The organism is Pseudazoarcus sp. NS36, from assembly GCF_059703705.1.
In genome coordinates this window covers 171772-227356 of the sequence record NZ_BAAKJA010000005.1, presented here as the reverse complement: position 1 = coordinate 227356, position 55585 = coordinate 171772, and the positions used below count along the sequence as shown (strand labels likewise).

The window sequence follows — 55585 nt, the reverse complement described above, 5'->3', positions numbered from 1 at the left end:
CCAGACAGGCGGTCGTGTGCTCGCGCACCATCTCCTCGTCTTCCACCAGCAGGATGCGTTCGCCGCCACCGCGTTCGGTGATTGCGGCGATTTTCGGCAACACCGGGTCAGGCGCTGCGCCCGCACGCGGAAGGTAAATGCGTACGGTGGTGCCGACCTTGAGCTCGCTGAGGATGCGAATCTGGCCGCCGGATTGTTTGGCAAAACCGAACACCATCGACAGCCCCAGCCCCGATCCCTTGCCGGCAGGCTTGGTCGTGAAAAAGGGCTCACAGGCCCGCTCGATGACTTCTGCCGTCATGCCCTCTCCGGTATCCGACACCGACACCACGACGTAGTCGCCGACATCCAGATCGAGCGCGGCGGCCTGTTGCGCATCCAGCGAGGCATTGTCGGTCGCGATGCTCAGCAGCCCCCCGTCAGGCATGGCATCGCGCGCGTTGATGGCGAGGTTCAGGATCGCGTTGTTGAGTTCGCCCGGATCCACCACGGCGGGCCACAAGGCTTTGTGGGTCAGCAATTTCACCTTGATGCCGTCACCAAGCGTGCGGCGCAGCAAGTCATCGACACCGGCCAGCAATGCGTTGATGTCGGTTTCCACCGGATCAAGCGGCTGTCTGCGCGCAAACGCCAGCAGCCGATGGGTCAGTTCCGCGGCGCGCTCACCCGCAACGCGGATCAGGCCGACCTGCTTCCTGACCGATGCCGGGAGACTCTGCGGGTCGCTGATGTCGAGAATTGCCTCGGCGTTGCCGAGGATGACGGTAAGCAGATTGTTGAAGTCATGCGCCACGCCGCCGGTCAGCTTTCCGATGGCATCCATCTTCTGAGACTGACGTAACTGTTCTTCTATTTCAATGCGTTGGGAAACATCTTGAAAGTAGATTGTGAGGCCTTTCTCATGCGGAAAGGCGCGCACCGAAAACCAGGTCTTGAGTGGCGGATAGAAGAACTCGCCTGTGACCAGACGGTTTTCCTCGCGCGCCTTGCGATAGACCTCGAAGGCTGGTGAATCGCTCCCCTCCGGAAAGGCCTCCCACATGTTGCGACCGAGCAGCTCGGAACGTGAGCGCTGCAGCATGCGCTCGGCCTCGGTGTTCAGATAGGTGAAGCGCCACTCCGTATCAACGGCGGCTACGCCATCGGAAATGGAAGTGAAAATGGTCTCGATCTGCGCCAGCGCCTCTTCACGGCCCCGCATCGAGCGCAGGTTTTCCAGCGCGATGGCGGTGAAATTGGCCAGTTGGGTCAGTTCTGCCAGATCGGCTGGGCCGAAGTCACCGCCTTCCTTGTCCGAGAGCTGGATCATGCCGAGGTTGTTGCCGCCCTGACCGACGATGGGTACGGCCAGCCAGCCACGCAGCGGCGGATGACGATCGCGCGCGGCGCCGAAACCACGCCATGCCGGATGGGCTTCGAGTTCGGCCTGCGTCAGGCACATCGGCTGGTTGTGCTCGCACACGAGCCGGTAAATGCCGCTGCCGTCGGGGGGTTCGTCATAGTTGCGCCACGCTGCGTAGCGATCAGACAGCGATATCGAGTGCAGACTTTGCACATGGCTTTCGCCGACCGTCACGCTGGTGACGGCTTGATGCGCCTGGATCAACTCGCGCGCCAGTGTGGTGGCACGGTCGAGCAGCGCGTTCTCGTCGTGTGCCCGCGCCAGCTCGGAAGAAGCCGCGGCCAGCGTGCCCAGACGACGCACCCGTTCGTCCTCCCACATGCGCCGCCGTGCCAGATGACGCGAGAGCATCCCGGTTGCAATGAGGAACAGCGCAATCACCGCCCCGGCGATGATCAGGTTCAATACCAGTCGCTGGCGCCATGGCGCCAGCGCTTCGTCTACGCCAAGGCCGACCAATACCAGCGCCTGACCGTCACCGACAAAGCGGTAGCCGATGATGCGTGCCAGTCCGTCGTGGGGAAGCACGCTCAGCAGCTGACCCTTTTCCGCCTGGGCAATGCGCTCGAAATCGGCCTCCGGAAGTACGCTACGTCCGGTCTGCTCAGCCATCGCGGGAGTGCTGGCGATCAAGGCGCCATCGCCGGCAAGCAGGCCGACCAGACCGTCTTCACCGACCCGCAGCGTGCGATAGAACTCCAGCAGATGTTCGAGAGAAATCACGGCGCCGGCCACGCCGGCAAACTGCCCGTCGGATAAATCCACCCGACGTGACACCGTGATGATCCATCGGTCGCCCATCCCGTTCAGCGAGGCCTTGTGGGGCGCTGAAACGAAGAGCTGACGGTCGGGGCGGTCGCGATGGTGGAGGAAAGCCGGTGTTCCGTCGAACGGAACAGGCGTGATGTCGGCCAGGCTGGAGGTGCCGATCAGCCGGCCGCTGGCGTCGAGAACATAGAAGGCGTGTGTTGCGGGCGAAGCGGCCTGGCGTTCAAGCAGCAAGTCATGCAGGACCGGCCGCGAAACCTGCTCCAGGCCGCCCCGCTCTTCCACCTCACTCACCAGGGTGACCAGACCCAGATCGAGTGCGGCCAGCGTCTGCCGCGTGTGGGCGGCCAGTGCATCCCCGAGGTTGCTGGCTTCCTTATGGGCGGCTCCCAGAACTTCACGCCGATCGAGCACGGCCTGAAACGCGATGAGCCCGCATAGCGCTGCAACCGCCACGATGTTGACGAGCAGGGTCGGTACACCGGGAGGTCTGACGCCTGCACTCCGAACCATCGGGTCTCCGTAAAAAACGGCATTCGGGCGGAATATTGCCACGGCATTGTGTTGCCCACCGTGATGACTGTCCAGCCTTGTGCCGGTCTTGAAGCGATCAGCTAACATGCGCGTCCGCCAATCGTTGTTTCCGTCCCACACCATGCAGGCAGTTCCAGCCCCTTTCGCGCTGTTCGACGACAACCTCGCCGGTAACGGCGATCTGTTGCTCGACACGCTGCGACGGACCCTCACCTGCACGTCGATGGACGAGCTTGGCAGCGTGTTCGACGCCATCGAGGCCGCCCGGCGCGATGGTTGCTGGGTTGTGCTGGCAGCAGCCTATGAACTGGGTCATGTGTTCGAGCCCCGTTTGCCGCAGGCTTCGGGCTCTTTGCTGACTGCCTGGGTCTTCGAGCGCGCACAGCACCTGCACTCCGAGCAAACCGATACCTTGATCGCGGAGCGGCTGGCCGGGCTCGATGAGCACTCCCGTCTTGCGGCCGTGGGTGGATTGCAGGCCGGCATCGGACGTGACACCTATGTAGCCGATGTCGAGCGCATCCGGGCGTGGATCGAGTCCGGAGACTGCTATCAGGTCAACTACACCTTTCCGCTGTACGGGCAGTGCCTGGGAGACCCCTTGGCGCTGTATGCCTCGCTGCGCCAGCGTCAGCCTGTGCGTTACGGCGCGTTTCTGCAGCACGCCAACGGCGCCATTGTGTCGCGCTCACCGGAACTGTTTGTCGAACGCCAGGGCCAGCGGCTGAACTGCCGACCGATGAAAGGCACGGCCCCGCGCGAGTCCGACCCCGACGTGGTACTCGGTTCGGACAAGAACCGCGCCGAGAACGTCATGATCGTCGACCTCATCCGCAACGACCTGGGGCGGCTCGCCCCGCCGGGCGGTGTTCGCGTGGACAGCCTGTTCGACATCGAGGCCTATCCCAGCCTGTGGCAATTGACGTCCTCGGTGTCGGCCGAGCCGGTTGAGGCCGATCTGCTTTCCGTCCTGCGCGCGCTGTTCCCTTGCGGCTCAGTCACCGGCGCGCCGAAGATCCGCGCCATGCAGATCATCAATGAGCTTGAAGAGGCGCCACGCGGTCTGTATTGCGGCGCGCTTGGCTGGATTGCGCCGGACGGCGATTTTCGCTTTAGCGTGCCGATCCGCACGCTTGAGATCGAGTCTGATGGGCGATTCCGCTGTGGCATCGGCAGCGGCATCGTGGCCGATTCCGACCCGGCGCAGGAATGGGAAGAGTGCCTGCTCAAGGGACGCTTTCTGACCGGCCTCACGCCGCCTTTCGGATTGATCGAAACGCTGCGCTGCGAAGCCGGCAATGCCACGCCCTACCCGCGCATCGAACGTCACTTGGCGCGCCTTGCGGCGTCGGCCGCCGAGCTCGGCCTGCGCTGCGATACGCAGGCCATCCACGCCGCCTTGCTGCAACACGCGGGCCGTATGTCCGGTCTGCAACGGGTGCGTCTGGAGCTTCAGCCGGATGGCCATTTCACCCTTTCCGGCGGACCGCTGGCCGACATCCCTACCTCAGTTCGAGTTGCCTTGGCCGAGCAGCGGGTGTCCTCCTGCGATGCATTGCAGCGCCACAAGACAACGGCGCGGACACTGTATGAACAGGCTTCGCGCGACGCCGAGGCGGCCGGCCTGTTCGATCTGATCTTTCTCAACGAGCGCGGCGAGGTGGCTGAAGGCGCACGCAGCACGGTGTTTGTCGACACCGGCGACGGCGTATTGCTGACGCCTCCGTTGTCCTGTGGGGCGCTGGACGGCGTGCTGCGCCGCGAACTGCTCGAGGCTGGCCGGGCGAGCGAAGCGGTCATCGACCGCAGCACGCTGATGTCAGCGAAGGCGCTGTATGTGGGCAACGCCTTGCGCGGACTGCTCGCGGCAAAGTTGTCGCAGTGAGGTCCGGCGTTCAGACCTGCGCGTCGATGAAGCGCGCCAGTTCAACGTCCAGTGCGCTCAGGCCGCCAGCGTCGTGGGTGGACAGCGTGAGGTCCACGCGGTTGTAGACGTTGAACCACTCCGGGTGGTGATTCATCTGTTCGGCCTTCAGGGCCACGCGGGCCATGAAGCCGAAAGCGGCGTTGAAATCGTCAAAGCGCAGACTGCGCGTGATTGCGTCACGGCCTTCGACTTCGCGCCAGTCAGGCAGGCTGGAAAGCGCCTCTCGGCGGGCAGTGGCATCGAGTTTCTTGGTCATGGGGCCTCCGTTTGCCGGGTGAAGAGTGAGCGCGTATCCTGCGCCGTTCCCTGAATTGTGGCCACCGCCTTGCCCCAGATCCAAACTTTCGATGTGATCGTGATCGGTGCCGGTGCGGCCGGCATGATGTGCGCGGCACAGGCGGGCCAACGCGGGCGCCGTGTGTTGCTTCTCGATCACGCTACCAAACTCGCTGAAAAGATCCGCATCTCCGGCGGCGGACGCTGCAATTTCACCAATCGCCGCGTCGAGCCCGCCAACTTCCTGTCGCGCAACCCGCATTTCGCCCGCTCGGCGCTGGCGCGCTTCAGTTCGACCGATTTCATCGAAATGGTCGAGCGCCACGGCATCGACTTCCATGAACGCGAACACGGTCAGCTCTTTTGCGACGAGTCGGCGCAGGACATCATCGCCATGCTGCGCACCGAGTGCGAATGGGGCCAGGTCGAATGGGCCATGCCGTGTGCGGTGGAGGCCGTGCGCCGCATTGACGACGCCGGTGCGCGCTTTGAGCTGGATACCGCGCGCGGCACGCTGCGCTGCGAGAGTCTGGTGATCGCAACGGGCGGGCTGTCGATTCCCAAGATCGGCGCCACGCCCTTTGGCTACCGCATTGCCGAGCAGTTCGGCATTGCGGTCGTGCCGCCCCGCCCTGCGCTGGTGCCCCTGACACTGCCACCGGAAACGCTGGAGCTGTTTGCCCCGCTGTCGGGCGCATCGCTGGATGTCATGGCGCGCTGCGATGGCGGACGCTTCCGCGAAGCCATGTTGATCACCCACCGCGGCTTGTCCGGGCCGGTCATCCTGCAGGTGTCGAGCTATTGGCAGCAGCAGGCGTACGAGGATGATCCTTGGGAGCCCGTAGCGGTCGATCTGCTGCCGGGCATCGACGCCACGGCGTGGCTGGCCGAACACGCCACCAGCCGGACCCTGCTCGCCAATCTGCTGGCCGAGCGCCTGCCGCGCCGTTTTGCGCAGGCCTGGTGCGCGCTCAATGCCTACGAGCGCCCGCTCAACCAGTTTTCGAGCCGCGAATTGAGCGACATCGCCGAGGCACTGACCAACTGGCGCATCGTGCCGTCGGGCACGCAGGGCTACGCCAAGGCCGAGGTCACGTTGGGCGGAGTGGATACCGCTGCGCTGTCTTCCAAGACCATGGAGGCACGCGAGGTGCCGGGTCTGTTCTTCGTCGGCGAGGTCATGGATGTCACCGGCCATCTGGGAGGCTTCAACTTCCAGTGGGCGTGGTCCTCAGGGCACGCAGCCGCTCAGTTTGTGTGAGTGCGACCGCGCGCCCAGAACAGCGGGATGATGACCAACGTCTGCACGCCGATCAACATTGCAAAGGCTGCCGTCAGCGCGGTGGTGCCAGCGTGGCCGGCCATGCCGAAGACGTCGAGCACGATGCCCATGCCCCATTGCACGACGAAGGCGCCCGCGAAGGCCATCAGGTTGATGGCAGTGCTGACGCGACCGAAGGCTTCGCGTGGAAAGCATGAGGCCGCGGCGACATAGGCCTGGGCATTGACCGCGGCAAGCAGGCCCAGCAGGAACCACAACGGCGCGGCGGGCAAGGCCCCGGTGATGATCAGCACTTCGACCGTGAGCACGCAGCAATAGCCCGTCTGCAACAGATTGACCGGACGTACGCCACGTCGGGCGAGCCGTGTACCGAAGAAGCCGATCGACATCTGGCCGCAGAACATGCCCAGGTTCAACAACACCAGAACGCCTGCAGCCTGACTGCGTGACAGCGTATCGACCGTCATCAGCCAGGGCACGGCCCATAAACTCTGCAGGGCCATGAAGCCACCGGTGAAGAACATCGCCGCGCCGGCAAAACGCAGGAAGTCGAGTGAGCGGAAGATGTGGCCCAGCGAGCCGACGGCTTCGCGCAGCGTCTGCCCGGCATGGGCCGTGGGCGTGTCGGGAATGCACAGCCAGACATGAGCCGCCGCCACCACGGCCACTGCAGCCAGTATCCAGAACACGCCACGCCAGCCGATCATGGGCAGCATCAGTTCGACCGGTGTGGCTGCGGTCAGCGCGCCCAGCGCGCCGGCGGCCATGATGAAGCCGGTCATCGAGCTTTGCCGTTCGGCCGGATACCACATCGAGAACGCCTTCAGCCCCGCCATCAGGCAGGCCGACACCCCAAGCCCGATCAGTCCGCGGCCCAGGCTCAGTTCCAGCATGCTCTCGCCCAGCGCGAACACCACCGCGCCAGCGCCAGCGAGCAGCAACAGCGCGGCGTTGATGCGTCGCGGGCCGTAGCGATCCAGCGCGATGCCCAGCGGAATCTGCGCGAGCCCGAAGCTCAGGAAATAGGCGCTGGTGAGCAGCCCGAGATCGGATGCCGACAGCGCCAGTTCCTGCGTCAGGTCCGGCGAGATGACCGCATTGACGGTGCGCAGCAGATAGGAAAGGAAGTAGCCCAGCGCAAAGGGCAGGAACAGCGTGGCCCAGGCGCCGGGACGATGTGCGGGATTCACGCCGGATTTCCGTTCAGGGGACGCGCCGCGCCTCGAATTCCACCACCTCACGATCCACAAAGCCGCCACTGCTGCGCAGGCTGAAGCGCATGGTGTCGCCCGACACGATGCCGACATAGTCGTGCTGCACCTCGCGTCGTTCGCTGCCGCGGTTCACGTGACTGCGGGTATGAAAGCTCAGGCGCTCGCCGTCCTGCACGGCAGCTTCGACGATTCGCCGTGAGCCCTGCCAGGTTGCGCTGCCGGTGATCTGACCCCCGGCCACGCGGAAATCGAAGCGTTCGTCGTGCACCACGGAACGCCCGTAATCCACCTGGGCGACCCAGCTACCCACCGCAGCCGGTGTGTCGGTCCACGTCCGGCTCAGCATCAGGATGGCGCCGAGCACCACCAGCGTTCCGACCAGACCGGCGGCCAGCAGCATCTGGCGGGTGGGCGAGATGCGCAGCGGGCCGGCCTCAACCGGGGCTGAAGGCGTCAGAGCCTCGGCCAGCTCTGCCACGTCATCAGCCCAGTGCTCATGACGCACTGCGTGCCAGGAACTGGATGCAAGCCATTGCTGGGCCGGCTCAAGTTCGGCGGACTCCGGTTCAGGTGCTTCATCCAGCAGGACGATCTGTACGTCGCAAGCCGCGCTGTGCGCGGCAGACAGCAGCGCAGCGGGCTCCTGTTCCGCCAGACGCGGCACCCAGTCTGCGCCGCAGACCAGTAGCAGCAGATCGTCGGAGCGAAGGCCGTCATCACTGGCGGTCGGACTGATTTCTGCGAGCTCGATGCATTTCCGGTCCGGCCCGGGGGATGCGGCCAGTGCGCCCAAAATGCGATCGACCGCATGCACTTCAGTCTCGCTCACATGCGCGACGATGATCCTGCCTACGGACATTGCTGTTCTCCTGTTGCTTGCGCCTGCGATTGTAAGCCCTGCCGCCCGCCCTGTAAGCCGGCGCGGGCCGGCGGGATATGTTCGGGCAAATATGTTAGAATGCCGGCCACGTTCACAGCAGCAAACGATTTCACCCCCCGGGTGGAATGCAGTTTGCGGATCAATGCACGGAACCCGCACCGAAACCACCACTCGCCCTATCTTCCCCCGCACTTCCAGATCGTCGATCCATCGGTCCTTTCCGATTCCGGCGACGGCTCTCCACACACACCACGGCTCTCCCTTCAGCACGACTCACGGCTGGCCGCCTCCCTGATTCATCGATGGTTTCACGCTGATCGCGTCTCGGGCAAAACCTCGCCCGGGAACATGACACCTTCATTACAGGAAAGACCATGACCGTACCTGCCAAGGACCACCCGGATATCCGATTCCGCAGCGCCACAGCCCGTGATGGCGCAGCGATCTGGCAGCTGGTGAGCAACGCCGGCACGCTGGAACTGAACTCCGCCTACTTCTATCTGGTGTTTGCCAGCGATTTCGGTGACACCTGCCTGATCGCCGAACGCGACAACGAAGTGGTCGGTGCCGTGGTCGGCTATCGCCCGCCGCGCGAACCCGAAGCCGCCTTTGTATGGCAGATCGGCGTCGCGCCCTCAATGCGCGGTCAGGGCCTCGGCCGGACCTTGCTCAAGCGCTGGCTGGAACTGCCGGGCGTGCGTGGCGCGCGCTGGATGACGGCCACCATCAGCGACGACAACGAGGCTTCGCGGCGCCTCTTCCAGGCCGCTGCGCGCGACCTTGAGGTTGGCTGCGAGGTCGTACCGCATTTCACCGAAGACCTGTTTCCCATAGACCACCCGGCAGAGCCGATCTACCGCATCGGCCCTCTGCCCGGATTCCGCGAAGAGGTGCAAGCCAACGCGGCCTGATTGCCAGACCGAAAATAATCACGAGGAGAAAACACCATGAACATCTTTGAACAGTACGAATCCGAGGTTCGCAGCTACTGCCGCAGCTTCCCGACCGTCTTCAAGAGCGCTAAGGGCGCCTGGATGACCGACGTCGATGGCAAGAGCTATCTCGACTTCTTCGCGGGCGCGGGTGTGCTCAATTACGGACACAACCCCGACCGCATCAAGGCGGCTCTGATCGAGTACCTGAGCGAAGACGGCATCACGCACACGCTGGACATGTACAGCGTGGCCAAGCAGCGCTTCATCGAGCGTTTTCAGGACATCATCCTCAAGCCGCGCGGCATGAACTACAAGATGCAGTTCCCCGGCCCCACCGGCACCAACGCCGTCGAATCTGCGCTGAAGCTCGCGCGCAAGGTCACCGGACGCCAGCGCATTGTCAATTTCACCAACGCCTTTCACGGCATGACGCTGGGTGCACTGGCCGTGACCGGTAACGGCTTCAAGCGTTCCGGTGCAGGCGTGCCGCTGAACAACACCTTGTCCGTACCCTTCGAGGGCTATCTGGGTGACGACATTGATACGCTGGATTACCTCGACCGCATGCTCGAAGACGACGGCAGCGGCCTCGATACGCCGGCAGCGGTAATTCTGGAAACGGTACAGGCCGAAGGCGGCGTGAACGTGGCCAGCATGGAATGGCTCAAGCGCCTGCGTGAAGTCACCGAGCGCCACGGCGTGCTGATGATCATCGACGACATCCAGGTCGGCTGCGGCCGCACCGGCGGCTTCTTCAGCTTCGAGGAGGCCGGCATCCAGCCCGACATCATCACGTTGTCCAAGTCGCTGTCGGGCTACGGCCTGCCGCTGGCGCTGGTGCTGATGAAGCCGGAGCTCGACCAGTGGGCTCCGGGCGAGCACAACGGCACCTTCCGTGGCCACTGCCCGGCGTTCGTGACCGCCTCAGCGGCCCTGGGCTTCTGGGAGGACGGCTGGCTGGTGAAATCCATTGCCGCCAAGGAGAAGCTCATTTCCGAGCGCCTGCAGCGCATCGTCGACAATGCCGGTGTAAGCGCCAAGGTGCGCGGGCGCGGCATGATCTGGGGCGTGGCCTTCGAGGATATCGAGATTGCCGGCAAGATCTCGGCCGAGTGTTTCGCCAACGGCCTGATCATCGAGACCGCCGGTATCAACGACGAAGTGCTCAAGCTGCTGCCCAGCCTCACGATCAGCGAAGAAGAGCTGGTGCGCGGCCTGGACACGATCGAGCGAAGCCTCGCCACCATCCTCAAGTCGAATCGCAGCGCAGCCAGCAAGAACGCCGCCTGATCCCTGGAGCCGCGTCCGCGCGGCTCCTCCGACGCAACCCTCAGGAGATTTCATGATCGTCAAACATCTGGACCAGATTCTCGGCACCGACGCCGATGTCGATTCCGAAGGCTGGAACAGCCGCCGCTTCATCCTCAAGAGCGACGGCATGGGCTATTCGGTGAACGACACCATCATCAAGCCCGGCGCCGAACTGGACATGGAGTACCGCAACCACCTCGAAACGGTGTATTGCATTGAAGGTGAAGGTGAAATCGAGGATCTGGGCACCGGCGAGATCCACGCCATCCGTGCGGGAACGCTGTACGCGCTGAACAAGCACGACCATCACATCCTGCGCGCCAATCGCGGCACGCACATGCGCATGGTGTGCGTCTTCAACCCTCCGCTGACCGGCCGCGAGAAGCACGACGCCACAGGCGCCTACCCGATTCTCGACTGAAGCACTGCGAGGCCGGAAAGCAGAAACGGCACCCCTCGGGGTGCCGTTTCTGCTTTATTGCTGGGGCGACATACGGGAATCGAACCCGTGACAACTGGAGCCACAATCCAGTGCTCTACCAACTGAGCTAATGCCGCCACTTTCATGCACGTCGGTCATCGACCGCCGCGCCGGAAACCATTTTTCTGGCCTGCCCGGCAGGAATCGAACCTGCAACCCCCGGCTTAGAAGGCCGGTGCTCTATCCAGTTGAGCTACGGGCAGATCCGGCCGGGCTTCCGGGGTGAGCTGGTCGGGGTGGAGGGATTCGAACCCCCGACATCTTGCTCCCAAAGCAAGCGCGCTACCGGACTGCGCTACACCCCGAGAGCCGCGCATTCTACACACCGATACGGGGGGCGTCAAACCTCAATCCAAGATTGCCTAAGCCGCGACCAGAGCGGAATTCAGCACGATTTACGCTTGTCTCTCCGGGACGATTCTGCTATTAGTGCGCTTCCTTCGATTACCGGATCCAGCGCATGTCGGACGAATCGTTGAACAATGGCTTCACACCCTACGTCCCCGCGGACGATGAGGAATACATGAATGAGGCGCAGCTCGCCCATTTCCGGGGGATGCTGGAGAGTGCGCGGCAAACCATGATGGAAGACATCGATCGCACCGTGCACACCATGCAGGACGAGGCGACGTCGTACGCCGACCCCAATGATCGAGCGAGCCAGGAGTCGGACATTGCGCTCGAGTTGCGCAACCGCGACCGCGAGCGTCGCCTCATCAAGAAGGTCAATGAGGCGCTTGGACGCATCCGTGAAGGCGATTACGGCTACTGCGATACCTGTGGCGTCGAAATTGGCCTGAAGCGCCTGGAAGCGCGTCCTACCGCCACGCTGTGCATCGATTGCAAGACACTGGAAGAAATCCGCGAGCGTCAGGTCGCCAAATAGGCTTTCTGCCGAACGACACAAATAGGCCATAAATAAAAAAAGGGACGCCGAGGCGTCCCTTTCTTCATTGCGGCGAGCGCATCACTCTTCAGTGGTGGCGGCCTGCTCTTCCAGCAGCGCTTTCATGCTCAGGCGGATCTTGCCGCGCTCGTCGGTCTCGAGCACCTTGACGCGAACGGCTTGGCCTTCGGACAGGAAGTCGGTCACGGCATTGACGCGCTCGTTGGCGATCTGCGAGATGTGCAGCAGGCCATCCTTGCCCGGCAGGATGTTCACGATGGCGCCGAAGTCGAGCAGACGCACAACGGTACCTTCATAGACACGACCCACTTCGGCTTCAGCGGTGATCGCCTCGATCTTGCTCTTGGCCAGGTCTGCGCCTTCCGAGCTGACGCACGAGATGGTGATCGTGCCGTCGTCGGCGATCTCGATGACGGCACCGGTTTCGTCCTGCAGGCCGCGGATGACTGCGCCACCCTTGCCGATGACGTCACGGATCTTCTCGGGGTTGATCTTCATCGAGATCATGCGCGGCGCGTAGGCGGAAACTTCGCCACGGTTCGACGACAGCGCTTCCTTCATGATGCCAAGGATGTGGATACGGCCTTCCTTGGCCTGACTCAGCGCAACCTCCATGATTTCCTTGGTGATGCCCTGGATCTTGATGTCCATCTGCAGCGCGGTCACGCCGTTGTCGGTACCGGCCACCTTGAAGTCCATGTCGCCGAGGTGATCTTCGTCACCCAGGATGTCGGTCAGCACGGCAAAGCGGTTGCCTTCCTTGATCAGGCCCATGGCGATACCAGCCACGTGGTTGGTCATCGGCACACCAGCGTCCATCAGTGCAAGCGAACCGCCGCACACCGAAGCCATCGAGCTGGAACCGTTGGATTCGGTGATTTCCGAAACCAGACGCACCGTGTAGCCGAAGTCTTCGGCTTTCGGCAGCGCAGCGACCAGTGCGCGCTTGGCCAGACGGCCGTGGCCGATCTCGCGACGCTTGGTGCCGCCGAAACGGCCGGTTTCGCCGGTGCAGAACGGCGGGAAGTTGTAGTGCAGCATGAAGTTTTCGCGGTATTCACCGGCGATCGCGTCAATGATCTGCTCGTCACGGCCGGTGCCCAGCGTGGCAACCACGATGGCCTGCGTCTCGCCACGCGTGAACAGTGCCGAACCGTGGGTGCGCGGCAGCACGCCAACGCGGATCTCGATCGGGCGCACGGTGCGCGTGTCGCGACCGTCGATACGCGGCTCGCCGCTGAGGATGCGGTTACGCACGATCTCCGCTTCGAGGTTGTGGAAGATGTCCTTCACTTCGTTGGCCGAAGGCGCGTTTTCGCCATCTTCGGCAACGGCTGCCAGAACCTTGGCACGTACGGCATTCACGCTGACGGTACGCTGCTGCTTGTTGGTCAGGTTATAGGCCTGATTCAGGTCGGCTTCGGCGACTTCGCGGATACGGGCAATCAGCGGCTCGTTCGGCGGAGCAGCCTGCCAGTCCCACTCGGGCTTGCCGGCAACTTCAACGAGTTCGTTGATCGCGTTGATGGCCGCCTGCAGTTGCTCATGACCGAACACGACCGAACCCAGCATGACGTCTTCGGGCAGCTCTTTGGCTTCGGACTCGACCATCAGCACAGCGGTTTCGGTACCGGCCACGACCAGATCAAGCTGACTTTCCTTGAGCTGGCTCTGGGTCGGGTTGAGGACGTACTCACCGTTGATATAACCAACGCGCGCAGCGCCAATCGGGCCGTTGAACGGCACGCCGGAGATCGCCAGCGCAGCCGATGCACCAATCATGGCGGGGATGTCGGCATCCACTTCCGGGTTCAGCGACATCACCATCGCGATGACCTGGACTTCGTTGTAGAAGCCGTCCGGAAACAGCGGGCGGATCGGGCGGTCGATCAGGCGGCAGGTCAGCGTTTCCTTCTCGGTCGGGCGACCTTCGCGCTTGAAGAAGCCGCCGGGGACACGGCCCGCAGCGTAGAACTTCTCGACGTAATCAACGGTGAGCGGGAAGAAGTCCTGACCGGCCTTGGCTTCACGCTGGGCAACAACGGTCACGAGGACGACGGTGTCGTCCATATTGACGATGACGGCACCACCGGCCTGACGGGCGACTTCACCCGTTTCGAGGGTGACGGTGTGTGCGCCGTAGGTAAACGATTTTTTGATGGATTGCAGCACTGTGAAATTCCTTTCAATAGTGTTCCGCGGCAAACGACAACCGCAAAACGGGATGACTGGACCGCAAGAACGAAAAAGCCGGGACGGTGTATGAAACCGTACCGGCTTTTCGCACGGGTACAACGATGGGCGTAGTCCGGCTCGGCAGGCGAGCAGATTACTTACGCAGGCCCAGACGCTCGATCAGGCTGCGATAGCTGTCGGCATTGTTGCCTTTCAGGTAGTCGAGCAGCTTGCGACGCTGGCTGACCATCTTCAGCAGACCACGACGCGAGTGGTGATCCTTGGCGTTGGCCTTGAAGTGGCCGGTCAGGCCATTGATGCGAGCGGTCAGCAGAGCGACCTGCACTTCCGGCGAACCGGTGTCGCCCGGTGCGCGCTGATATTCGGAGACGATCTGGGACTTGTTTGCGGTTTCGAGAGCCATGTGATGTTTACTCGTGTCGATCTTCTAAATTCAAGTGCGCGATTATAGCCCGCGCTGCGGGTAAAACTCAATCATTCTGCGTGAAATCAGCAGGGTGAATTGTCATTCACCCTGCCCCGTTGCGATCAGGCGTCTGGAGACGATGCGCCCGTCCGTACGGCGCTCGCCAAGACCGATGAAACGTTCGGCACTGTACAGACGCAACAGGCCGGGCTCGCCTTCCGAGGAGATCTCCCGACCCAGCATCAGCGCCGCTGCAGCGTCCTCGTCGAGCCCCAGCCGCGGATAGGCAGCAATCAAGGCATCCACCGGTTCCAGCAGGCCTTCGGGTTGAGCGGCTGCCTCCAGGGATTGCGGCGTAACAGCCTGGTCAATTCCAAAGTCGCCGATGGCTGTGCGCCGCAGGGCCGTGAGGTGCGCACCGCAATCGAGGGCACGCCCCAGATCAATGCCCAGCGTGCGGATGTAGGTGCCTTTGCTGCAATGCACGCGCAACCTCGCTTCGCTGCCGTTGAAGGCCAGCAGCTCCAGCGCATGAATGGTCACGCGGCGCGGCGCACGTTCGACTTCGATGCCGGCGCGGGCGTACTCGTAGAGTGGTTTGCCGTCTCGCTTGAGCGCCGAGTGCATGGGCGGAATCTGCTCAATCTCGCCACGCAAATCGCCCATTGCAGCTTCCAGCGCTTCGGGTGAAAACCTTACCGGCGCCGTAGCGATCACCTGACCTTCAGTGTCTCCGGTGTCGGTTTCGCTGCCGAAACGCAGCGTAGCCTCGTAGACCTTGTCGGCATCGAGGAGCATCTGCGAAAACTTGGTGGCTTCACCGAAGGTCAGCGGCAAAAGGCCGGTGGCCATCGGGTCGAGCGTGCCGGTGTGGCCCGCCTTGGCCGCATTGAGCAAGCGCTTCGCCCTTTGCAGGGCTGCGTTGGAGCTCATACCGGTAGGCTTGTCGAGCAACAGCACGCCGTCAATGCGACGGCGCGGCACCCTGCGTTGTGGAGCAGACACGATCAGTCAGCCGGATCCTTGCCGGAACGCTCTTCGTCTTCGTGCACGACTTCATCGATCAGGCGCGACATGCGGCTGCCTTCCTCGACCGATTTGTCGTACACGAAGTGCAGTTCCGGCGTGGTGTGGATACGCACCCGACGACCCAGCTCGCGACGCAGGAAACCGCTTGCACGGCGCAGGCCGACAAGGATTCCCGGCACGCTGTCCTCGCCCGTCATCGACGTGAAGAAGACCTTGGCGTGGGCGTAATCGGGCGTGATTTCCACATCGGTCAAGGTGATGAACCCCACGCGGGGGTCCTTCACCTCGGTCCGGATCAGCTCGGCCAGTTCGCGCCGAATCTGTTCGACGACGCGCTGGCTGCGGGAAAAGTCCTTCGGCATCGATTACAGCGTACGGGCGATTTCCTGGATCTCGTAGATCTCCAGCTGGTCGCCTTCCGCGATGTCGTTGTAGTTCCGGACGGACAGGCCACACTCGAAGCCCGAGCGCACTTCCTTGGCGTCTTCCTTGAAGCGCTTGAGCGACTCGAGCGCACCACTGTGGATGACGGTGTTGTCGCGCAGCACACGCACCAGCGAACCACGTTTGACCATGCCCTCGGTGACGTAGCAACCGGCCACCGCACCGATCTTCGGTACACGGAAGACCTGACGCACCTCGACCATACCGATGATGTTCTCGCGCTTTTCCGGCGAGAGCATGCCCGACAGCGCTGCTTTTACGTCATCGACAGCGTCGTAGATGATGTTGTAGTAGCGGATGTCGACACCGAAGGTCTCGGACAGACGACGCGCACCGGCATCGGCCCGGGTATTGAAGCCGATGATCACGGCGCCAGAAGCCTGTGCCAGGTTGACGTCCGACTCGGTAATACCGCCGACCGCGCCGTGGATGACGTTGACGCGGACTTCGTCGGTCGAGAGCTTGTTGAGCGACTGAACCAGCGCTTCCTGCGAGCCCTGCACGTCGGCCTTGACGATCAGCGGCAGCGTCTTGACCTCGGCTTCGCCCATCTGGTCGAACATGTTCTCGAGCTTGGCGGCCTGTTGCTTGGCCAGCTTGACGTCGCGGAACTTGCCCTGACGGAACAGTGCGATTTCGCGCGCTTTCTTCTCGTCGGCCAGCGCAATGGCTTCGTCACCGGCAGCCGGTACATCCGACAGGCCGAGGATCTCGACCGGAATCGAGGGGCCGGCTTCGTCGATCGGCTTGCCGTTCTCGTCGAGCATGGCACGCACGCGGCCGAAGGTCGCGCCGACCAGCACTACGTCGCCTTTCTTCAGGGTGCCGGACTGCACCAGCAGCGAAGCAACCGGGCCGCGGCCTTTGTCCAGGCGGGCTTCGATGATCAGGCCCTTGGCCGGAGTTTCAACCGCGGCCTTGAGTTCCAGCACTTCGGCCTGCAGCAGGATGCCTTCGAGCAACTCGTCGATGCCCTTGCCGGTCTTGGCCGAGACGCTGATGAACATGGCGTCGCCGCCGTACTCTTCCGGCACGACGCCTTCGGACACCAACTCCTGCTTGACGCGCTCGGGGTTGGCTTCCGGCTTGTCGATCTTGTTGACTGCCACGACCAGCGGCACACCGGCCGCCTTGGCGTGGTGAATGGCTTCACGCGTCTGCGGCATCACGCCGTCGTCGGCGGCCACCACCAGAATGACGATGTCGGTGGCTTTGGCGCCACGAGCACGCATGGCCGTGAAGGCCTCGTGGCCCGGGGTGTCGAGGAAGGTGACCATGCCGCGCGGCGTTTCGACGTGATAAGCGCCGATGTGCTGCGTGATGCCGCCGGCTTCGCCGGCCGCAACCTTGGCGGTGCGGATGTAGTCGAGCAGCGAGGTCTTGCCGTGGTCGACGTGACCCATGACCGTAACCACCGGCGCGCGCGCCAACAACGGGGCGTCAGCATGCACATCCTCGGAGCCTTCGAGGAAGGCATCCGGATCGTCGAGTTTGGCGGCAAAAGCCTTGTGCCCCATTTCCTCGACCAGGATCATCGCGGTTTCCTGATCCAGCACCTGGTTGATGGTGACCATCGACCCCATCTTCATCAGCGCCTTGATCAGCTCGGTCGCCTTGAGCGCCATCTTGTGTGCCAGATCGGCCACAGTGATGGTTTCCGGTACGTGCACTTCACGCACCATCGGCTCGGTCGGCGCCTGGAAGTTGGTCTGATCGTTGCGGTTGTTGCCGCCACGACCACCGCGGCCACCGCCACGGGCGCCTTTCCAGTTGCCGCCACCGGCAAGATCACCGCGGGTCTTCAGACCACGACGGGATTTCGGTGCATCGTCCGCCGGCGCAGCGCGGCCACGACGACCGTCCTTGCTGGCCTCACGATCTTCGGTCTTGGCCGGGCGATGCAGGGTACCGCTCGGGCCTTTGGCCGCACGACGCTCTTCTTCGCTCGGAGCCGGCTGCTGTTCGGCCAGCACGGCTGCCGCGGCTGCGGCAGCACGAGCGGCAGCGGCAGCGCTGTCGCGTTCCTGACGGGCTTTGATATCGGCTTCCTGGCGAGCACGCAGAGCGCGCATGCGCTGCTCTTCAGCTTCACGCGAAGCGATCTCTTCCGCCGACAGAATGGCTTTGGTGGAAACGCGGGTCTTTTTGCGAACAGCCGGTGCCGCCTCTGCAGGCTCGTCGGCAACCGCCTCGGGTTCTTCGGCAGGAGCGTCCTCAACTTCCGCAACCGCTTCAACCACGGGCTCTTCCGGAGCTGCTTCCTGAACCGGCTCGACCTCCGGCTCTGCCGCCACTACCGGCTCGGGTTGCTCCACCGGCGCCGGCATCGGCTCGGGGGCCTCGACGATCATCGGTTCAGCTTCAGCTTGAGCTTCGGCTTCAAACTCGGGTTCAGGCGCGGCCGGAGCATCACCCGACAGCTCGTCGCGTTTGACGAATACGCGCTTCTTGCGCACTTCGACCTGGACCGTGCGTGCACGACCGGAAGAGTCGGTGGCCCGAATCTCTGAAGTCTGCTTGCGCGTCAGCGTGATCTTGCCCTTGGGTTGGGTTTCACCGTGCGAACGACGCAGATAATCCAGCAGACGTGCCTTGTCATGCTCGGTCAGCAGATCCTCGACGCCGCCTTTGGCGACGCCGGCCTTCTGCAATTGCTCGAGCAGCACGTTGGCCGGCATCTTCAGCTCGCCGGCAAACTGGGTAACGCTCATTTCATCCATTGAATCCCTCCCCTCATTCTTCGAACCAGTGCGCGCGCGCAACCGAGATCAGTGCGGCAGCACGGTCGGCCGGAATACCAGCCATTTCCACCAGTTCGTCGACGGCCAGATCAGCCAGATCATCGCGCGTTCGCACGTCGTTCTGAGCCAGTTTTGCGGCCAGTGATTTATCCATGCCTTCGAGTGAAAGCATGTCTTCTGCAACGTGCTCGAGCTGCTCTTCGGTGACGATGGCTTCGGTCAGCAACACGTTGCGTGCGCGATCGCGCAGCTCGTTAACGGTTGCTTCATCGAAGGCTTCGATCTCGAGCATTTCGGCCAGCGGCACATAGGCGATTTCCTCGAGCGACGCAAAACCTTCGTCGATCAGGATGTCCGCCAGCTCTTCGTCCACGTCCAACTTGCTGATGAACAGGTCGCGCAGTTCGCCACGCTCGGCGTCGGCCTTCTGCGCCGACTCCTCTTCGCTCATCAGATTGATCGTCCAGCCGGTCAACTCGGAAGCGAGCTTGACGTTCTGGCCGCTACGACCGATGGCGATGGCGAGGTTGTTCTCGTCCACCACCACGTCCATGCTGTGGTTCTCTTCGTCGACCACGATGGAGACCACTTCGGCAGGCTGCAGTGCAGCGATGACGAATTGGGCCGGGTCGGCAGACCACACGATGATGTCGATCTGCTCACCGGCAATCTCGTTACGCACGGCGGTCACGCGCGAACCGCGCAAGCCTACGCAGGTGCCGATCGGGTCGATACGCGGATCATGCGAATGCACGGCAATCTTGGCACGCAGGCCGGGGTCACGGGCGCAACCCTTGATCTCCAGCAGCTCTTCCTCGATTTCCGGTACTTCCAGTTCGAACAGCTTGGCCAGAAAGTCCGGCGCGGTGCGCGACAGGATCAGTTGCGGGCCACGCGCATTGCGGTCGATGCGCAGCAGGAAGGCCTTGACGCGGTCGCCCACGCGCAGGTTCTCGCGCGGCACCATCTGGTCACGCGGGATCACGGCTTCCAGACGACCCACCTCGATGATCGCGTTGCCGCGTTCCATGCGCTTGATGGTGCCGGAGACCATGTGCTCCTTGCGCTCGAGGAAGTCGTTGAGGACTTGCTCGCGCTCGGCGTCACGGATCTTCTGCAGGATCACCTGCTTGGCGGCCTGGGCACCGACACGGCCGAACTCGATCGGCTCAAGCGGCTCTTCGATGTAGTCGCCCAGCTCGATCTCGGCGTCTTCTTCGCGAGCGTCGATGATGCCCATCTCGGCTTCATCGTTGGTGACTTCCTCGTCGAGCATCACTACCCAACGACGGAAGGACTCGTAGTCGCCCGTCTCACGGTCAATCGTGACGCGCACGTCGGCATCATCGTGAATACGCTTCTTCGTCGCGGATGCGAGCGCCGATTCGAGCGCTGCGAACACGATGTCCTTTTCGACGTTCTTTTCACGTGCCAGCGCATCTACAAGCAGCAGTATTTCGCGGCTCATCTAACAAACCTCCACATCCGGAAACTCAGAACCTGGGAACCAGGCGTGCTTTTTCAATTTCTTCAAGCGGAAAGGCAACCTCGCCCTTCCCCGTCGTCAGGCGTACCTGGCCATCCTGCAAGCCGACCAGCACACCGATGTAATTGCGTTGATTGTTCATGGGCATGCGCAGTCGCAACTGCACTTCCTGCCCTGCAAAGCGTTCGAAATCAGCGGCTTTCTTGAGCGGGCGGTCCAGCCCCGGCGAGGACACCTCAAGCCGGTCGTAGTCGATGTTCTCGACCTCGAAGACCCGCGTGATCTGGTTGCTGACCGTTGCGCAATCGTCCACCGTGATGCCGCGCTCGATGTCGATGAAAATACGCATCAAGCGGCCTTTTGGCGTACTTTCGAAGTCCACCAGCTCATAGCCGAGCCCGCTTACGATCTGCTCGACGACACCTTCGATGTTCATTTCCGCGCCCGCAAATAAAAAATGGGCGAAACGCCCATCCCTGTTGATTTCAACCGGAAGATCAGCGCAATCCCGGGTGTGGGCTGCGCCGAATGCGCGGAAGTATAACGCCCGCGCCTCAATCAGGCAATTTTGCGCGGCTTTCTGCTGCGTTGCGGTCCACCGTTGGCACTGCGCGGCGCACGATTGCCGTCCTTGGGCGCACCGTCTCGGGCGGGCGCGGCCCCGTTGTCACTTGGTTGCCTGGAGTTCGGGCTGCGCGGGGCACCCGCGTTCTGGCTTCTCGGTTTGCGCGGCCCACCCGTACCCTGCGGCGCGGTGGTGCGGTGCACCTTGCCTTCGTTGCGGCGCTGCCGGCTCTTTTCCTCCGGACGCTGCTGGCGCTGCGGCGAGGCGTCACCGGAGATCGCACGTACTTCGTCCTGAGGCATGTCCATCCACATGCCGCGCTTGAGGCGCGTCGGCAACTCCACCGGGCCGTAGCGCACACGCATCAGCCGGCTGACAGTCAGACCGACCGACTCGAACATGCGACGTACCTCGCGGTTGCGGCCTTCGGACAGCGTTACGCGATACCAGTGGTTGACGCCCTCGCCCCCTTCGTCGCGCAGCGAACCGAAACGCGCCATTCCGTCTTCAAGCTCGATGCCCGTGGTCAGCATGCTGATTTGCTCGTCCGTCAGGGTGCCGAGCAGACGAACGGCGTACTCGCGCTCCATCTCGTAGCGCGGGTGCATCATCTTGTTGGCCAGCGTGCCGTCGTTGGTGAACAGCAGCAGGCCGGAAGTGTTGAAGTCCAGACGGCCGATCGCGATCCAGCGACCGCGCTTGAGCATGGGCAGACGCTCGAAGACCGAGGGGCGGCCTTCCGGGTCGTCGCGCGAGACGATCTCGCCTTCGGGCTTGTGATAGATCAGCACACGCGAGTCGCGCTGCTCGGCGAACTTGAGCGGAATGACCTTGCCGTTGTGTTTGACGATATCCCCCGGGCCGATCTTCTGCCCCAGCGCTGCCGGCAGGCCATTGACCGAAATGCGACCGGCAATCACCCACTCTTCGATTTCGCGGCGCGAACCGATGCCGATCTGTGCCAGCACCTTCTGCAGACGCTCCGGCTCGGCGAAGGACGCGGGCTTGAGCTGAGGCTCGGCGCCGGGACGCGGCGGACGGGCACGCGGCGGGCCTTCGCGCTTGAAAGAACCCAGTGCGGACTTGTGGGCATCTGCCCGCATCGCGGGGTTACCGCCCTGCGGTGCGTCTTCAGGCTTCTTCTTGGTCGACGGGCGCAGCGGGCTGCGCGATTTCCTGGGTTTCGACAAGGTCCATCATCCTTTCAATTTCGACGAGCGGCGGCAGCTCGGAGAGGCTGCGCAAGCCAAGGTCGTCGAGAAAACGCCGGGTGGTTGCAAGCAACGCCGGCCGGCCCGGAGTATCACGGTGGCCGACCACGTCGACCCAACCCCGCGACTCCAGTGTCTTGATTACGTTCGGGGATACCGCGACGCCGCGGATATCCTCAATGTCGCCGCGCGTCACCGGTTGGCGGTAGGCGATGATCGCCAGTGTTTCCAGTACGGCGCGCGAATACTTCGGTGCGCGCTCATCCTTGAGCCGGTCCAGATACACCTGAAACTCGATGCGCGTCTGGAAGCGCCAGCCCGAAGCCGTTTGCACCAGCTCCACGCCCCGCCCTTCCCAGTCAGCGCGCAACTCATCCAGCAGCTTGCGCACCAGCTCCGGGCCGGGGTCGGGTTCGAACATGCGCCGCAGGTCACCCGTGGCAAGCGGGCTGCTGGCAGCCAGCAAGGCAGTCTCGATGACCCGCTTGTAGTCCTCAGGCGTGTTCAGCAGCATCGGCAAGCTTCACGTAGATCGGCGCCATCGGCTCCATCTGGGTCACCACCACGAGCCTTTCCTTGACCAGTTCCAGCATCGCGAGAAACCCCACCACCAAACCCGCGCGACCGTGCGCGAGATCGAACACCGCCTCGAAGGCCACAAATTCGCCACTGGCCAGCCGGCGCAGCATCAGGCTCATGTGTTCGCGCACCGACAGTTCATCCTGCCGAACCGTGTGGTGCTGCGTGAGCTTGGCCTTCTTCATCAGCGTCAGCCAGGCAAGCTGCAGATCGTGCAGGCTCACTTCCGGCAGGCGTTCGACGATGCGTTCGACCACCATCACGCCCACTGCGTCAAAGTCTCGCCCCATGCGCGGAAGCGCATCCAGTCGCAGTGCGGCAAGTTTCGTCTGTTCATACTCGAGCAACCGACGCACCAGCTCTTCGCGCGGGTCGTGCTCGTCATCGTCTTCCACGCGTTTGGGGCGTGGCAGCAGCATGCGCGACTTGATCTCCAGCAGCGTTGCCGCCATCAGCAGATAGTCCGCCGCAAGCTCGAGATTGTGACGACGCATGGCCTCGACGTAACCGAGATACTGGCGCGTCAGCGGCGCCATCGGAATGTCGAGGATGTCGAGGTTCGCCTTGCGTATCAGGTACAGCAGCAGGTCCAGCGGACCTTCGAAGGCCTCGAGAAACACCTCCAGCGCATCAGGCGGGATGTAGAGGTCCTTCGGTAGTTCGAGCATCGGCGCGCCATACAGGCGCGCCACCGCATCAAGTTGCGCGCCGGTTTCGACCGGCGCCAGATCGAGCGGGCGCTCCATTCTATCCCGAACGCGCGCTGCCGCCGCAAGCGCCGGATGCAGCCCGCGTGCTCACGAGTACGACAGCCCCATGCTTTCGCGCACGTCGCGCATGGTCTCCTGCGCGAGCTTGCGGGCGCGTTCGCAACCGTCGGCGATGACGTTGCGCACCAGGCTCGGATCCTCGATATAGGGCTGAGCGCGCTCGCGCATCACGTCCTGCTCGGCCACGATGGCATCAATCACCGGCTGCTTGCATTCGATGCAACCGATACCGGCGCTGCGACAGCCTTCCTGCACCCACTCGCGTCGGGCATCGTCCGAATACACGACGTGGAACTGCCACACCGGGCACTTGGCCGGATCGCCCGGATCGGTGCGACGCACGCGTGCCGGGTCGGTCTGCATGGTGCGGACCTTCTTGGTGACCGAATCCGGGTCTTCACGCAGGAAGATGGTGTTGTTGTAGCTCTTGGACATCTTCTGCCCGTCCAGCCCCGGCATGCGCGCGGCCTCGGTCAGCAGCGCCTCGGGCTCGACCAGGATCATCTTGCTGCTGCCTTCAAGGTAGCCATACAGACGCTCGCGATCAGTCATGCTGAGGTTTTGGGCCTCTTCGAGCACGGCGTGGGCCTGGTCCAGCGCGGCCTGGTCCCCTTCCTGCTGGAAGCGTGTGCGCAGCTCGAAGTACAGGCGCGAGCGCTTGGTGCCGAGTTTGCGGGCGGCTTCGCGCGCCTTCTCCTCAAAACCCGGTTCACGGCCATACAGGTGATTGAAGCGGCGCGCGACTTCGCGCGTGATCTCGACGTGCGGCACCTGGTCCTCACCCACCGGCACCTTGTCGGCGCGATAGATCAGGATGTCGGACGATTGCAGCAGCGGGTAGCCGAGGAAGCCGTAGGTCGACAGATCCTTGTTGCTGAGCTTTTCCTGCTGATCCTTGTAGGTCGGCACACGTTCCAGCCAGCCCAGCGGCGTCATCATCGACAGCAGCAGATGCAGCTCTGCATGCTCCGGCACGCGCGACTGGATGAACAGCGTGGCCTGTGCCGGATCAACCCCGGCGGCGAGCCAGTCGATCAGCATGTCCCACACGCTCTCTTCGATCACCTGCGGCGAATCGTAGTTGGTGGTCAGGGCATGCCAGTCGGCGACGAAGAACAGACAGGGGTATTCCTCCTGCAGCTTCACCCAGTTCTTGAGTACGCCGTGATAGTGGCCGAGATGCAGGCGACCGGTCGGTCGCATGCCGGAGAGAACGCGTTCTGCGTACATGGCTTTTTTGCTTGGTCTAGAAACTGAAAATGGTCGAAAGCAGGCTGCGGAAAGCGGAGATCATCGGCCAGAGAATGGACCCGAGGATACCCGAGAACAAGGCAATCAACAGGATCGGGAAGCCGTAGGGCTCGATGCGCGCGAAATTCCACGCCAGCCGGTTGGGCAACAGGCTCACCGCAATTCGCCCGCCATCCAGCGGCGGCAGCGGCAGCAGGTTGAGGAACATCAGGACGGCGTTGATGGTGATGCCGGCAATCGACATATGCACCAGCGCATCGGTGTACAGACCGGGCTCCGTACTGACCACCAGCTTGAGCAGGGCTGCCCAGCCGAAAGCCATCACCAGATTCATGAACGGTCCGGCGGCCGCCACCCACAGCATGTCGGCCTTGGGGTTGCGCAGCCGGGAGAAATCCACCGGTACCGGCTTGGCCCAGCCAAACAACATACCGGAGCTGCCGAACAGGATCGAAATGCCGAGAATGCCTGCCGGCACGAGAATGGTGCCGACCGGGTCGATGTGACGGAAGGGATTGAGCGTGATGCGTCCCGCTTCCGCTGCCGTCGGGTCGCCGAAATACCGAGCGACGTAGCCATGCGCGGCCTCGTGCAGCGTAATAGCCAGCAGCACGGGCAAGGCCCAGATCGCGAGGGTGGAGATCAGCGTTTCCATAAGCCCTGTGGCTTGAAAACGGCGGATTCTAGCAGAGTGGCGGGCCGCGGCCCGGCTGCGGACATCAATCCGCCTCCAGCCCGAATGGCGTCAGATCACCCTTGCCGGCGCGGACCAGCTCGGGCGAACCCGAGGTCAAATCGATCACGCTGGTGGCTTCCGGGCCGCAGAAGCCGGCCTCGATCACCAGGTCGACCTGCTTTCCGAGCCGCTCGCGGATGTCGTCTGCGTCGGTCAGCGGCAGATCCTCGCCCGGCAGCAGCAAGGTGGAGGTCAGCAAGGGCTCGCCCAGTTCGGCCAGCAACGCAGCCACTACCGGGTGATCGGGCACGCGCAGGCCGATGGTCTTGCGCTTGGGGTGCATCAGCCGGCGCGGCAACTCGCGAGTGCCTTCCAGGATGAAGGTATAAGTACCCGGCGTGGTGGCCTTGAGCAGACGGTATTGAGTGTTATCGACGCGTGCATACGTGCCGATCTCCGACAGATCCCGGCACATCAGCGTGAAGTGGTGACGATCATCCACGTCGCGGATACGACGGATGCGCGCCAACAGGTCGGCGTTGCCCATCTGCCCGCCCAGCGCATAGGCCGAGTCGGTCGGGAACACGATCAAGCCGCCGCCGCGCACGATGTCCGCCGCCTGCTTCATCAGGCGCGGTTGCGGGTGTTCGGGATGGACGTTGAAAAACTGGGACATGGTGAACTCAGAAGCGCGACCAGACCGGCGTCAGCCCGTCCGGCAACGGCGGGCATTGCCCAAGGTCGATACGGCTTTCTTCCACACCGTGAAAATCCGAAGCACGCGAAGCCAGCATGCCGCGGCGGCGTGCGAGATCAGCGTACAGCCGCACCTCGTCGTCAGTATGCGATCCCGTCACGACCTCCACCGCCTCGCCACCGCAGGCAAGGAAACGGTCGAACAGGTGCTCCATGCCGATATCGTCCAGCCGATAGCGCGCCGGGTGGGCAATCACCGCCACACCGCCGGCGCCGACAATCCAGCCCACGGCGTCTTCCAGCTTTGCCCACTGGTGCTCGACGTAGCCCGGCTTGCCCTTGGCCAGATAGTGGCGGAACACCGTGCCGACGTCCGGCATGCGTCCGCAGGCCACGATCTGGCGCGCCATGTGCGCGCGTCCGACCATCTCGGGGTTCTTGGAGAACTGCAGTGCGCCTTCATACACGCCCGGCACGCCGGCCTCGGCCAGCGCCTGACCCATGCGGCGGGCGCGCTCCTGGCGGCCTTCGCGCAGTCCGGCCAGACCGGCGTTGAGCGCGGCGTCATGGCGATCCACACCCAGGCCAACGATGTGCACGGTCTCGGTGGCAAAGCTCACCGAGATTTCCACTCCCGCCACCAGCTTCAGCCCCAGTTCATCCGCCGTTCTACAGGCTTCGTCCAGACCGCCCAGTGTGTCGTGGTCGGTCAGCGCCAGCAGGTCCACGCCGTTGACGTGCGCACGCCGCACCACATCGGCCGGCGGCAGCCAGCCGTCAGATGCGGTGGAATGACAGTGCAGATCAGGGTTTTTCGGGAAAGCGCTCATCTCATCCGGCCTGGTAGGGCGCAACTTCGGCCAGAAAGGCTTCAATCGCAGCCGCCACGCGTTCGGGTTGGTCGTGCTGCATATTGTGACCGCAATCGGCAATCGCTGCTTCGCGCAGGTTTGCAAAGCAGCCCTTGGTGTGTTCCCACGCCGCAGCATTGATGCCGCGGATCTCCTGCCAGTGCGGGCCTTCCTGCATCAACCACAGTACGGGCGCGGTGATGCGGCGCCAGCAGGCCTCGGCCTCAGCGCGGCGATGCATGACCGGCTGCACGTTGCGGTGCGCCGGCTCCACGGCAATGCGCACCCCGCCGACTTCATCGGCCTCGGTGTACTGCTGCGCCATGAACAAGGCACGTGCCTCGGTCAGGCGATGATTGGCACGGCGCAGGCGCACGGCCAGCGCCTCCACCGATTCATAGGTGCGCGGTGCCTTGCGCGTGGCCAGCTGGTCCAGCCAGGTGGCGTAGCGGTCTGGCGCCTCTTCGGCCGGACGGTCTGCGCGCGCCAGAGACTCCAACGTCACCAGCGCCCTCACCCGCTCCGGTCGCACGCCGGCATAGATGTGAGCCACGTTGCCGCCCATGCTGTGCCCGACCATGCGCACCGGCGCATCCGGGCTGTAGAGGTGCAGCAGCGCGTCCAGATCACCCATGTAATTGGCAAACCAGTAGGCGTCGTCCCCGCGTCCGCTCAGACCGTGGCCGCGCCAGTCCGGTGCGACGATGTGCCAGTCGTGCTTGAAGGCGTCGAGGACGAACTGAAAGGTCGCCCCGACGTCTGACCAGCCGTGCAGCATCACCAGCATCGGGGCGCCGCGGCGCCCCCACTCGCGCACATGCACGCGGATGCCCCGCAGCTCGTGGAAATGGCTCTCGAATGGCTTCATGCCAAGGATGATACCGTGTGTACCGGCGCTCACGTTGCGGTGCAACGTAGCCGGTGCTATCGTGCCGCCGCCCTGCCGGCGGGCTGTTCACGCCCATACCAGGACACCGAGATCACGCGATGAACGCTCCGCTCAAAACCTCCCCGCTGCACGCCGCCCATCTTGCCGTCGGCGCGCGCATGACTGCGCTTGCAGGCTGGGAAATGCCGGCCGACTACGGCGACGCCGTGGCCGAGCACCACGCCGTGCGTCAGGCCGCCGGCGTGTTCGACGTCTCGCATCTGGTCACGCTGGAAGTTTCCGGCGCAGGCTCCACGCCCTTTCTGCGCGAGCTGCTCGCCAACGATGTGGCCACGCTCAAGCGCCCCGGCAGCACGCTGTACTCATGCATGCTCGACGACGACGGCCTCATCCTCGACGACCTCATCGTGTATCGCATCTCGGACGGCGAATTTCGTCTGGTTGCCAACCCCGGTAACGCCGAGCGCGACGTGCGCTGGATGCGCAAGCGCATTGCGGCCACCGGCGCCAACGTATCGCTAGGCACGCGCAATGATCTGGCGATGTTCGCCATCCAGGGGCCGCAGGCCATCGAGCGCGCGATGCGTGCGATTCCCGAGCTGAACACCGCTCGCGGCGTGCCCCCGCCGTTTGCCGCCGTGCGCCTGTCCGATCTGTTCATTGCCCGCACCGGCTTTACCGGGGAAGACGGTCTCGAGGTCGGTGTGCCGGTCTATCGTGCCGAAGCCATGTGGGAAGCCCTGCTCAAATCCGGCGTGCGGCCCTGCGGGCTGACCGCGCGCAACACCCTGCGGCTCGAAGCCGGCTTCCGCCAGTACGGTCAGGACATGAGCGACCGCTATACCCCGCTGGATGTCGGCCTCGTGCGCACCATCGATTTTTCCGATCCCGAGCGCGATTTCGTCGGACGCGAAACGCTTGAAGACAAACCCTGGATCACCTGCGTGATGGGGCTGGTGTTCGACGCGCCCGAACCCGAGGCGCAGATGCCCGTCATCACCTCGCGCGGCACCGGTGTCACCACCAGCGCTGTGTGGTCGCCCACCCTTGGCCAAGGCATTGCCTTTGCGCACCTGCCGCAGGGCACGCAGGCCGGCGAAACGGTTGAAGTTGCCCTGCGCGGCGAACGCATTTCCGCCCGCGTCGTCGAACCGCCCTTCGTGCGCGACGGCAAACCGCTCGTCTGAGCGTTACCATCACGCACCTCGCAAGAACCCAACGGAGCACCCCATGAGCAAAATCCCCGCCGAGCTGCGCTACGCCGCCACCCATGAATGGTCGCGCCTGGAATCCGACGGCACCCTTACCGTTGGCATCACCGACCACGCGCAGGACGAACTGGGCGACATCGTTTTCCTCGAACTGCCCAAGGTCGGCCGCAGCCTCACAGCCGGCGAAGCCTGTGCCGTGGTCGAGTCGGTCAAGACCGCCTCCGACATCCATGCCCCCGTTGCCGGTGAAGTGGTCGCCATCAACGACGCCGCGGTAGATGCGCCGGAAGGCGTCAATGACGCGCCGTACGACACTTGGCTGTTCCGCATCCAACCGACTTCCGCCGACCTGTCCGGCCTGCTCGACGCAGACGGCTACAAGAAGGAAATCGGCGCGTAAGGCTGCGCTGACCCTTGCATTACGGATGAGGGAAGCGCATCCGCCACACGAGCCTGTGGTTTCCGGATGCGCTTCTCCTGCCGAACTGCCGGCCTGATCCAGGCGCGCCGGCAAGCGCAACTCACCTCACCTGCCGATTCGCAACGCTGCATGCCCTCATGCATGCTTGAACGCCCGCCGTGCATTCCGGAATTGCATTCATTTCAATCAGCCATTCTTCGGCTTCCGGAAATATCAGGTAGCCAATACAAACAAAGAGTTTCATCTACACCAGAAAGGGAACGACGGCTTGTTTTAGCCGAGCGGGCTTTACGCCCGAAACCCGCGAATCCCCTGTCTGGACGCGGCCACACGCCTTTCCTCCGCCAGTTCTCGCAGCAGTTCTGATGTCTCCACGCGCTCTTCTTGAGCATCAGCAGACCGGATACACGGCTGCTACCGTGCACTCTTGCAGCCCCACCTTGCTTTCATTTTCCGTGGCGTCACGATTCATTTTCCGGCTACGGATTTGTAGGAAAAAAGGCTGCAATACGGCGCCTGTCCAGAAGGATATTCCTCCTGACAAGTCGCCGGCTTCAAAGGAGATGTATATGAAAAAGTTGAATGCACTTGCTTGTTTCGTATTGGCTACGTCCGTGATGGCGATTGGTTCAGGCCCTGTACTGGCCCAACTCCAAGATGCGCCGCCGGGAAACCAGGAGCAGGACGTCACTTCACGTGACCAGGATGCACGGGTTGCCATGCCGCCCGAAGAGAGGGATGGCAACCCGGGTGACACCAAACCTGCTCCGGACATGAACAAGCAGCACTCCAGCTCACCCAAAGGCCCATCCGCGACAACTCGCGAACAGCCGCCCACCTCCGCACATCCGGGCAACGCTCCCAGCAACGTCACCCCCAAGGGGCCGGCCAACCTGAGTGCCGTCCCGCCAGAAGGAACACATGCCAAGGCCCTGATCGGCGCGACCGTCACCACGGTCGACAATGAAGAAATCGGCCAGGTGAATGACCTGATCATCAACGCCAACGGTCAGGTCGTTGGGGTCGTCGTCGGTGTCGGCGGCTTTCTCGGAATCGGCGAAAAGAACGTCGCCATTGACTGGACAGAGGTAAAAACGCCAGGAAGCTCCGACAAACGGGAACTCCGCGTCAAGACCACGCGAGAAGCATTGGAGGCCGCACCGGCATTCAAACAGCGCAATTGAGCGTTGGCTTTATCGGCTGCAATGAAGAAAACACGGCAGAGGCTGCTGCCTCTGCCGTGTTTTCTTCATGACCGGTGCTCGTCCTGCCCCCATCACGGTCACCATTCGCTGCCAATTCAATCGCTTCAATCCGGAACAGCATGGCGAAAGAACGAAATGCAGTGCTCCGGCCCCATGGTTTCACACCCGCCGGCATACAGGCACAATGCTTCTGCCAATCCTCGACCCGCCCGGAGCCATGCCCATGCGTCCGTCTGCAGTGTCTGCCAGCCTCAGTGCGCTCATCACAGCGTTGCTCGTTAGCGGCAACGTTCTCGCCCACCCCGGTCACGAGCCGCATCCACCACAGCCGGCCGACTTGGTCACCAAAGCCAATGCCACAGCCGACGCCCCCACCGCCACCATCGGCGGCCTCACCGGCCCGACCGTGACCCGCGGCGTCAGCTCAATCGAAACTCTGGGCGTCATTGAACTGGGTGATGAATTCCCCGCCATGCAGGGCCGCCAGATGCGCGCCCGGGTATTCACCATCGAACCCGGCGGCGTCATCGCCATCCATGCCCACCAACAACGCCCCGGCTATGCGCTGATCCTCAGCGGCAGCATTGTCGAGCATCGCAATGATCAAACCGGGCCGGTGGTTCGCAAAATGGGGGATATCGCCATCGAGAAATCCGGAGTGGCGCACTGGTGGGAGAATGTTTCTGGGGAGGCGGTGGAGGCGTTGGTGGTGGATGTTGTGAGAGCAAAATGAGCTGGTGAGAATGTCTCATCGCTGGAAACATGGTCTGTTTCGTATTTCTCAACCTATTCAAGAAGAGCGAAACACTTCTCACATCTGTGATCAGTTCGCAGAACACTTCCATGGCAAATTGGACAGTATCTCGAATCTCCTGAGCCTGAAGCATGAAGGTTTCCTGGGCGGCTTTCCCCTTTTATTTTTTTTTCCGTGAGAATTTCACGACCCAAAGAGCTGAGGACCTCACGAACTGCTGCGATGGCCGTGCTCGGGTCTGATCTGAAAAACTCCTTTGCCTCTCGACAAGAAGATAGGCGTTGGTGAACCATCCTCTCAACTTCGCGAGGGTTCTCGATCAGAGCGTCAAACTCAAGATCGAAGGGATAAGGCAAGCTTGTGCCGTTTAACTCGGCTATCCGAAGGACCGGATCTTTTGTACTGAATCCAATCTTAACCAGGCCGGGCATAGCACGGTTTGATAAGACGTATACCCATCCACGGACAGTCATCGCACGACACCTTTTCAGACTTTCCGAATATCAACCATTCACAATCGTCACGGACAAGTCCTACGACTTATGCGTAGAAACCATCGGACGGATCCCTGCTAACTCACACAATAGTTCGGATCGTAAAAGAGAGGCCTTCTTTTGCGCGTCAAGCCAGTTCTTCCCGCACGACTTCCGGATGCCTTCTAGCAATCCGAATCAAAGCCTGTGCCGCACCGGAGGGCGCCCGCCGCCCTTGCTCCCATTCCTGAAGGGTCCGCTTGGATATCTGCAGGGCTTCGGCAAACTGCGCTTGCGACAATCCGGTGCATTGGCGGGCCAGTACGATTTCATTCGGTTCGATCTTCGTCACTCGTGCTGCCGTACCCGCCTTCATCTCCCGCACGGATTGCAGCAGCTTCAGGCCGAGGGCCTCGCCCGAGGAAACGGGTCTGGTAGTGGTCTTCGGGTCAGTCATTTTCAATTTCCTTTCGAACTTCCTTGAGCAAATGCCCCGGAATGTTGTCTCTCACCGACTTCGGGTAGATGAGCAACAACCAGATTTCGCCGGATGGCAGGCGGGTGAAGTAGATGATCCGCACGCCCCCGCGTTTGCCCGTGCCGGCACGGGACCACCGGACCTTGCGACAACCGCCACTCTCCGGAATTACATCGCCAGCCTCAGGATTGCTTGCGAGCCAGGCGAAGAACTCCAGACGCTCGCGCTCTGTCCAGAGCTTGTCCGCATCGGCGGCGAAGGTCGGCGTTTCGGCGATCGTGTACATAGCCTCGACCATACGTCAAAGACGGAGTTCAATCAACGGTACGCGGAGTTTCCGCGAAGGATCATTCGGCGCAATGCACTTCGCCTATTGCGCCCCACGATCACTCCGAACCGAATGCCGCCGCTCCGGTCGTAAAATTCCCGCTCACCCTCCCTGGCCCACCATGTCCAAACCCCTCTCCGCTCTCCCCTTCTTCGCCGCCATGCTGCGCCCCTACAAGGCTCGCGTCGGCGTGGCTGCGCTCGCCCTTATCGTTGCCGCGGCTGCCATGCTCGCCGTCGGCCAGGGCCTGCGCGCGGTGATCGACCAGGGCTTTTCGGCCGGCAACCCGGAGTGGCTGGACCGCACGCTGGCGGCAATGTTTGGCGTGATCGTGGTGCTGACGGCTGCGACCTTTACGCGCTTCTACAACGTGTCGTGGCTGGGAGAGCGCATTACGGCTGATTTACGACAGCGAGTGTTTGACCATCTGCTGACGCTGCCGCCGTCGTGGTTCGAGGCCGGGCGTACGGGCGAGGTGATTTCGCGGCTGACGGCCGACACGGCGCAGATCGAAAGCGTAGTGGGCTCCAGCCTGTCGATTGCGCTGCGCAATGTGCTGATGCTGGTGGGCGGGCTGATCATGTTGTTCACGACCAGTCTCAAGCTCACGCTGCTGACCCTGATCGGCGTGCCGTTGGTGATTGTGCCGATCCTGTTTTACGGGCGGCGCGTGCGCAAACTGGCGCGCGAATCGCAGGACCGCATTGCAGACCTGGGCAACCGCATTGACGAGACCATTCACGAAATCCGCATCGTGCAGGCCTACAGCCACGAGGCGCACGACCGCGACGAGTTCGGCCGGCTGATCGGCGCAAGCTTTGAGACTTCGCGGCGCCGCGTGAAGACCCGCTCGATTCTGGTGGCCGCGGTGATGCTGCTGGTGTTCGGCGCCATTGCCTTCATTCTGTGGATTGGCGGGCATGACGTGCTAGCCGGCCGCATCTCGGCCGGCGAGTTGTCGGCCTTCGTGTTCTACGCGGCACTGGTGGCAGGCAGCGTGGCGGCGCTCTCCGAGGTGTGGGGCGAACTGCAGCGCGCTTCCGGCGCCACCGAGCGGCTGATGGAGATCCTCGACGCCACGCCGGCCATTCGTGCGCCGGCCGATCCGGTGGCCCTGCCGAGCCCGTCGCGCGGCGAGTTGCGCTTTGCAGCGGCCGGTTTTCACTACCCTTCCCGCCCCGACACGCCGGCGCTGGAAGACTTCACGCTAGACGTGGCGCCGGGCGAAACCGTCGCGTTGGTCGGCCCGTCCGGCGCCGGCAAGACCACGGTGTTCCAGTTGCTGCTGCGCTTCTACGACCCGGACGCGGGCCGTATCGAACTCGATGGCGTGCCACTCGACCATGCCGACCCGCAGGCCGTGCGCAGCCGCATTGCGCTGGTGCCGCAAGAGGCGGTGATCTTCGCCACCAGCGTGACCGACAACGTGCGCTACGCGCGCCCCGAGGCCACGCAGGAGGAAGTGCTGGCCGCCTGCAAGGCCGCCCACGCGCACGAGTTCGTGCAGCGTCTGCCGCAGGGCTACGACACCGATCTGGGCGAGCGCGGCGTGAAACTCTCCGGCGGGCAGCGCCAGCGCATCGCGATTGCCCGCGCCATCCTGGCCGACCGTCCGGTGCTGCTGCTGGACGAAGCCACCTCGGCGCTGGATGCCGAGAGCGAACGTCTGGTGCAGGCCGCGCTGGAAGGCCTGATGGAGAACCGCACGACGCTGGTGATCGCCCACCGCCTGGCCACCGTGCAACGCGCCGACCGCATCGTGGTGATGGACGCCGGCCGCATCGTCGAGACCGGCACGCATGCCGAGCTGATGGCCAAGGATGGCTTGTACGCGCATCTGGCGCGGCTGCAGTTCACAGCCTGAGCCGCCTCTTTCGCGGGGCGGACTGGCGCATTGCGCTTCGTCTGTTGCGCCTTGAGACACTGCCGGCAGGGAACGTTCGCTCCGGGTGATGTCGGACTACACGACACCACCACGGAGAAAGCGATGAGCCGCAACCACGCCCAAGAACGAAGCCTGCTGGACGACGCAATGTCTCGTCTGGAGCAGATCTTTGACCGGCTGGAAGTTTCCGACGACGTGCGCGCCCGCCTCGTCCAGCCGGCGCTGGCGCTGCAGGTGGGCATTCCGGTACGCATGGACGACGGGCGACTGGAAGTCTTCACGGGCTGGCGCGTGCATTACGACATCACGCGTGGGCCGGCCAAGGGCGGGGTGCGCTTTCATCCGGCCGTGAACCGCGACGAAGTCACGACGCTGGCCTTCTGGATGGCAATCAAATGCGCGGTGGTCGGCCTGCCCTTCGGCGGCGGCAAGGGCGGCGTGGCCGTCGACCCGAAGAAGCTCTCGAAGCTGGAACTGGAACGCTTGTCGCGCGGCTACCTGCGCGCGGTGGCCGACATCGTTGGGCCGGACCGTGATATTCCGGCGCCCGACGTGAATACCAACCCCACCGTGATGGGCTGGATGGCCGACGAGTATCAGGCCATCACGCGGCGCCACCAGCCTGCAGTGATCACCGGCAAACCGCTGGCGCTGGGCGGCTCTCCGGGGCGGGTGGAATCCACCGGGCGCGGTGCGCTGCAGGTGCTCGACTTGTGGCTCAAACGTGAAGGCCGCAAGCCCGAAGACACCACGGTGGCGGTGCAAGGCTTCGGCAACGCCGGCTACCACTTCGCGCGGCTGGCGCACGAACGTGGCTACCGCGTCGTTGCCGTATCTGATTCGAAAGGCGCCATCTTTGATGCCGAGGGGCTGGACCCGGAGCCGATCTGGCGTCACAAGCACGAGCGGCGCGAACTCAAGGACATGGTGTATTGCGACGAATCGGTGCTGTGCGAGTGTGATCGCGCCACGGTCATGAGCCAGGCAGAGTTGCTGGCGCTGGATGTGGACGTGCTGGTACTCGCCGCGCTGGAAGACCAGATCCATGCCGACAACGCTGGTCAGGTGCGCGCCGGGCTGGTGCTGGAAATCGCCAATGGCCCGGTCACCAGTGAAGGTGACGCGAAACTCGCCGAGCGGGGAATCGACGTACTGCCCGACGTGCTCGCCAACACCGGCGGCGTGATTGTCAGCTACCTGGAATGGATGCAGAACCGCAGCGGCGAGCAATGGGACGAAGACACCGTCAATGCACGCATGGCCGAGCGCATCGCGCGGGAAGCCGAACGCGTGATGGAGCGTGCGCGGAACGATGCGGTGAGCTACCGCACGGCGGCGTATCTGCAAGGCATCGGGCGTATCGCCGAGGCCATCGAACAGCGCGGCACGGCCAGCGACTTCGGGGTCTGACGGGGCCGACGCCCGGCGCGGTACCGGTCGGGCGGTGGTAGACTCGCGCCCTCAGCATTCTTTGCAGGATCGAGCGTTCTCCATGGCCCAGTATGTGATGTCGATGCTCCGCGTGAGCAAGGTTGTCCCGCCCAAGCGGACGATCATCAAGGATATTTCCCTCTCTTTCTTCCCCGGCGCCAAGATCGGCCTGCTTGGCCTGAACGGCTCGGGCAAGTCCACCGTGCTGCGCATCATGGCCAACGCGGACAAGGAATACGAAGGTGAGGTGCAGCATCTGGCCGGCACGCGCATCGGCTATCTGCCGCAGGAGCCGGAGCTTGATCCCGCCAAGACGGTGAAGGAAGAGGTCGAAGCCGGCCTGGGCGAGATCATGGAGGCCAAGCAGAAGCTCGAAGAGATCTACGCGGCCTACGCCGAACCCGATGCCGATTTCGACAAGCTGGCCGAAGAGCAGGCGAAGTACGAGAACATCCTCGCCGCCGCCGGCAGCGATACCGAGACGCAGATGGAAATCGCCGCCGACGCGCTGCGCCTGCCGGACTGGGACGCCGTGGTCGGCAACCTGTCCGGTGGCGAGAAACGCCGCGTGGCGCTGTGCAAGCTGCTGCTCTCCAAGCCCGACATGCTGCTGCTGGACGAACCCACCAACCACCTCGACGCCGAATCGGTGGAATGGCTGGAGCAGTTCCTGACCCGCTTCCCCGGCACCGTGGTGGCCGTCACCCACGACCGCTACTTCCTCGACAACGCCGCCGAGTGGATTCTCGAACTCGACCGCGGTCACGGCATTCCCTGGAAGGGCAACTACTCCTCGTGGCTGGAGCAGAAAGGCGCGCGCCTGGAGCAGGAATCCAAGCAGGAAGCAGCCCACATGAAGGCCATGAAGCAGGAGCTGGAGTGGGTGCGCTCCAACCCCAAGGCACGCCAGGCCAAGAGCAAGGCGCGTCTGTCGCGTTACGACGAAATGTCGTCGGTGGAATACCAGCGCCGCAACGAAACGCAGGAAATCTTCATTCCGCCGGGCGAGCGTCTGGGCGACAAGGTCATCGAGTTCAACGGCGTGTCCAAGGCTTTCGGCGACAAGCTGCTGATGGACAACGTGAACTTCAGCATCCCGGCGGGCGCCATCGTCGGCATCATCGGCCCCAACGGCGCCGGTAAATCCACGCTGATCAAGATGATCCGCGGACTGGACAAGCCCGACTCCGGCACCATCGACATCGGCTCGACCGTGCAGCTCGCTTCGGTCGACCAATCGCGCGAGGGCCTGCCCGACGACAAGACCGTGTTCGAGGCCATCTCGGACGGCGCCGACATCCTCACCGTCGGCCGCTTCGAGATGCCCAGCCGTGCCTACATCGGCCGCTTCAACTTCAAGGGCGGGGACCAACAGAAGATCGTCGGCAACCTCTCGGGTGGCGAACGCGGCCGTCTGCATCTCGCCAAGACGCTGATCGCCGGCGGCAACGTGCTGCTGCTCGACGAGCCGTCCAACGACCTCGATGTGGAAACCCTGCGCGCGCTCGAAGACGCCCTGCTGGAATTCGCCGGCTGCGCGCTGATCGTGTCGCACGACCGCTGGTTCCTCGACCGTATCTGCACGCATATCCTGGCGGCCGAAGGCGATTCGCAATGGACCTTCTTCGCCGGCAACTATCAGGAATACGAAGAAGACAAACGCAAGCGACTGGGTGAAGAAGGCGCCAAGCCCAAGCGCATCCGCTACAAGCCGATTTCGCGCTGAGCTTTCGCATGACGACCATCGGAACCCCGCTCTCCCCGACCGCCACACGTGTGCTGCTGTGCGGCTCGGGCGAGCTCGGCAAGGAAGTCGCCATTGAGCTGCAGCGCCTGGGCTGCGAGGTGATCGCGGTGGACCGCTACGCCAACGCGCCGGCCATGCAGGTGGCGCATCGTAGCCACGTCGTGAGCATGCTCGACGGTGCCGCGCTGCGCGCGATCATCGAACAGGAAAAGCCGCAGTACATCGTGCCGGAGATCGAGGCCATTGCCACGGCCACGCTGGTCGAGCTGGAAGCCGAGGGCTATACCGTGGTGCCCACTGCGCGCGCCACGCAGCTCACCATGGACCGCGAAGGCATCCGCCGCCTGGCGGCCGAAACGCTGGGCCTGCCGACCTCGCCCTACCGCTTTGCCGACACCTTCGAGGACTATGCCGCGGGCGTCGAGGCCATCGGCTTTCCGTGCGTGGTCAAGCCCGTGATGAGTTCGTCCGGCAAGGGCCAGAGCGTGCTGCGCAAGGCTGAAGATGTACGTCCGGCCTGGGAAACCGCGCAGGAAGGCGGCCGCGCCGGCAAGGGCCGCGTGATTGTCGAAGGCTTTGTCGATTTCGACTACGAGATCACGCTGCTGACCGTTCGCCATGTCGGCGGCACGAGCTTCTGCGAACCGGTCGGCCACCGTCAGGAAGACGGCGACTACCGCGAATCCTGGCAGCCGCAGGCCATGAGCGACAAAGCCCGGGCCGAGTCCGAGCGCATCGCGCTGGCCGTTACCGACGCTCTGGGCGGCCGTGGCCTGTTTGGCGTGGAATTGTTCGTGAAGGGCGACTCCGTCTGGTTCAGCGAAGTCTCGCCACGCCCGCACGACACCGGGCTCGTAACACTGATCTCGCAAGATCTGTCCGAGTTCGCGCTGCACGCCCGCGCGATTCTGGGTCTGCCGATTCCGTCCGTGCGCTTTCACGGCCCTTCGGCCTCGGCCGTGATTCTGGTCGAAGGCGATTCGGAGCAGACCACCTTCGGCAATCTCGGCGCGGCGCTGGCCGAGCCGGATATCGCGCTGCGCCTGTTCGGCAAGCCGGCCGTGCACGGCCGTCGCCGCATGGGCGTGGCCCTTGCGCTGGATGAGTCGGTCGAAGCCGCAAAAGAAAAAGCCCTGCGCGCCGCCAGGGCCGTAAACGTCGAATTCTGATTTCAACGCCGGCCAGACCGGCACAACACCCGGAGAGTTGTCTCATGACCCAAGCCGCCGCCCGTCACATCCTCGTCGACACCGAAGCCCAGTGCCTCGAACTGAAAGAGCGCATCGCCAACGGCGAAGATTTCATCAAGCTTGCCATGGAGCATTCCAAGTGCCCGTCAGGCCGTCGTGGCGGCGAACTGGGCAGCTTCGGTCGCGGCCAGATGGTCCGTGAGTTCGACGAAGTCGTGTTCTCGGCCCCGCTCAACGAAGTCCAGGGCCCGGTCAAGACCCAGTTCGGCTACCACCTGCTCGAAGTCACCGCGCGTAACGACTGATACGACATTCGCAGGCCGGTGCATGCGCTCCGCGCATGTCCGGCCTGTGCCATAACACCATGCAGATCTACCACAACCCCCGCTGCTCCAAGAGCCGTGGCGCACTAGCGCTGCTGGAAGAACACGGCATCACGCCAGAAGTCGTGCCTTATCTGGACGAGCCGCCCACGCGCGAGGTGCTTGTCGCGCTGCTCGCCAAACTCGGCATGCAGCCGTCCGAACTCGTCCGCATGGGCGAGGAAATCTGCAAGAGCGAATACGCCGGCAAGACCATGAGCGAGGATGACTGGCTCAACGCCATGCTTGCGCACCCGGTACTGATCGAGCGGCCCATCGTTGTCGCAGGCGAACGCGCTGTCGTGGCGCGCCCGCCCGAAAAGGTGCTGGACTTGCTGCAGCGCTGAACGCACCACTCAAACGCGTGAAGGTGCAGGCGCCTCACTCGTCGTCTGCATCCGCGCCACCCCTCGCGCTCAAGCTCGGCCAGCCGCTGCCGTTACTGCGGTGCACCCACAAAAAAAACTCGCCCCTCTGTTCCCGGCCCGCTGCCTGAGGATTGCCGACATGAACGACTCTGCCAACAATGCTCTGAGCATTCGAACCCTGCTGCTGACGCTTGTCGCCCTTTTGCTGGCGATTTCCGCCGCAATCGGCCTGCTCGGCCTGAACGGCATGAGCCGTACGCTCAGTGGCATGGAGGCGGTTTACAACGATCGCGTCGTGCCCTTGCGCGATCTCAAGACGGTGGCCGATGAATACGCAGTGTCGGTGGTGGATGCGGCACACAAGGTGCGTGACAGCGCACTGTTGCCGGCTGACGGTGCTCGCAAGATGCTGGAGGCGAAGAAGACCATCGCCGAACGCTGGGGCGCGTACATGGCGACTGAACTCACCCCCGATGAAGCACGCCTGGCGTCGCAGGCTGCCGAGGCCATGAAGGCCGGCAGTCAGCTCATTGACCGCATGGTTGCCGCGCTGAACGCGGGTGCGCTGGACGAAGTTGACGCCATGGCTGCGCGCGAGATGTACCCCGTAATCGACCCGATTTCCGACGCCATCAGCGCGCTCATCCAGCTGCAGCTCGATGTCGCCCGCGCGACCAACGACGAATACCTTGCGTCCTACTCCACGGCGCAGTTCACGATGATCGCGGTCATCTGCGTTGCACTGGCGCTGGGTCTGGGTGGCGCGCTGTGGATGATCCGCAGCATCGTCACGCGCCCGCTCGACGAGGCCAATGACTTTGCCCGACAGATCGCGGCCGGCGATCTCTCCGGGCGTATCGACGTGCGTCGCGGTGACGAGGTCGGCGCAATGGTCGCGTCGTTGCAGGGCATGCAGGCCGAGCTGCGCAGCATGGTGGAGCTGATCGGGCGCAAGGCGCATGACATCGTCTCGGCTTCCAATCAGTTGTCGACCGCCTCTGACCAGATTTCCGAGGCCACCGAGCACCAGTCGCAGTCCGCCTCTTCGATGGCTGCAGCGGTCGAGGAACTTACGGTGAGCATCAACCATGTCGCCGCATCGGCCAGCGACGCCAGCAATCAGGCGACCACCTCAGGCCAGACCGCGCGTGAGGGCGGAAAGGTCATTGATGATGTAGTGGCGGATGTGCGCTGCATCGCGGAGTCCGTGGACGGCGCCGCTACGGCGGTACGCACGCTGGGCAGCCACTCTCAGGCGATCGCCAAGGTTGTCGGGGTGATCAAGGAAGTCGCCGATCAAACCAATCTGCTGGCGCTCAACGCTGCCATTGAAGCCGCCCGAGCCGGTGAGCAAGGACGAGGGTTCGCCGTGGTTGCGGATGAGGTACGCAAGCTGGCCGAACGCACCTCCGCCTCAACCGAAGACATTGCCCGAATTGTCGGCCTGATCACGTCCGGTACCGACGAGGCCGTGAACAGCATGGAGCGCCAAGTGGAGCAGGTTCAACAAGGCGTGCACAAAGCCGGGCAAGCCAGCGAAGCCATCGGGCGCATCCTGCACAGTTCAGACCAGGTCGTTGCGTCGATTGCCGAAATCTCGACCGCCCTCAAGGAGCAGTCGATCGCCAGCAACGAAATCGCGCAAAGCGTCGAGCGCATTGCCGTGATGGGCGAAGAAAACAGCGGTGCTGCACGTGAATCAAACGGTGCTGCACACCACCTTGCCGCACTGGCTGATGAACTCAAGCAGTCGGTGATGCGCTTCCGCCTCTGACCTGCAGGTTGGCCGTATTCAGGCCCCGGCGTCCAGACCCTTGCGCAGCAACTCGCTCACCAGCTCATTGACGCTCAAACCGCGCGCTTCAGCCTGCGCGCGCACTTCGACAGCGAGCGAAGACTCGATCTTCACGGCAAACGGAATCAGGCCTTTCTGCTGATCCAGGCGACGCTGCTCCTTGCGGTCGGGCACGCCCGCCTGACCGAAGCGGTCGGGGGTGGCGGCATTTTTCATCTGGCCATCGATCTTGAGCTTGAGGCTCTTGTAGAGGTCGGTCTTTTTCATTGCAGGGTTCCGGTGCAGCGCCGGGGTTCGGCGGGTGCGCGAGTGTAATCCTTCCCGCTGCCGTTGGGAGCGCGCACGACCTCGCTTGACGTGGATGCGCTGCGATCAGGCATCATTGTGCAAACCAACCCACTGCCCGGCCCGATGTCTCTGCCCACCGTTTCCGTCTTCCTGCTCCGCCGCTTCGTGCTGTGGACCTTGCTCGCCTTTTTGCTGACCGCTTGCGGGCAGGAGGACACCGCCCGGTTTGCGCCCTTGCCCCGCGGTGCCGTCGTGCTGGTGATCGGCGACAGCCTGGTGGCCGGGACCGGCGCGCCACGCGGCAGCGGCTGGCCGGAAGGCCTTGCGCAACGCACGGGGTGGGACGTGATCAATGCCGGCGTGCCGGGCGACACGTCGGCCGACGCCTTGCGCCGGCTCGACGGGCTGATTGCGACACATCAACCGCAGGCCATTCTGATTGCCATTGGCGGTAACGATTTCCTGCGCAACATTCCGCTGTCGGCCACACGCAGCAATATCGAAAGCCTGATCCGCCAGAGCCGCGCGAGCACGGAGCATGTGGGGATTGTGGCGATTCCGGCCAAGTCGGCAGGCGCCGTGCTGCTGGGCAGCCTGTCGGACCACGAATTGTTTGCCGAGCTTGCGCGCGAACACCTGCTGGCACTGGTGCCGGATGCGGTATCCGAGGTGTTGTCGCGCGACGAGCTGCGGGCTGACCGCATCCATGCGAACGCTCAGGGCTATGCCGAAATGGCGGATCGGATCGGCAATGCCTTGCAGCGCGCCGGATGGCTGACGCCTTAGCCTGAAGCCAGATCGAAACTATCGGCGAAGTCGTGATTGACGTCGCGGTGCCCCGCCTCGTCTTCCCGCACCGCGATGATCACGTCGCGCAGGCGGGCATCCGGCGGCAGTTTCCAGTAGTCGATGGCAATCTGCGGCGCGGCGATGTTCTCGATGCGGCCGCTGTCGACCTCCGCCAGATACTCGGTGTAGCTATACACCGCCTCCTCCTCGAAATAGCCGACCAGCCGGTGTGCGGTGCGCCCTGACAGCACATAGAGGATGAAGAAGCTGGTGAAGAACACACCCTGCGCAATGAGGATGATGGCCCGTTCGAGCAGATTCGGCCGCGCGATCTCGATGAAGGTCATCAGATGCATGCGCTCGTTCTCGGCTTCGGCCAGCAGCGTGTGAATCCAGCCGCGGTCGTCTTCCAGCCGGCGCAGCGAGCGCATGTGACGCACCATGCCGCCGACCATGCCCGGCACACCGGCAACCGTCTCCAGCACCACCGCCCGGTGGCCGTAGCGCTTGGCGAAGAAGCTGTCGGCGATAAAGCGCAGGAACTTGGTCAGCCCGAAAGCGATACGGTCGGACAGGCCGTTCGGTGTGTGGTGTTTGGCGAGCGGGTCATCGTTGCCTGCCGCTCGCTGCTCCTGATTTTCCTCAGTCATCCAGACCTCCTGCGGTTGTCGGCGGTGGCGCTCGGCACGTGGCCACCGCCACCGCACGAAGCAAGCTCACGCTCCTGATGACAACGATGCACGGCAATCCGTTCAAGGGAAAACCTCGAAGGCCTGCAGCCTGTGCTGGACATCTTCCGGGCAGAACGGCCGTGATACCGCTCACTGCATGCTGTTTGTCGGCCCGGAAGGCCAGGGATTGGGCTGGCCCGGTGCTCGGGTAGCCATCGCGCGAGGAAAGACGAAATGGGCCCGGAGCATGACGTCCAGCATCCAGGCCGCCAGGTTCTCTGCCTGCGCGGCCGAGAGTGCAAAGTGGCTTGCGTAGTAGCCGGCAAGTGCCCGCTCGGCCTCCGGCTCGCCCGCAAGCAGCGCACGATGTGCTTCGGCCTGCTCGGCGTTTTCGCGGGCCCAGGTTTCCAGCCCGGCATCCACCGTTTCCCGCGTGTTGTAGGCGTCCGCGTCCGATATCGCCCAGGGGCGCAAGGCGGCATTTGCCAGCACATGACGCACATGCAGCCGCAAGCGCGCGGTCTGCTGCAAGGTGCCCTCATCCAGCCCCGGCCCGATGGCGTGGTCCAGCAAGGGCAGCAGCGCCCGAACGGCCTCTGGCAGGAATTCGGCCGGATCTTTCAAGGGGTCGCGAAACTGCACCTGACACGCAGGCGTGCGCTCGGGCGGCACGAAAACGCGCCAGTCAGGCCAGATGGCGAAGGGCTGGCCGACGTCGATGAGCCACAGTGCGCCGGTCGAGGTGCTGCGAAACACCGCGGGTGGCCGCCATGCAAAATCAATGATCGGCTCCGCTCCGCCGGAGCGCATGAATTCGTCCGGCGTCACCGGCTCATCCAGCATGTGGACGGAATAGGTATCTCCGCGCCATCCGCGCGCCGTCTCCGTCACGACCAGCCTGCGTCCGTGCTGTGCCTGTCGCGCCCAATACACGCTACGGATGGCCTGCGGAATCTTCTCGAAGTCATCGGCGGCCTGCAATGCATCGCCGGCGGAGATGTCCGGCTCCGTGGCCCCGAGCACCGGATGGCTGTTCCAGGCCTCAGGGAACCGCAGGGGGGCGTAGAGGCGCTTCGCAGAAGACGCAAACATCGACTTCGCCAGCGTCAGCGCATCCACGCACTCGGGACGGCTCGTCTCCCCGGACATGGTCGGTGAAGCCGTTACCGAAGCGGCGCAGCTGAGCAAGCCAGACAAGACCACTGCACGCCAGCGCATCACCACGCCCTCAGTCCCGCAGCCCGACGAGCGAAGCCATGGCCTGAATCCGCGCTTCCGGCGAAGCCGCGGTGGTCAGCGTAAACAACAGCTTGCGGCTCTCGCTCGGTTTCAGCCACGCATAGGAGACGGTACGGGTCGGACCGTTGGGAGACATCGCCTGCTCGTCGCCGAGCTTCTGGACCTGCAGCGGCGGCGGGCCGGCCGAGACGATTTCGTTGAACAGACGCTCGACCTCTGCGGCGTTTGCGCGGCGCGCATGCACCGCACAAAAGGCCTCATCGCGCAGTGACACGACAAAGTCTCCATGCGGATTCGGAATCACCCAGGCGCTGCCCTGCCCTCCTGCCAGAAAATACTGCGCCTTCTCGGGCGGTAGCTCGGGAACCTTCTGCTGCGCAAACTCGCTGCGCAGCCCTGCCGGATTGCCGAAATGCTTCATGCAGGTCTACACGTACAGATTGGCGAAGAACTGCGGCTTCTGATCCGCCTCCTCCGCCCATGCAGGCTGAACGCCCAACGCCAGCATCAGCGCAAGCAGACCGAAACGGCTCGACATACCGGAATCTCCCGAAATTGTGATGCTTCGACCGGGCATGCCGCTCAGTCTCCCCGCTTCTGACCGCGAATGTAGATCACCCAATACACCAGCCCCACCAGCACGCTGCCGCCGACCAGATTGCCGAGAATGACGGGCACCAGGTTGCCGACGAAACCGCCGAGCGTGATGGCCGGCCAGCTGTCCGCCACATTGCCGGAAGCCTGCAGCAGCATGGCCAGCGGGATGAAATACATGTTGGCGATGCTGTGCTCGAAACCGGCGGCAACGAAGGCCGAGATCGGGAAGACGATGGCCACCGCCTTGTCCATCACGCTGCGCCCGGCAATTGCCATCCACACGGCCATGCACACCAGCACGTTGCACAGCACACCACGAAAGAAAGCAGTCCAGAACGGCAATTCGACTTTGGTGGTGGCGATGGCCATGTAGGCCTCCGCCACCCGTCCGCCGTTCATGTGCGCATGACCGGACAGGAACACCAGCACGGCCAGGCCGACTGCGCCGACGAGGTTGCCCAGGCACACCACGGTCCAGTTGCGCAGCAGCTCACGCGTGCTGACCTTGCCGTCCGCCCAGGCCATGGCCAACAGGTTGTTGCCGGTGAACAGCTCCGCGCCGGCCACGACCACCAGCAACAGACCGAGCGAGAACACCACACCGCCCAGCACTTGAGCGGTGGCAAAGCCCAGCGTCGGGTCGGAGCGCACCAGTGTGAAATACAGCGCCCCCAGGCCGATGAAGGCACCGGCCAGCATCGCCAGCATCCACATTGTCAGCAGCGGCAGACGGGCCTTGCCGACGCCGAGCGCTTCGACCTTGGCGGCGATCTCGCGCGGCGAGAAAGCATCGAATCCGAACATTTCCGACGACATGGGCTGACCCCGTTTCAGGTTGCGGCGATGCCATCTTAGCGCGCACGCCAGACATTCCGGGCGGATCGACGCGCATTCGCCATCGGCTCGTCATGCCTTTGAAACCTTCTCCACCTAATCTCTGCCCCGCCACCACAGCGGCGTTCAGGCCGGATGGGGTCTTTACGAGAAATATCAGGAGCTTCCCGAATGCACAGCAGCGCTGCCGCCTTGCTCACACCTGCGGCCCCCGAACGCCCCATCGTTTACAGCGACACCGCTCGCGATCTGGTCATGGAAACCCCGTCGATCGCGCCGGAGGTGACCAATCTCGACGTCTTCCGCCGCTTCAAGGCCGAGCCCGCACTGGTCAGCCTGCCGGTGGTCGAGAACGGCCGGCCGGTCGGGCTGATCAACCGGCACTTGTTCATGGAGGAATTCGCCCGCCCCTTTGCGCGCGAGCTCTACCAGCACAAGAGCTGCATCGCGTTCATGGACAAGCACCCGCTGATCGTCGAAGAGGCCACGACCATGCAGGCGCTGTCGGCCACCATCCTGGAGTTCGGCGACAAGGCACTGGCCGACGGATTCATCCTCACGCTCAACGGCTACTACCGGGGCATGGGCCGTGCGCAGGACGTACTGGCGGCGATCTCGCGCATGCAGGAAGAGAAAAGCCGCATTGTGATGGAATCCATCGACTACGGCAGCGTGATCCAGCGTTCCATCTCGCGCGCCTCGCGCGAAGGGCTGGCCAAATGCCTGGCCGAGCACTTCCTGATCTGGGAGCCGCGCGACACGGTGAGCGGCGACCTCTATCACTTCCGCGAATTCGACGACGGCTACCTCGTGATCCTGTTCGACTGCACGGGACACGGCGTGCCGGGCGCCTTCATGACGCTGATCATGAGCGCCTTCATGCAGGGCGCGATCAACGCCGACAGCGCACGTGACCCCGGCGCGCTGCTGGCCGACATCCACCGCCGCGTCAAGAACGCCATGGGCCAGCACGAGGGCATCGACGACCTGCACCACGCTGACGACGGCATGGACGCCGCGGTGGTGTGGATCGAGCGTGCCACGCGCAAGCTCAGCTTCGCCGGCGCGCATATGTCGCTGTTTGCGCTGGCACCCACGGCCGAAGACTTCACGGTGCTCGACGGCGACCGCGAAGGCGTGGGCTACGCCAGCGTGCCCATGACCCAGACCTGGGCCAATCACGAGATCGAGCTGCCGCGCGGCACGGCGGTGTACCTCTTCACCGACGGCATCTTCGACCAGCTCGGCGGCGAGAAGCGCATCGCCTTCGGCAAACGCCGCGTACGTGCCTGCCTCAAACGCCTGCGCGACGCCCCCATGCCGCTGCAGGCGCGCGGCCTGCGTGCGGAGCTGCGCGAATACCAGGGCAGCGAGCCGCGCAAGGACGACGTCAGCGCCATCGGTTTCCGCATTTAAGGACCACGGACATGAACATCGAAGCCATTGACCGATTTCGCGCAGAAGCGGCCGCGCAACAGGTGCTGCTGCATTTCTCGGGTGAGCTGAACGGCAACCTCGTCGCGACGTTGTCCGACACCGTGCGTGCGCGACTGGACGACAGCGCGCCGGACCGCCGTGTGGCGCGCCGCGTGTTCTCGGCTTTCGTCGAGATGGCGCAGAACATGCTGCATTACGCCCCACGCGGCGACGCCCAGCAGGGGCCGCAAGGCACGCTGACGGTGACGCGCGCCGCCGACCAGTTCTCGGTGGTGGCCTGTAACCGCGTGCGCGGCGACCAGATCAGCCGCGTGCGCTACCGCGTCGAAGCGGTGCGCGCGATGACGCTCGACGAAATCAAGGCCGCCTACCGCGCGCAACTGCGCAACGACGAACACGAAACCGAAGACACCACCAGCCGCGGCGCCGGCCTGGGCTTTCTGACGCTGGCACGCGAGGCGAGCCAGCCCATCGACTACAGCATCGTCCCCATTGCGGGGGAACCGGACAGTGCCGAGTTCCACCTGCGCGCAATCATCTGAATACACAGGAGAATCGCATGAGTCGCGTACACATCCCCGCCACCAAGGAAACGCCCGAAGTGGTGTTGGACCCCTCGAAGATGAGCTTTCATCTGTCCGGCGAGTCCTACCCCGAGAACGCCATGGCCTTCTATGCGCCGGTGCGCAACCAGCTCGAAAGCCTGCTCTCAGCTCCGGCCGCCAATGACGGCGTGGAAGCGCATTTCAACCTGCGCTACTTCAACAGCTCCAGCACCAAGCTGATCCGCAGCCTGGTCGGCATGCTGCACCGCCGGGCCGAAGACGGCGTGCGCGTGATCGCGCACTGGTACCACGACCCGGACGACGACATGATGGCCGAGTTCGGCGCTGACCTGCGCGACGAGTTCGAGGCGCTGGACTTCCGTCTGATCGAGGCAGAGAGCGTCTGAGCGGAGGGCCGCATGCCGCGCCGGTGATAGCATGTCCCGCATCGCAACACGGGACGGCAGCATGGAAAATTTCGACTATGTAGTCATCGGCGGCGGCAGCGGTGGCGTTGCCACGGCGCGGCGCGCGGCCGAGTACGGCGCGAAGGTTGCGCTGGTGGAGGCCGGGCGCCTCGGCGGCACCTGCGTGAACGTGGGCTGCGTGCCGAAGAAGGTGATGTGGTACGCCGCCGACATCGCCAGCAAGTTCCATGACGCGCCCGGCTACGGCTTCGCCCCGCTCTCGCCGGTGTTCGACTGGGGCGCGCTGAAAGCCCGGCGCGACGCCTACATCGCCCGGCTCAACGGCATCTACGACACCATGCTGGAGAAATCCGGCGTCACCGTGGTGCGCGGCTTCGGGCGCTTTGTGGACGCAAGCACCGTCGAGGTCGACGGCCGGCTTCTTCGCGCACCGCACATCACCATCGCCACCGGCGGCCAGCCGGTGTTTCCGGACATTCCCGGCGCCGATCTGGGCATCAGCTCGGACGGCTTCTTCGCGCTGGAGCATCAACCGCGCCGCGTCGCGGTGGTCGGCTCGGGCTATATCGCGGTGGAAATTGCCGGCGTGTTCCGTGCGCTGGGCAGTGAAGTCGCCCTGCTCGCCCGCGGCGACCGCCTGCTGCGGCCCTTTGACGCCATGCTGCGCGAGGAACTGGCCACACGCATGACCGACGACGGCATCGATATCCGCTACCACTCGCAGCCCCGCGCGGTGTCGCGCAACGCCGACGGCGCGCTGGTGGTGGATTGCGGCGAAGCCGGCAGCGTGGAGGTGGATTGCGTCCTGTGGGCCATCGGCCGGCGCGCCAACACCGGCGGGCTGAATCTGGCGGCGGCAGACGTCGTCGCCAGGGACGACGGCATGATCTCGGTCGACGCCTTCCAGAACACCAACGTGGCGGGCATCCATGCCATCGGTGACATCACCGGCGCGGCCGAACTGACGCCGGTGGCGATCGCCGCCGGCCGTCGCCTGGCCGCGCGCCTGTTCCTGAATCAGCCCGATTCCCGGCTGGACTACAGCAACATCCCGACCGTGGTGTTCAGCCACCCCACCATCGGCACCGTGGGTTTGAGCGAAGAAGAAGCGCGGACCCAGTTTGAGGACGTGAAGGTGTACGCCACACGCTTCACGCCGATGTACTTCGCCGTCACCGAGCACAAGCCGAAAACCGCGATGAAACTGGTGTGTGCCGGTCCGGACGAACGTGTGGTGGGCGTGCATGTGATCGGCGAAGGTGCCGACGAAATGCTGCAGGGCTTTGCCGTGGCGGTGAAGATGGGTGCCACCAAGCGGGATTTCGACGACACCGTGGCCATTCACCCGACCAGCGCCGAAGAGCTGGTCACCCTGCGCTAGGGCCGCTCAGGGCCCGACGTCGAGTTGCGTGAAGATCAGCTCGCCGTCCTCGATCAGACGCAGCGGCGCGAGCATGCCGTCGATGTCGATGCGGGCATTCAGCGAATACTTCAAGCGGTCGCGCCCCGGCGTGTTGATGAGTTCGTTGAACAGCCGGATGCTGCTGATCAGGTCGATCGGCGAATTGAGCTCGATCTCGGTTTCCGCATACGGCGGCACTTCGGCCAGGCGCGAGGTCACGCCGGTGATCATGCGGTGGCCTTCGAGCGCCACCGTGTAGCTCAGACCGCGCATGCGCAGCGGCGTACCGTTGGGATTGACCACGCGCAGGCCGATGGCGATGCGTGGGGCCTTGCCTTCGCTCGGCACCAGTCCGAAGGATGACAGCGACAACACCGGCGGTTCGAAAGCCAGATCACCCTTGCCCGAGCAGGCGGTCAGGAGGGCCCCGCCCAGGGCCAGCAGTGCGAGACGTCGTGCAGGAATCATGGAACCACTTCTCCGTAAAGCATTCTGAAGGTCGCGTGTAATGTGCGCCAAGCGGCCGCATGCGGCAAGCGCACTGCTGCGCGAATCACCCTTTGCGCGGCGGGGCGATCTGCTAATCTGCGCCAGCGCTTGCGGCAACGGGTGGGGATCCGAATGGCCGAAAAGCGCCAGTCAATGCGAACAACAATACCGGAGAAGACGCATGCATCGATTCCTTCCTGATTCGGCAGTGCGGCGGATGATCGTTACGCTTGCCCTGACCCTTGCAGGGGGCACAGCCCTCGCCGACATCGCCGAACCTTCGGGCGAGCCGGAGCGCGATAACCAGCCCGTAATGCTCGACGTGCCCTACGTTCCGACGCCGGATGCCGCGGTCTATCGAATGCTTGAAATGGCCGATGTGCAGCCCGACGACTACCTTATCGATCTGGGCTCCGGCGACGGTCGCATCGTGATTGCGGCGGCCCGGGACTGGGGCGTCAAGAAGGCCATGGGCGTGGACATCGACCCCGAACGTATTGCCGAAGCCAACGCGAATGCACGCAAGGCCGGCGTCGAGGATCGTGTGAGCTTTGTGCGCGGCAATCTGTACGAGATGGATTTTTCCGACGTCGACGTGCTGACCATGTATCTGCTGCCGTCGATCAACCTCGACCTGCGCCCGATCATCCTCGAGAAGCTGCGCCCCGGCACACGTATCGTGTCACACGCCTTCGACATGGCCGACTGGCCACCGGACCAGTGGCGCAAGGTACAAGGCCGCTACACCTACATGTGGATCGTCCCCGCGCGCGTGAATGGCAGCTGGCGCGTGCACCGGGCCGACGGTTCCGAATTCACGATCGAGTTCAAGCAGACCTTCCAGCGCGTCGAAGGCATGGGCACGATCGAGAACCGTGCAGTACCGGCGGTGTTTGCCGAAATCGAAGGACCACAGCTGCGCTTCAGCATTGCCGACGAGCACTATCTTGGCCACGTTGACGGCGACACCATCTCCCCGCTTCCGGGCAAAGGCGTAACCGAAGGCTGGCATGCAAAACGCATCTGACGACGGGCGCGACTGCCCCACGGCCGGCCCGAGCGCCGGCCTTTCCGTAATCGACGGGGTGGCGGTACTGGTCGGCGTCGTCATCGGCATCGGCATCTTCGGTTTCCCGCCGCTGGTTGCGCAGTTCAGCGACAGCCCGAGTACCTACATGGGGCTGTGGCTGGCCGGCGGTGTCGTGATGCTGCTCGGCGCGCTGTGCTATGCCGAGCTGGGTTCGGCCTGGCCGCACAGCGGCGGCGAGTATCACTTCCTGCATCGCGCCTGGGGGCCGTTCGTGGGGCTGCTTTTCGCCTGGGCGCGCGGCTCGGTGATCCAGACCGGCTCGATCGCCGCCGTGGCGTTCATCTACGGCGAGTACGCCAACCAGTTGCTGCCGATCGGGCCATGGGGATCTGCGCTGCACGGCGCCTTGGCGGTCGCGGTGCTAACGGCAGTAAACATCGCCGGTACGCATGGCTCCAAGCGCATCCAGATCGTCTTCAGCGCATTGACGGTGATCGCACTGCTGGCCGTCGTTGCGGCCGGAGTCTTTGCCAGCGACATGCCGGCAAAGACCGTTCTTGCGCCGGCAGCACTGGCAGACAACCCCGCCGGCATGCTCGGCATGGGCATGGTCTTCGTGCTGCTCACGTATGGCGGCTGGAACGAAGCCGCCTATCTGTCGGGCGAACTGCGTGATCCCCATCGCAACATGGCGCGTGTGCTGCTGATCGGCACGGTTGTGGTCACGGCGGTGTACCTGCTGGCCAACTTTGCCTACCTGCACATCTTCGGCCTGCAGGGGCTGCGCGAATCCCAGGCTGTCGGCGCTGACCTGATGCGCATTGCCTTCGGTGAAGCCGCGGCCGTGGGCTTGTCCTTGATGGTGTGCATCGCCGCGCTGAGCACCATGAACGCCACCATCCTGACCGGCGCCCGGGTGTATTACGCGTTGGGACGCGACATCCCGCAACTTCACTTTCTGGCCGCCTGGAAGGATCGCGGTTCGACGCCGGCGCGTGCACTGGCCGTGCAATGCGTGATCACGCTCGGTCTGATCGCCTTCGGTGCCTTCAACCGCAACGGTATCGAAGCCATGGTGGCCTACACCGCCCCGGTGTTCTGGCTGTTCATGTTTATGACGGCCATCGGTCTGATGGTGCTGCGACACCGTGATCCGCAGCGTCCGCGGCCCTTCCGCGTGCCGCTGTATCCATTGCCGCCGCTGCTGTTTGCGGCGGTGTGCCTCGGCCTGCTGTGGTCGAGCGTGCAATATGCTGGCGCAGGCGCCTGGCTGGGGCTCGTGGTGTTGGCGGCCGGCGTTCCGCTGCTGCTGATGCATCGCCGACCGGTTGCCACTGCAACGAAATAAGCAAATAACCCCGCATCAATGGTTCGGGGGCAGCGACGCTGGTAGGCTGCGTCGCTGCCCCCGAACACTTGTGATGTCCTCATGCCCAACGCGTCCGACACTCTGGTGATGTGCCTGTGTGCCGAATGGTGCGGGGTATGCCGTGACTATCGCGAAGGCTTCGACACCCTGTCGGCACAGCACACCGGCGCGGAATTCCACTGGATCGACATCGAAGACCAGCCGGACTGGCCGGAAGCACTGGAGATCGAGAGTTTCCCGACCGTTCTGATCCAGCGCGCGGATACCGTGCTGTATCTCGGCCCGACACTGCCCCAGCACGGCCACCTCTCGCGCATGCTCGACAGCCTGCTCGCCATGGATGACGACGAGGCGCGCCGTTATGCCGAATCCAGCGAAGAGCGCCGTTCGTGGCAGCTTGCCGCGAGCTTCCGCGACACCCTTCGCTGAGCTGCACTAGCGCGCCGGATCGAGCCGCAGGATGCGGCCATTGGTTTCGTCCAGCACATAGAGCCGTCCGTCCGGCCCCTCGCGCACGTCGCGGATACGAAAACCCGGCTGCTCAAGCATGCGGTGTTCCGCCACCACGCGATTCCCGTCCATTTCCAGTCTCACCAGCATCTGGCCACTCAGGGCCCCGATGAACAGATCGTTCTTCCACTCCGGATACGTCTTACCCGTGTGGAAGGCCATGCCGGACGGCGCGATCGACGTCGGCACCCAGTAGTGCACCGGCGACTCGACTCCCTCTCGTTCGGTCGCCTCGCCAAAAGGCAGTCGAGTGACATAGTTGCGCCCGTAGGTCACGTCCGGCCAGCCGTAGTTCGCACCCGCCTTGCCGATATTCAGCTCATCCCCGCCGCGCGGGCCATGCTCGTGTGTCCACAGCACCCCGCTCTCCGGGTGCACTGCGGCGCCCTGCACGTTGCGATGCCCGTAAGACCAGATTTCCGGCAGGGCTCCGCGCTGCCCGACGAAGGGGTTGTCTCGCGGCACCGAGCCATCCGGCATTACCCGGACGATCTTGCCCAGATGGCTGTCCAGGGCCTGGGAGCGCTCGCGCTGCGTGTTGCGGTCACCCAGGGTGATGAACAGCGAGCCGTCCGGAGCAAACACCAGACGCGAGCCGAAGTGGTGTCCGCCACCGGGATCATCACGCTGTGCAAACACCGCACGCACGTCTTCCAGACGCAGGGCATCGGCATTCAGGCGCGCGCTGGCCACCGCCGTGCGCGCACCACTCTGTGTCGGCTCGGCATAACTGAAGAAGATGCGACCGTCCCTGGCAAAGTCCGGGCCGAGCACGACATCCAGCAAACCACCCTGCCCTTGCGCGTGAACCTTCGGCACGCCTTCGAGCGGCGCCGACACCACGCCCTGTTTGCTCACCAGATGCATGCGACCGGCGCGCTCGGTGATGAGCATGCGCCCGTCGGGCAGGAAGGCGAGTGACCACGGCGTCTGCAGGCCGCTGGCGACTTCAACGACGCGCACGCTGTCCGCTGCCTGGGCGGCGAAGACCATGCACAGAGAAAGCACGCACAGGATGCGGGCACAGAATGACGAGCGGGTTGATGCGATCATGCGTTCTCCTGGTTCGCGACAGTGTCGCCGAGTGGTATGCGACTTTCCCCAAGGGGGCTCGGTTCCCGGCAAGGTCCGGCGGATGGGTTGCAGCAACGCAACAACCTGCACCGTTTGCTCGAAATGAAAGGCACTCCGGGATTGCGCATAAGGTTACGGAATGTTTTCGGGCTACACTCGCAGCTGCCCCGGAGCCTGCGCCGCCGCAGGACGTCTGAACCAAGAACGTCAATTTGAACGGAGTCATCTCATGGCCAAACTGACCGCCCCTCGCGGGCTCGATTCCCGATCCGGATTTGTCGGCACACTGCCGTCGCTTTCGGCAACGGCGCTGGGTGCGCTGATTGTCTTCGGTGGAGCACTCGCGAGCGCACCTGCGCAGTCGGCAGAAGAGCGCGCCCATGCCAGCTTCCAGGTTGCGCAGAACACCGCGGCCCAGCCGGGGCTGGCCTTCAACATCGCCGCGTCCGTCGCAGCCATGGAAGAGCGCAACCGCGAGCTGGAGAGCGAAGTCGAACGCCTGCGTAACGAGCTGGCCGATGCGCAGCGCCAGCTCAATGCCCGTTCGCAGGACTCCCAGAGCGAGATCGAGCGCCTGAAAACGCAACTCGCGGACCGTGAATCCGAGATGGCCAACGCCCGCGCGGCCGTCGAAACCGCCAAGCAGGACGTGGCGGCCGCCCGCGCAGATCTTGCCATCCGCAACCAGAGCATCGTGCAGATCGACGAGGCGCTGACCAAGACGCGTACGACGCTCGCCGAACGTGACCGCCGTGTCGCGGAGCTCGAAGCTCAGCTCAAAAGCACGCGTACGGAGCTGGACGCTGCGCAGGCAAATCTCGCCAAGGCCAACACCGAGCTGGAAGGCCGACGCAAGGTCATGGCCGATCTCGAGCGCGACCTGAGCGCCACGCGAACGGAACGCGACAAGCTGCAAACCGAGCTGGCCACGCGCACCAAGGCCCTCGAGGCCGAACTGGCTGCACGCAGTCAGGCCCTCCAGACCAGCGAGGAGTCACTCAAGGCAAGCCGTGCCGAAGTCACCGCGCGTGAGCAACGCGTTACAGAGCTGCAGACGGCGCTGACCACCAGCCAGAGCGAGCTCGCCAGCAACACGCAACGCGCCGACAAGGCGGAACAGGATCTCGAAACCCTGCGCGCCGAGGTCGCCGAGCGCGAACGCATCCGCACCGAGCAGGAACGCCAGGTGCGCATCGTCCAGACCCTGCCCCCGCCGCCGCCCGAGAAACCGTTCCCGGTGCTGCGTCACGAACTGTATGAAGAAATGCGGGCAGCACTGGGCAACGGCTCCGGCGCCGACTCGATCGACCAGCGTTTCATCATGCCGGCCGACGGCTTGTTCGAACGCGGCTCCGACCTGTTCAGCGAGACCGGGCTGCGCAACATGCGACGCATCGCCGAGGCGCTCAAGACCGCCGTGCCCAAGTTTCCGGGTTCGGTCGACTGGATTCTGCGTGTAGACGCGCACGTTGACGACCAAAGTGCGCTCAACACCCGCTTCACCAGCAAACAGGAGCTGACCACCGCA

The 55585-nt window shown here is 63.8% G+C and carries 55 protein-coding genes and 3 tRNA genes (2 of these 58 running past the window's edge); 26 read left to right on the top strand and 32 right to left on the bottom strand.

Annotated features, from left to right (window positions below):
- On the bottom strand, window positions 1–2683 hold the 5' portion of the coding sequence (locus AC6H0R_RS09825; protein WP_497581182.1) for an ATP-binding protein. Its footprint begins 302 nt before the window's first position; only the first 2683 of its 2985 coding nucleotides appear in the window; it begins with the start codon at window positions 2681–2683; the stop codon falls past the left edge of the window.
- 106 nt (window positions 2684–2789) lie between these two features.
- Between AC6H0R_RS09825 and pabB the strand changes: the two genes are divergently transcribed.
- Window positions 2790–4589, top strand: a complete 1800-nt coding sequence (gene pabB / locus AC6H0R_RS09820; RefSeq protein WP_497581181.1) for an aminodeoxychorismate synthase component I — start codon at window positions 2790–2792, stop codon at window positions 4587–4589.
- A gap of 10 nt (window positions 4590–4599) precedes the next feature.
- On the opposite strand, the gene AC6H0R_RS09815 is transcribed toward pabB, so the two are convergent.
- Window positions 4600–4887: a 4a-hydroxytetrahydrobiopterin dehydratase gene (locus AC6H0R_RS09815; RefSeq protein ID WP_497581180.1), complete on the bottom strand. Its 288-nt coding sequence runs from the start codon at window positions 4885–4887 to the stop codon at window positions 4600–4602.
- 69 nt (window positions 4888–4956) lie between these two features.
- On the opposite strand from AC6H0R_RS09815, the gene AC6H0R_RS09810 reads away from it, so the two are divergent.
- Window positions 4957–6168 carry a BaiN/RdsA family NAD(P)/FAD-dependent oxidoreductase gene (locus AC6H0R_RS09810; RefSeq protein ID WP_497581179.1) on the top strand — a complete coding sequence of 404 codons (1212 nt, stop codon included), beginning with the start codon at window positions 4957–4959 and terminating at the stop codon, window positions 6166–6168.
- Here AC6H0R_RS09810 and AC6H0R_RS09805 read toward each other — a convergent pair.
- Together AC6H0R_RS09805 and AC6H0R_RS09800 are read right to left on the bottom strand one after the other, a co-directional pair.
- Complete coding sequence (locus AC6H0R_RS09805; protein ID WP_497581178.1) at window positions 6156–7379, bottom strand: MFS transporter; 1224 nt, start codon at window positions 7377–7379, stop codon at window positions 6156–6158. The genes AC6H0R_RS09810 and AC6H0R_RS09805 overlap by 13 nt on opposite strands.
- A 13-nt stretch (window positions 7380–7392) precedes the next feature.
- On the bottom strand, window positions 7393–8262 hold the full coding sequence (locus AC6H0R_RS09800; RefSeq protein WP_497581177.1) for a hypothetical protein: 870 nt from the start codon (window positions 8260–8262) through the stop codon (window positions 7393–7395).
- 395 nt (window positions 8263–8657) lie between these two features.
- On the opposite strand from AC6H0R_RS09800, the gene ectA reads away from it, so the two are divergent.
- The 3 genes from ectA to AC6H0R_RS09785 are packed head-to-tail and all read left to right on the top strand — an operon-like array spanning window position 8658 to window position 10950.
- Complete coding sequence (ectA, locus tag AC6H0R_RS09795) at window positions 8658–9194, top strand: diaminobutyrate acetyltransferase (protein ID WP_497581176.1); 537 nt, start codon at window positions 8658–8660, stop codon at window positions 9192–9194.
- Between the two features lie 36 nt (window positions 9195–9230).
- On the top strand, window positions 9231–10508 hold the full coding sequence (gene ectB / locus AC6H0R_RS09790; RefSeq protein ID WP_497581175.1) for a diaminobutyrate--2-oxoglutarate transaminase: 1278 nt from the start codon (window positions 9231–9233) through the stop codon (window positions 10506–10508).
- Between the two features lie 52 nt (window positions 10509–10560).
- Window positions 10561–10950 carry an ectoine synthase gene (locus AC6H0R_RS09785; RefSeq protein ID WP_497581174.1) on the top strand — a complete coding sequence of 130 codons (390 nt, stop codon included), beginning with the start codon at window positions 10561–10563 and terminating at the stop codon, window positions 10948–10950.
- A gap of 61 nt (window positions 10951–11011) precedes the next feature.
- Here the strand turns inward: AC6H0R_RS09785 and AC6H0R_RS09780 are convergent.
- From AC6H0R_RS09780 to AC6H0R_RS09770, 3 genes are all read right to left on the bottom strand, one after another.
- Window positions 11012–11087, bottom strand: a tRNA-His gene (locus tag AC6H0R_RS09780).
- A gap of 49 nt (window positions 11088–11136) precedes the next feature.
- Window positions 11137–11213: transfer RNA gene (locus tag AC6H0R_RS09775), tRNA-Arg, on the bottom strand.
- Between the two features lie 25 nt (window positions 11214–11238).
- Window positions 11239–11315: transfer RNA gene (locus tag AC6H0R_RS09770), tRNA-Pro, on the bottom strand.
- A gap of 155 nt (window positions 11316–11470) precedes the next feature.
- Between AC6H0R_RS09770 and dksA the strand changes: the two genes are divergently transcribed.
- On the top strand, window positions 11471–11896 hold the full coding sequence (dksA, locus tag AC6H0R_RS09765; protein WP_497581173.1) for an RNA polymerase-binding protein DksA: 426 nt from the start codon (window positions 11471–11473) through the stop codon (window positions 11894–11896).
- Between the two features lie 81 nt (window positions 11897–11977).
- Here the strand turns inward: dksA and pnp are convergent, their stop codons facing one another.
- The 15 genes from pnp to AC6H0R_RS09690 form a co-directional block, all read right to left on the bottom strand.
- The gene (pnp, locus tag AC6H0R_RS09760) at window positions 11978–14089 is read right to left on the bottom strand and encodes a polyribonucleotide nucleotidyltransferase (RefSeq protein ID WP_497581172.1); all 2112 of its coding nucleotides are present in this window, start codon (window positions 14087–14089) and stop codon (window positions 11978–11980) included.
- A gap of 157 nt (window positions 14090–14246) precedes the next feature.
- Complete coding sequence (gene rpsO / locus AC6H0R_RS09755; protein ID WP_497573433.1) at window positions 14247–14516, bottom strand: 30S ribosomal protein S15; 270 nt, start codon at window positions 14514–14516, stop codon at window positions 14247–14249.
- Window positions 14517–14618: 102 nt separating this feature from the next.
- Window positions 14619–15527 carry a tRNA pseudouridine(55) synthase TruB gene (gene truB, locus AC6H0R_RS09750; RefSeq protein WP_497581274.1) on the bottom strand — a complete coding sequence of 303 codons (909 nt, stop codon included), beginning with the start codon at window positions 15525–15527 and terminating at the stop codon, window positions 14619–14621.
- A complete protein-coding gene (rbfA, locus tag AC6H0R_RS09745) occupies window positions 15527–15910 on the bottom strand; it encodes a 30S ribosome-binding factor RbfA (protein WP_497581171.1) in 384 nt (127 codons plus the stop codon). Before rbfA ends, truB begins: the two co-directional genes overlap by 1 nt.
- Window positions 15911–15913: 3 nt before the next feature.
- Window positions 15914–18712 carry a translation initiation factor IF-2 gene (gene infB, locus AC6H0R_RS09740; protein ID WP_497581170.1) on the bottom strand — a complete coding sequence of 933 codons (2799 nt, stop codon included), beginning with the start codon at window positions 18710–18712 and terminating at the stop codon, window positions 15914–15916.
- Window positions 18713–18725: 13 nt separating this feature from the next.
- On the bottom strand, window positions 18726–20201 hold the full coding sequence (nusA, locus tag AC6H0R_RS09735) for a transcription termination factor NusA (protein ID WP_497581169.1): 1476 nt from the start codon (window positions 20199–20201) through the stop codon (window positions 18726–18728).
- Window positions 20202–20226: 25 nt separating this feature from the next.
- The gene (gene rimP, locus AC6H0R_RS09730; RefSeq protein WP_497581168.1) at window positions 20227–20655 is read right to left on the bottom strand and encodes a ribosome maturation factor RimP; all 429 of its coding nucleotides are present in this window, start codon (window positions 20653–20655) and stop codon (window positions 20227–20229) included.
- 122 nt (window positions 20656–20777) lie between these two features.
- Window positions 20778–21974 carry a 23S rRNA pseudouridine(2605) synthase RluB gene (gene rluB, locus AC6H0R_RS09725; RefSeq protein ID WP_497581167.1) on the bottom strand — a complete coding sequence of 399 codons (1197 nt, stop codon included), beginning with the start codon at window positions 21972–21974 and terminating at the stop codon, window positions 20778–20780.
- Window positions 21916–22509, bottom strand: a complete 594-nt coding sequence (gene scpB, locus AC6H0R_RS09720) for an SMC-Scp complex subunit ScpB (RefSeq protein WP_497581166.1) — start codon at window positions 22507–22509, stop codon at window positions 21916–21918. Before scpB ends, rluB begins: the two co-directional genes overlap by 59 nt.
- On the bottom strand, window positions 22490–23320 hold the full coding sequence (locus AC6H0R_RS09715) for a segregation and condensation protein A (protein WP_497581165.1): 831 nt from the start codon (window positions 23318–23320) through the stop codon (window positions 22490–22492). Before AC6H0R_RS09715 ends, scpB begins: the two co-directional genes overlap by 20 nt.
- 51 nt (window positions 23321–23371) lie before the next feature.
- Window positions 23372–24574: a tryptophan--tRNA ligase gene (locus AC6H0R_RS09710; protein ID WP_497581164.1), complete on the bottom strand. Its 1203-nt coding sequence runs from the start codon at window positions 24572–24574 to the stop codon at window positions 23372–23374.
- A gap of 16 nt (window positions 24575–24590) precedes the next feature.
- Complete coding sequence (locus AC6H0R_RS09705; RefSeq protein ID WP_497581163.1) at window positions 24591–25250, bottom strand: site-2 protease family protein; 660 nt, start codon at window positions 25248–25250, stop codon at window positions 24591–24593.
- Between the two features lie 64 nt (window positions 25251–25314).
- Window positions 25315–25947, bottom strand: coding sequence for an L-threonylcarbamoyladenylate synthase (locus AC6H0R_RS09700; protein ID WP_497581162.1), 633 nt, complete (start codon window positions 25945–25947; stop codon window positions 25315–25317).
- Window positions 25948–25954: 7 nt separating this feature from the next.
- A complete protein-coding gene (locus tag AC6H0R_RS09695) occupies window positions 25955–26797 on the bottom strand; it encodes a 3',5'-nucleoside bisphosphate phosphatase (RefSeq protein WP_497581161.1) in 843 nt (280 codons plus the stop codon).
- 1 nt (window position 26798) lies between these two features.
- Entirely contained in the window at window positions 26799–27686 is an 888-nt protein-coding gene (locus AC6H0R_RS09690; protein WP_497581160.1) for an alpha/beta fold hydrolase, read from the bottom strand.
- 119 nt (window positions 27687–27805) lie between these two features.
- On the opposite strand from AC6H0R_RS09690, the gene gcvT reads away from it, so the two are divergent.
- The 4 genes from gcvT (at window position 27806) to AC6H0R_RS09670 (ending at window position 31277) form a co-directional block, all read left to right on the top strand.
- Window positions 27806–28894: a glycine cleavage system aminomethyltransferase GcvT gene (gcvT, locus tag AC6H0R_RS09685; RefSeq protein ID WP_497581159.1), complete on the top strand. Its 1089-nt coding sequence runs from the start codon at window positions 27806–27808 to the stop codon at window positions 28892–28894.
- Between the two features lie 43 nt (window positions 28895–28937).
- Entirely contained in the window at window positions 28938–29318 is a 381-nt protein-coding gene (gcvH, locus tag AC6H0R_RS09680) for a glycine cleavage system protein GcvH (protein ID WP_497581158.1), read from the top strand.
- A 590-nt stretch (window positions 29319–29908) separates the two neighbouring features.
- Window positions 29909–30523: a PRC-barrel domain-containing protein gene (locus AC6H0R_RS09675; protein WP_497581157.1), complete on the top strand. Its 615-nt coding sequence runs from the start codon at window positions 29909–29911 to the stop codon at window positions 30521–30523.
- A 244-nt stretch (window positions 30524–30767) separates the two neighbouring features.
- A complete protein-coding gene (locus tag AC6H0R_RS09670; RefSeq protein ID WP_497581156.1) occupies window positions 30768–31277 on the top strand; it encodes a cupin domain-containing protein in 510 nt (169 codons plus the stop codon).
- 53 nt (window positions 31278–31330) lie between these two features.
- Here AC6H0R_RS09670 and AC6H0R_RS09665 read toward each other — a convergent pair whose 3' ends face one another.
- From AC6H0R_RS09665 to AC6H0R_RS09655, 3 genes are all read right to left on the bottom strand, one after another.
- Window positions 31331–31771 (bottom strand): GIY-YIG nuclease family protein, encoded by a 441-nt coding sequence (locus AC6H0R_RS09665; protein ID WP_497581155.1) that lies wholly within the window; start codon window positions 31769–31771, stop codon window positions 31331–31333.
- Window positions 31772–31919: 148 nt separating this feature from the next.
- On the bottom strand, window positions 31920–32228 hold the full coding sequence (locus tag AC6H0R_RS09660; RefSeq protein ID WP_497581154.1) for a helix-turn-helix domain-containing protein: 309 nt from the start codon (window positions 32226–32228) through the stop codon (window positions 31920–31922).
- Window positions 32221–32535 carry a transcriptional regulator gene (locus AC6H0R_RS09655; RefSeq protein ID WP_497581153.1) on the bottom strand — a complete coding sequence of 105 codons (315 nt, stop codon included), beginning with the start codon at window positions 32533–32535 and terminating at the stop codon, window positions 32221–32223. The genes AC6H0R_RS09660 and AC6H0R_RS09655 overlap by 8 nt, the downstream gene beginning before the upstream one ends.
- A 163-nt stretch (window positions 32536–32698) precedes the next feature.
- Between AC6H0R_RS09655 and AC6H0R_RS09650 the strand changes: the two genes are divergently transcribed.
- The 7 genes from AC6H0R_RS09650 to AC6H0R_RS09620 all read left to right on the top strand — a co-directional run bounded on the left by AC6H0R_RS09650 (window position 32699) and on the right by AC6H0R_RS09620 (window position 41334).
- Window positions 32699–34441: an ABC transporter transmembrane domain-containing protein gene (locus AC6H0R_RS09650; RefSeq protein ID WP_497581152.1), complete on the top strand. Its 1743-nt coding sequence runs from the start codon at window positions 32699–32701 to the stop codon at window positions 34439–34441.
- A gap of 123 nt (window positions 34442–34564) precedes the next feature.
- On the top strand, window positions 34565–35872 hold the full coding sequence (locus AC6H0R_RS09645) for a Glu/Leu/Phe/Val family dehydrogenase (RefSeq protein WP_497581151.1): 1308 nt from the start codon (window positions 34565–34567) through the stop codon (window positions 35870–35872).
- Window positions 35873–35954: 82 nt separating this feature from the next.
- Window positions 35955–37619, top strand: a complete 1665-nt coding sequence (ettA, locus tag AC6H0R_RS09640; RefSeq protein ID WP_497581150.1) for an energy-dependent translational throttle protein EttA — start codon at window positions 35955–35957, stop codon at window positions 37617–37619.
- An 8-nt stretch (window positions 37620–37627) separates the two neighbouring features.
- On the top strand, window positions 37628–38809 hold the full coding sequence (purT, locus tag AC6H0R_RS09635; protein ID WP_497581149.1) for a formate-dependent phosphoribosylglycinamide formyltransferase: 1182 nt from the start codon (window positions 37628–37630) through the stop codon (window positions 38807–38809).
- A 44-nt stretch (window positions 38810–38853) separates the two neighbouring features.
- Complete coding sequence (locus tag AC6H0R_RS09630; RefSeq protein WP_497573456.1) at window positions 38854–39135, top strand: peptidylprolyl isomerase; 282 nt, start codon at window positions 38854–38856, stop codon at window positions 39133–39135.
- Window positions 39136–39170: 35 nt separating this feature from the next.
- Window positions 39171–39539: an arsenate reductase (glutaredoxin) gene (gene arsC, locus AC6H0R_RS09625; RefSeq protein ID WP_497581148.1), complete on the top strand. Its 369-nt coding sequence runs from the start codon at window positions 39171–39173 to the stop codon at window positions 39537–39539.
- 160 nt (window positions 39540–39699) lie between these two features.
- Window positions 39700–41334, top strand: coding sequence for a methyl-accepting chemotaxis protein (locus AC6H0R_RS09620; RefSeq protein WP_497581147.1), 1635 nt, complete (start codon window positions 39700–39702; stop codon window positions 41332–41334).
- Window positions 41335–41352: 18 nt separating this feature from the next.
- On the opposite strand, the gene AC6H0R_RS09615 is transcribed toward AC6H0R_RS09620, so the two are convergent.
- Window positions 41353–41622, bottom strand: coding sequence for a hypothetical protein (locus tag AC6H0R_RS09615; protein WP_497581146.1), 270 nt, complete (start codon window positions 41620–41622; stop codon window positions 41353–41355).
- Between the two features lie 144 nt (window positions 41623–41766).
- Between AC6H0R_RS09615 and AC6H0R_RS09610 the strand changes: the two genes are divergently transcribed.
- On the top strand, window positions 41767–42429 hold the full coding sequence (locus tag AC6H0R_RS09610; RefSeq protein ID WP_497581145.1) for a GDSL-type esterase/lipase family protein: 663 nt from the start codon (window positions 41767–41769) through the stop codon (window positions 42427–42429).
- Here AC6H0R_RS09610 and AC6H0R_RS09605 read toward each other — a convergent pair.
- The 4 genes from AC6H0R_RS09605 to AC6H0R_RS09590 all read right to left on the bottom strand — a co-directional run bounded on the left by AC6H0R_RS09605 (window position 42426) and on the right by AC6H0R_RS09590 (window position 45743).
- Window positions 42426–43082, bottom strand: coding sequence for an alternative oxidase (locus AC6H0R_RS09605; RefSeq protein WP_497581144.1), 657 nt, complete (start codon window positions 43080–43082; stop codon window positions 42426–42428). The two genes, AC6H0R_RS09610 and AC6H0R_RS09605, sit on opposite strands and share 4 nt — an antisense overlap.
- Before the next feature lie 171 nt (window positions 43083–43253).
- Window positions 43254–44252 carry a hypothetical protein gene (locus AC6H0R_RS09600; RefSeq protein WP_497581143.1) on the bottom strand — a complete coding sequence of 333 codons (999 nt, stop codon included), beginning with the start codon at window positions 44250–44252 and terminating at the stop codon, window positions 43254–43256.
- Window positions 44253–44331: 79 nt separating this feature from the next.
- Window positions 44332–44763 (bottom strand): NMCC_0638 family (lipo)protein, encoded by a 432-nt coding sequence (locus tag AC6H0R_RS09595; RefSeq protein ID WP_497581142.1) that lies wholly within the window; start codon window positions 44761–44763, stop codon window positions 44332–44334.
- Window positions 44764–44924: 161 nt separating this feature from the next.
- Window positions 44925–45743, bottom strand: coding sequence for a formate/nitrite transporter family protein (locus tag AC6H0R_RS09590; RefSeq protein WP_497581141.1), 819 nt, complete (start codon window positions 45741–45743; stop codon window positions 44925–44927).
- 201 nt (window positions 45744–45944) lie between these two features.
- Here AC6H0R_RS09590 and AC6H0R_RS09585 point away from each other — a divergent pair, with 201 nt between their 5' ends.
- From AC6H0R_RS09585 to gorA, 4 genes are all read left to right on the top strand, one after another.
- Complete coding sequence (locus AC6H0R_RS09585) at window positions 45945–47189, top strand: SpoIIE family protein phosphatase (RefSeq protein WP_497581140.1); 1245 nt, start codon at window positions 45945–45947, stop codon at window positions 47187–47189.
- 11 nt (window positions 47190–47200) lie between these two features.
- Window positions 47201–47752 carry a SiaB family protein kinase gene (locus AC6H0R_RS09580; protein ID WP_497581139.1) on the top strand — a complete coding sequence of 184 codons (552 nt, stop codon included), beginning with the start codon at window positions 47201–47203 and terminating at the stop codon, window positions 47750–47752.
- 17 nt (window positions 47753–47769) lie between these two features.
- Window positions 47770–48162 carry a DUF1987 domain-containing protein gene (locus tag AC6H0R_RS09575; RefSeq protein ID WP_497581138.1) on the top strand — a complete coding sequence of 131 codons (393 nt, stop codon included), beginning with the start codon at window positions 47770–47772 and terminating at the stop codon, window positions 48160–48162.
- 61 nt (window positions 48163–48223) lie between these two features.
- Window positions 48224–49564: a glutathione-disulfide reductase gene (gorA, locus tag AC6H0R_RS09570; RefSeq protein WP_497581273.1), complete on the top strand. Its 1341-nt coding sequence runs from the start codon at window positions 48224–48226 to the stop codon at window positions 49562–49564.
- Between the two features lie 6 nt (window positions 49565–49570).
- On the opposite strand, the gene AC6H0R_RS09565 is transcribed toward gorA, so the two are convergent.
- Window positions 49571–50053 carry an LEA/WHy family protein gene (locus AC6H0R_RS09565; RefSeq protein WP_497581137.1) on the bottom strand — a complete coding sequence of 161 codons (483 nt, stop codon included), beginning with the start codon at window positions 50051–50053 and terminating at the stop codon, window positions 49571–49573.
- A gap of 202 nt (window positions 50054–50255) precedes the next feature.
- Between AC6H0R_RS09565 and AC6H0R_RS09560 the strand changes: the two genes are divergently transcribed.
- From AC6H0R_RS09560 to AC6H0R_RS09550, 3 genes are all read left to right on the top strand, one after another.
- The gene (locus AC6H0R_RS09560) at window positions 50256–51101 is read left to right on the top strand and encodes an SAM-dependent methyltransferase (RefSeq protein ID WP_497581136.1); all 846 of its coding nucleotides are present in this window, start codon (window positions 50256–50258) and stop codon (window positions 51099–51101) included.
- Window positions 51085–52452, top strand: coding sequence for an APC family permease (locus AC6H0R_RS09555; protein ID WP_497581135.1), 1368 nt, complete (start codon window positions 51085–51087; stop codon window positions 52450–52452). The genes AC6H0R_RS09560 and AC6H0R_RS09555 overlap by 17 nt, the downstream gene beginning before the upstream one ends.
- A gap of 81 nt (window positions 52453–52533) precedes the next feature.
- Entirely contained in the window at window positions 52534–52902 is a 369-nt protein-coding gene (locus tag AC6H0R_RS09550) for a thioredoxin family protein (protein ID WP_497581134.1), read from the top strand.
- Window positions 52903–52908: 6 nt separating this feature from the next.
- Here the strand turns inward: AC6H0R_RS09550 and AC6H0R_RS09545 are convergent, their stop codons facing one another.
- A complete protein-coding gene (locus tag AC6H0R_RS09545; RefSeq protein ID WP_497581272.1) occupies window positions 52909–53976 on the bottom strand; it encodes a PQQ-dependent sugar dehydrogenase in 1068 nt (355 codons plus the stop codon).
- Between the two features lie 310 nt (window positions 53977–54286).
- On the opposite strand from AC6H0R_RS09545, the gene AC6H0R_RS09540 reads away from it, so the two are divergent.
- A protein-coding gene (locus tag AC6H0R_RS09540) for an OmpA family protein (RefSeq protein WP_497581133.1) crosses the window boundary here: on the top strand, window positions 54287–55585 show its 5' portion. 159 nt of this gene lie beyond the right edge of the window; 1299 of the gene's 1458 nt are visible here — the first part of the coding sequence; its start codon is at window positions 54287–54289; its stop codon lies off the right edge, out of view.

What these genes read in the sequence shown, in the direction of transcription:
- pabB (WP_497581181.1), top strand. Translation starts at nt 2,790, where the DNA reads ATGCGCGTCCGCCAATCGTTGTTTCCGTCCCACACCATGCAGGCAGTT.
- AC6H0R_RS09815 (WP_497581180.1), bottom strand. Translation starts at nt 4,887, where the DNA reads ATGACCAAGAAACTCGATGCCACTGCCCGCCGAGAGGCGCTTTCCAGC.
- AC6H0R_RS09800 (WP_497581177.1), bottom strand. Translation starts at nt 8,262, where the DNA reads ATGTCCGTAGGCAGGATCATCGTCGCGCATGTGAGCGAGACTGAAGTG.
- ectA (WP_497581176.1), top strand. Translation starts at nt 8,658, where the DNA reads ATGACCGTACCTGCCAAGGACCACCCGGATATCCGATTCCGCAGCGCC.
- ectB (WP_497581175.1), top strand. Translation starts at nt 9,231, where the DNA reads ATGAACATCTTTGAACAGTACGAATCCGAGGTTCGCAGCTACTGCCGC.
- AC6H0R_RS09785 (WP_497581174.1), top strand. Translation starts at nt 10,561, where the DNA reads ATGATCGTCAAACATCTGGACCAGATTCTCGGCACCGACGCCGATGTC.
- dksA (WP_497581173.1), top strand. Translation starts at nt 11,471, where the DNA reads ATGTCGGACGAATCGTTGAACAATGGCTTCACACCCTACGTCCCCGCG.
- rpsO (WP_497573433.1), bottom strand. Translation starts at nt 14,516, where the DNA reads ATGGCTCTCGAAACCGCAAACAAGTCCCAGATCGTCTCCGAATATCAG.
- rbfA (WP_497581171.1), bottom strand. Translation starts at nt 15,910, where the DNA reads ATGCCGAAGGACTTTTCCCGCAGCCAGCGCGTCGTCGAACAGATTCGG.
- infB (WP_497581170.1), bottom strand. Translation starts at nt 18,712, where the DNA reads ATGGATGAAATGAGCGTTACCCAGTTTGCCGGCGAGCTGAAGATGCCG.
- nusA (WP_497581169.1), bottom strand. Translation starts at nt 20,201, where the DNA reads ATGAGCCGCGAAATACTGCTGCTTGTAGATGCGCTGGCACGTGAAAAG.
- rimP (WP_497581168.1), bottom strand. Translation starts at nt 20,655, where the DNA reads ATGAACATCGAAGGTGTCGTCGAGCAGATCGTAAGCGGGCTCGGCTAT.
- scpB (WP_497581166.1), bottom strand. Translation starts at nt 22,509, where the DNA reads ATGCTGCTGAACACGCCTGAGGACTACAAGCGGGTCATCGAGACTGCC.
- AC6H0R_RS09715 (WP_497581165.1), bottom strand. Translation starts at nt 23,320, where the DNA reads ATGGAGCGCCCGCTCGATCTGGCGCCGGTCGAAACCGGCGCGCAACTT.
- AC6H0R_RS09710 (WP_497581164.1), bottom strand. Translation starts at nt 24,574, where the DNA reads ATGTACGCAGAACGCGTTCTCTCCGGCATGCGACCGACCGGTCGCCTG.
- AC6H0R_RS09705 (WP_497581163.1), bottom strand. Translation starts at nt 25,250, where the DNA reads ATGGAAACGCTGATCTCCACCCTCGCGATCTGGGCCTTGCCCGTGCTG.
- AC6H0R_RS09700 (WP_497581162.1), bottom strand. Translation starts at nt 25,947, where the DNA reads ATGTCCCAGTTTTTCAACGTCCATCCCGAACACCCGCAACCGCGCCTG.
- AC6H0R_RS09695 (WP_497581161.1), bottom strand. Translation starts at nt 26,797, where the DNA reads ATGAGCGCTTTCCCGAAAAACCCTGATCTGCACTGTCATTCCACCGCA.
- AC6H0R_RS09690 (WP_497581160.1), bottom strand. Translation starts at nt 27,686, where the DNA reads ATGAAGCCATTCGAGAGCCATTTCCACGAGCTGCGGGGCATCCGCGTG.
- gcvT (WP_497581159.1), top strand. Translation starts at nt 27,806, where the DNA reads ATGAACGCTCCGCTCAAAACCTCCCCGCTGCACGCCGCCCATCTTGCC.
- gcvH (WP_497581158.1), top strand. Translation starts at nt 28,938, where the DNA reads ATGAGCAAAATCCCCGCCGAGCTGCGCTACGCCGCCACCCATGAATGG.
- AC6H0R_RS09675 (WP_497581157.1), top strand. Translation starts at nt 29,909, where the DNA reads ATGAAAAAGTTGAATGCACTTGCTTGTTTCGTATTGGCTACGTCCGTG.
- AC6H0R_RS09670 (WP_497581156.1), top strand. Translation starts at nt 30,768, where the DNA reads ATGCGTCCGTCTGCAGTGTCTGCCAGCCTCAGTGCGCTCATCACAGCG.
- AC6H0R_RS09665 (WP_497581155.1), bottom strand. Translation starts at nt 31,771, where the DNA reads ATGACTGTCCGTGGATGGGTATACGTCTTATCAAACCGTGCTATGCCC.
- AC6H0R_RS09660 (WP_497581154.1), bottom strand. Translation starts at nt 32,228, where the DNA reads ATGACTGACCCGAAGACCACTACCAGACCCGTTTCCTCGGGCGAGGCC.
- AC6H0R_RS09655 (WP_497581153.1), bottom strand. Translation starts at nt 32,535, where the DNA reads ATGTACACGATCGCCGAAACGCCGACCTTCGCCGCCGATGCGGACAAG.
- AC6H0R_RS09650 (WP_497581152.1), top strand. Translation starts at nt 32,699, where the DNA reads ATGTCCAAACCCCTCTCCGCTCTCCCCTTCTTCGCCGCCATGCTGCGC.
- AC6H0R_RS09645 (WP_497581151.1), top strand. Translation starts at nt 34,565, where the DNA reads ATGAGCCGCAACCACGCCCAAGAACGAAGCCTGCTGGACGACGCAATG.
- ettA (WP_497581150.1), top strand. Translation starts at nt 35,955, where the DNA reads ATGGCCCAGTATGTGATGTCGATGCTCCGCGTGAGCAAGGTTGTCCCG.
- purT (WP_497581149.1), top strand. Translation starts at nt 37,628, where the DNA reads ATGACGACCATCGGAACCCCGCTCTCCCCGACCGCCACACGTGTGCTG.
- AC6H0R_RS09630 (WP_497573456.1), top strand. Translation starts at nt 38,854, where the DNA reads ATGACCCAAGCCGCCGCCCGTCACATCCTCGTCGACACCGAAGCCCAG.
- arsC (WP_497581148.1), top strand. Translation starts at nt 39,171, where the DNA reads ATGTCCGGCCTGTGCCATAACACCATGCAGATCTACCACAACCCCCGC.
- AC6H0R_RS09620 (WP_497581147.1), top strand. Translation starts at nt 39,700, where the DNA reads ATGAACGACTCTGCCAACAATGCTCTGAGCATTCGAACCCTGCTGCTG.
- AC6H0R_RS09615 (WP_497581146.1), bottom strand. Translation starts at nt 41,622, where the DNA reads ATGAAAAAGACCGACCTCTACAAGAGCCTCAAGCTCAAGATCGATGGC.
- AC6H0R_RS09610 (WP_497581145.1), top strand. Translation starts at nt 41,767, where the DNA reads ATGTCTCTGCCCACCGTTTCCGTCTTCCTGCTCCGCCGCTTCGTGCTG.
- AC6H0R_RS09605 (WP_497581144.1), bottom strand. Translation starts at nt 43,082, where the DNA reads ATGACTGAGGAAAATCAGGAGCAGCGAGCGGCAGGCAACGATGACCCG.
- AC6H0R_RS09600 (WP_497581143.1), bottom strand. Translation starts at nt 44,252, where the DNA reads ATGTCCGGGGAGACGAGCCGTCCCGAGTGCGTGGATGCGCTGACGCTG.
- AC6H0R_RS09595 (WP_497581142.1), bottom strand. Translation starts at nt 44,763, where the DNA reads ATGAAGCATTTCGGCAATCCGGCAGGGCTGCGCAGCGAGTTTGCGCAG.
- AC6H0R_RS09590 (WP_497581141.1), bottom strand. Translation starts at nt 45,743, where the DNA reads ATGTTCGGATTCGATGCTTTCTCGCCGCGCGAGATCGCCGCCAAGGTC.
- AC6H0R_RS09585 (WP_497581140.1), top strand. Translation starts at nt 45,945, where the DNA reads ATGCACAGCAGCGCTGCCGCCTTGCTCACACCTGCGGCCCCCGAACGC.
- AC6H0R_RS09580 (WP_497581139.1), top strand. Translation starts at nt 47,201, where the DNA reads ATGAACATCGAAGCCATTGACCGATTTCGCGCAGAAGCGGCCGCGCAA.
- AC6H0R_RS09575 (WP_497581138.1), top strand. Translation starts at nt 47,770, where the DNA reads ATGAGTCGCGTACACATCCCCGCCACCAAGGAAACGCCCGAAGTGGTG.
- gorA (WP_497581273.1), top strand. Translation starts at nt 48,224, where the DNA reads ATGGAAAATTTCGACTATGTAGTCATCGGCGGCGGCAGCGGTGGCGTT.
- AC6H0R_RS09565 (WP_497581137.1), bottom strand. Translation starts at nt 50,053, where the DNA reads ATGATTCCTGCACGACGTCTCGCACTGCTGGCCCTGGGCGGGGCCCTC.
- AC6H0R_RS09560 (WP_497581136.1), top strand. Translation starts at nt 50,256, where the DNA reads ATGCATCGATTCCTTCCTGATTCGGCAGTGCGGCGGATGATCGTTACG.
- AC6H0R_RS09555 (WP_497581135.1), top strand. Translation starts at nt 51,085, where the DNA reads ATGCAAAACGCATCTGACGACGGGCGCGACTGCCCCACGGCCGGCCCG.
- AC6H0R_RS09550 (WP_497581134.1), top strand. Translation starts at nt 52,534, where the DNA reads ATGCCCAACGCGTCCGACACTCTGGTGATGTGCCTGTGTGCCGAATGG.
- AC6H0R_RS09545 (WP_497581272.1), bottom strand. Translation starts at nt 53,976, where the DNA reads ATGGTCTTCGCCGCCCAGGCAGCGGACAGCGTGCGCGTCGTTGAAGTC.